A 57,092-nucleotide genomic window follows, 5' to 3' on the forward strand; every position below is an offset into this window, starting at 1 on the left:
CTCGGGCTGGGGCTGGACTGCCCCGGTGCTCCCGCTGTCGGCCCCGCGCTCGCGGGGGTTGCTCCTGCCTCGGGCACTCGTCGCTGTGGTCGTCGGCGTCGGCCCCGCGCTCGCGGGGGTTGTTGCTCCATCTACTCCCGGATCGTCTACCGACTCACCTCGTCGGCCCCGCGCTCGCGGGGGTTGCTCCGCCGCCCGTCGTTCATGGTGGTCACCGCCGCCGTCGGCCCCGCGCTCGCGGGGGTTGCTCCCCGCCGGGGTGGATATCCACCTCGCAGTTGAGGTCAGCCCCGCGCTCGCGGGGGTTGCTCCATCTACTCCCGGATCGTCTACCGACTCACCTCGTCGGCCCCGCGCTCGCGGGGGTTGCTCCGCCGAGACCGGTATCCACCTCGACTTCGTCACGTCGGCCCCGCGCTCGCGGGGGTTGCTCCAGGTCGAGAAGACCCCCGACACCGAGTGGGACGTCGGCCCCGCGCTCGCGGGGGTTGCTCCAGCACCACGGGCACGGGCACGGCGGCCGGCACGTTGGCCCCGCGCTCGCGGGGGTTGTTCCTCGGCCTGGCCCATGTGGGCGCTGCCGGTAGTGTCGGCCCCGCGCTCGCGGGGGTTACTCCGGGCTCCATTTCGCGCTGAACCAGTTCGAGGGGTCGGCCCCGCGCTCGCGGGGGTTGCTCCCCAATACGGACCGCTGCCGCCCGTCAGCCGCATCGGACCCAAGCTCGCGGGAGTTGCTCTGAAAGGACCCGAGATGACCGAGGACCAGCCCCATCGGCCCCGCGCTCACGGGGATCGATCATCCGACACTTGGGTCACGGCAAGGGCGCCATGGCATCACGCCGGACTCGGGCGGATGGAAGGGGTACGGGTAGGAACGGACAGGCTCGTGGCTCACTTCTGGCACACGAAGCAGATCCAGCGGTCACCGTCGCGGACGGACCAGCCGTTTCCCCTCTTGTATCAGGACTTCCGGCCAGCCGGTGTTCTTCAAGTTGCCATACGCTCATCCACCTTGGGGCTGCGCTCAAAAGACAACCGATTGCTCTGGCTGTCCATGAGGCGAGTACAGCAGTCACGACCGTTCGTGATCGCGATTTCGGTGATGCTTCGTCAGTCCGGCACGGAAGGTGATCCAGAACCCGATTTCAGCCGTTGCCGACACTCGTCTCCACCTGAAAGACAGCCAGTCTCAACAACGAGGCCAAAGGGCGGTGGAGTCTCCTCTTGATGCACGGGGCAACGTCCGCCTCGGTCTTGTGGATCTCACCCATCGATGTCGAACAGCCAGCCACGCGATAACCGACAGCGGCACCCGGGGTCCGGCACCCAGCCAGGCGACCAACAGTCGTCCATCGGGCCGAGACAGCACGGGCAGGTCATGCAGGCCTGCAATGTCTATTTGATGTTTACTGAGTCTTTTATGTTCTCCGCGTTGACCGCAGAGACGGTTCGACATGGAATTTCACGATCGCCTGACGTTATGAGCCTCCATCGGTCTGAACAGGCCCGCCGAAGAGCTGCCGCCGCTCCCAGTTCGTCTGAATCCCATTCCACACGCGTCGCCCTGACAGCGCGCCTGGGCAACTGAGGAGCTGCCCAACCGCAGACCTCAGTGCAAGTTGGCTTGGAGCCGTCGTCGAGCAAGAAGCGTCGGCAATGATCCATCCGCAGCTCCTAAGCGAGCCGGCGGCTCCGCCGACGCCGTGAGCAACACCCTGAACAACCTGGCCGGCGAGATCCTGGATCAACGGCGAGATGAGGGCCAGCATCCGGGGACCGCCCCATCAAGCTCCGGCGTCCTGAACTGATCAATCCGGACCATCCACGCTCCAGCCCCGGAGAACCCCTCGGGAAAGGCGAGTCCCACCCGGTAGCGATCGGCGAGTATGTCGAACCGGGTGGCGACGACACGGAACCGCTTCACGCGGGCGAAGCACCGTTCGGCCACGTTGCGGTCGCGGTCGGTGGATGTCCTCATCGGCGGCAGGTGGGCGGCCGCCGAGGGTACCGCGCCGTCAGTGGTTGGCCACCCGGTCACGGTTCTCGGGGGGCACGGCGGCGATGCCCCGGCACCGCAGCAACTGGCGAATCGTCCAGCTGGAGTAGGCCTTCTCCCCCAGCACGCGCTCCAGTGTCGTGCGCGGGCGGCGCCTCGCGATGGCACGTGGAACACGGGTCCCGTCGAGGACTTGGCCGAGCGTGCTGGCGTCGTTCGGTTTCGCCGGGGCGTGAGAACGGACCAACAGCGCCAATCTGCAACCATCAACGGCGAGGTGGACCTTGGTGGTCAGCCCGCCGCAGGACCGGCTGAGGGCCTGGCGCACCTACGAGCGGGCCGAGCTTCCGAGTTCGCCTCTATCTGGGGCCTCCCTTTGCGGGAGCCAGCCGCAGGTTGGTGGGCACGGCTGATCGTGGAGTCGACCACCACCGTCTAGTCGACCCAGCCCAGAAACGCCGCCCAGGTCCCGTCGGAATCCGGCGGGCGAACCGCCCACAGACGGTCTGCCACGGCCCGTACCGGGCAGGAAGATCCGCCATGGGTTCCCGGCCCGCAGCCGCCGCAGAACACCGGCAACCACCTGGCGGTGGTCACACCACGGACGGCCACACCCGTCCACTCTCGGCAGTACGGGCGCTATCCGCTCCCCCGCCGCGCCCGTCAGCGCACCCCGATCTGCCACAAGGTCAGCTGTCAGCGGCAGGACTCAGCACTCAGAATCGATCCCGTAGCCCTCTTCACCATGACCGAACAGCGGATCCACCTTCGCCGCTCGCAGAGCCCACTGGATGAGCGAGTCCCGGTCGTACTCGTGGAGCCGCTCGGCTGCGCGCCGGTAGCGCTCCGAGGTGGTCGGCGGCCCCCGCCTCCATCGCCGCGCGCTCGGCCTTGGTGCGGCTCAGCAGGGCCGCGCGCTTCAGGACTGTGATCAGGACGAACGCCGCATAGCGCACCCTCGCGTCGGGTGCCTCCAGGTTCGCGTAGTACGTCGGCAGGCTGGCCCGGACCGCAGCCGAAGTCCGCTGTTCGGGGTCCCCGCTTCCCGGAGAGTCGTCTGCCCAGGAGACTCCGCCAGCCGCGAGGTGCACCAGGAATCCCAGCGCCACCGCCTGCACCCCTGCCCGCTCGGAGGGGCTGAGGCGCACCAGGGGCGGCACTACCGGTGCCGCCGGCAGCAGGTAGCCGCCGGAGTGGCGGTAGAAGACCAGGTCGAACAGGCGGTCACCCCACCTACGGGCCTCCGCCTAGTCCTCCGCGCGCGCCAGTCCGCGCAGCGCCTGCAAAAAAGTCCACCCCACCGCCCGGGTAGTGGTCGGGACCGCTGCCAAGGTGCGCCCAGCGGACGGGGTCGAGGTCATCGTCAAGGAGTTCCATCGGGTGAGGCCACGGCTGCACTGATCGGAGCCTGCACACCCGTGCCTACCTGCCCCTCGCCCGTTCCCACCGGCTATCGCACATCTGCATCCAGTTCACCGCCCAGGCACTCAACCCTGCGAGGCGGATCTGCGGGCCTTCGCCAGGTTGACGGGGCCGGACAGGCTGAGCGGGTGCGTCAGGCGGGGTCTTCGACGGTGGCCGGCCAGACGCCCCGTTCGTGCAGGTGGAGCACGAGGGCGGCGATGTTCCAGGCGTCGTCCTCGCCCCGGTGGTGACGGCCTTCGAGCCGCCGCCCGGCGATCTCCAGGGCCTGTGCCATGCCGGGGCGTTTGCGCAGACCGTACGCCTCGGTGAAGACCGCCTTGGCGTTGGTGTGGTGGCGGCCGAAGGGGTAGGGCGTCCGGGTGGCCTGGCACTGCCGGGTGAACTGGTGGCGGTCGTAGTCGCCCCAACTGACCCACGGCCGGGCGCCCGCACGATGCTCGGCCGCCAGCAGGCGGCACGCCTCGGCGAAGCCCACCCCCTGGTCGACCTCGTCCTGGGTGAAGCCGGTCAGCTCCGTACAGAACTCGCTGACCGTGGACCGGACGGGCCTCACCAGGATCCGGTGCCGGGCGAGGCGCTCGCCGGCGTCCAGGTCGATGACGGTCAGTCCGATCTCGATGATCTCGCTGACCGCTCCAGGCGGCTGGGAACCGGCCCAGCAGGTCGCTTCGACATCCACGACGTTGACGAGGCGCTCGGTCCGGGTGCTGTCCATGACGGGAAGCGTAGGGAGAGCCGACGGCTGGGGCACCTGGTTTTCGGAACCGCCCCGACCCCGGCCCGTGTCAACGGCCCCTCAGTGTCTACCGACCATCGTCAGACCCCGTTCTCCTCCGCTCCCGGCCACGTCGGACTCCACCGGCTCACCAAGGTGAGGGACGGGTTGGAGTCTCGCGCTCGACGCGCTCCAGGAGTTCGGGGACACGATCGAAGTCCCCGTAGCAGTCGCGCATCCGTGCCCAGTCCGCCACACCTGTATCCAGATCTCCGGGGATGCCGGGGTGAATCCGCTCCGTCTCGCCAGGCTGTTCGTACACCAGTCAGCCCTCCTGGTGGTCAGTCGGCGGGGTCGGCCGGTGCCATTCGCTCTCCGGCGGCACGCCCTCTGGCCAGGCGAAGCTCAACTCGCCGTTCATGGCGGCGACCAGCCACTGGGCCAGGGTGACGCCTTGCGACCAACAATCTCCCTCTGCGTTGAACCACATCGCACCGTCCGGGTCGCGAAAATCGATCATCGACCACATCGTGCAGCCCCAGTCGTAGAGCGGCACCACTCCGGCGGGCACCCCACCAGTGGGGTCCGGCCCGTGCTCATAGGCTTCCGCGATGTGTTCGTGCCACTGCCCCACGTCGACCGGTAGAACCCCGTCGACGGGCCCGAAGCCGCCGTTGGACACCTCGGTGTAGAGGCGCCGCAGAAGTGTGGGGAAGGCGAACCCGATGACACGTTCCGCTTCCGAGATGGCCTCTGGCGGGGCAGGTGGGGGTGCCTGCTGCTCCCGACTGATCTTCCGGCAGGCTTCGATGATCTCGTCGTCCGTCACCGGGCGATCGTAGGGGCTGACTCGGACAGCTGAGGCCGCCGGGATTCCACAGGCAGATCAGGCCGCCCAGCCTCGGCCGCTACTTCGGAAGGCCAGGGACAGTGGCATCACGGCGGACAACGTCACCTGGACAGTCACCCGAGCGAGGACAAGGCCAGCCTCAGCCGGGCAAGGCCAAGCCCACGCGGACGGGACTTCGACGCCCAGGCCGAGGGCCGGCAGCGCGCTCTCTCAGGGGGTACGTCGTGAAATTTTCTGCGGAAAATCAAAGGCGGCCGGAGGCAAGCGGCGGCGGTGCGAGACCCCGGTCCCGGTGCAGGCGCGCCACTCCCCCGCTGCCCTTCGAGACCTCACCCGGCTCGGCGTGGAAGGTGCGGTCCGACCCGGGGTGGGCTGTCGCCCCTGTCTCAGCAGCCCCGGGCTCCTTCAGAATTTTCCGCGGAAAATCGGAGGGGCTTGGCTAGGGCTGACGCAACGGGATGACCCTGCCGTCGATCAAGCTGCTCGGCACGGCCGGGATGCGGCTGTGGTCAGTCGCGGCCCACCCACCACGACCTGTCTTCCCCTGCGCGGACTACTCACGGCATCGGATCGCCGATGCCATCGGAAGCGGCACCTTCCTCCTCACTGGGCCAGCGTCCTTCGATGTGCAGCTGGATGAGCGCGGCATGGGAGAGCGGGCTGGCGGGGTCGGTGACGTCGCCGTTGGTGGTGTAGTCCAGGAGGACGACGTCCCCCTTGCTCCGCAGTAGCTCAACCAGGTCGGCGACGCGGTGTTCGAGGACCCAGCGGTAGGCCGGCAGGTAGATCCGGCGGCGGGCTGTCTCGTAGGACAGCAGCTGCTCTCCGTGCAGGCCGGTTCGGTGGCCCCTGACGGGGCCGTACCGACGCACTGTCCGCTTCAGCCCTTTCATGGCGGCGACCCCAAGCTTCGAAGCATCGACATCCGCACCCTGGAAGACCTTGAGGGCTTGCCAGATCCCTTCCACCGACTGGCTGCTCACGCCGTCGCTGTACGGGACCGGGATGCCGCCGTGCGGATAGAAGGGGCTCAGCCGAACCCATGGTTCGGGCGCCTTGGAGGTCACGTCGATGATCTCCGCACCGGGGAAGGCGGCGGTCAGCGTTGTCATCGCGCGACGACGGCTGGCAATACGGATCGGCATCTGGAGGCCCCCTGACTCGATGACATCAGCCACCGAGCATCCCCGATGCCACTGACATCCCGCTGTTCCCCTGCCACCGGTCGGCATCGCCGGGGAATTTTCCGCAGAAAATTCGTGCCCACCAAGAGCCACCTGTGCGGGCAACCGGTCGCGGCATCGCCGGTGCCACTGCTCAAGCAACCCCGCATGACCGGATGGTTGCTGCCACCAAGGTTCGAGAATTTTCCGCGGAAAATCGATGGGCTGGCACTCCGTCTCTCGGACAGCAGATGACAGCTGGAGCAGGCAGGACGTCTGGCACCCTCCCGCCACTCCCCCACTGCCCTGAACCAAGCGCAGTCACGTGGATCATCATCAACAGCGTGTCCGTCGTGCTCGCGCCCTGGCCCCTGCTGACGATCCGTTCTGCCCTACGGACGTCCAGGCCTCCCGGCACTCCAGCGAGCTGGGTCTCCCGCTGCTACGGAAACATCTCGTCAGGATGCCCCTCCAACAATCGGACCGAACGATCGGCTACACGAGAGGGCACGTCGAATGCTCGGCCGGCATCGCCACCGGAAGCACCAGAAGCACCGGCGACGACGGGGAAGCAGAAGCGAGCGGCTGAGCCACACGGGCATACGTGCCGCAGACTGGCTCACCTACTCAGGATGCGGAGGCCGTCGAGCGCGCCCGCCGAACCATGACCGGGCGGGCGACAGGCGGTTGGCTCCCGTGCTCCGTCCCTCGCATCCGGTTGGAGTCCACGCCCCTGAATGCCGGCCAGCGATGCCCAAAGGTGTCCTTGGTCAGCCCGGAGAATTTTCCGCAGAAAATTCGGGGCCGTCAGAAGCCGCTTCCAAGGACAGGCATCCGTCCGTAGGACGCCCCGGCCTCTGACGACTCGCGCCGCCAGCCCGACAGCTGGCCCTCCGTGCCGCAGAATTTTCCGCGGAAAATCAGAAGCCCCTCGCCAAAGCCGTCCAGCGCATCCGACCCATCAGCATCAGCAGTGCGGCACGCCTCGTCTCGCGGCCACGCCACGGGCACGAGTCGGGTAGACCACGCATCTTCACGACAAGGCTGCACTCTCCCCCATCCAGATGCGGCTGCCGGCGGCAGAAGATCCACTTCCTCCGTGCCAGCGAGGCGGTGCGTGGGCCACCGGATATAGGGGCTTCCTCAGCGTCCGCCTGCCGCCAAGTGCCCGAGTCCGCGGACTCGGGAGCGGGAGTGGGAACGGGAACGACGATGGTCGGCCCGGTACGTGGGAGTGGCCCAGATTGGGTCCGGTCCCCGCTACCTTCTTGGTCGCCCCGCAATGGGGCTCCCGGCCTCCGGTCCGGCATGACTGTTCCCCCTGCAGTTCGCATGACCTGGGGGTGGTGTCACCGGGCCCGAGGCATCGGCAGACCGCTGATAGAGGCAGAACCACCAGCGTGCTGGGAGGCTCTTCGTAACGTGGATGCCGGCGGCTGGTGCCACGCCAACGAAGCCAAGACCGATGCCCGCGACGCGGCCGTCATTGCGGACGCCGCCCGCACCAGTCAGCTGAGACGCGGTTCCGCCAACAGCACCACGCGGTCCGCGACGGGATCGAACCCGAGCACCGGATTCCCGTAGTCGCCTTCGGCGGTCATGGCCACCGCCTTGCCCAGTCGGAGGCCGATCGCGCGCAGGAAGCCGCACAGGGTGTCCACTCCCGTCTGCCCCTGCAGCTCGCGAAGGTCGACATCGAAGTCGATCTCGTCCGCAGACATCGGACGGAAGATCGCCAGCACATCCTGGACCGGCCAGACCCGCAGATCGCTGTGTCGGCAACGGCTGGCCTCGGTCCGCCCGAAGAATTTTCCGTGGAAAATCCGAGGCTCACCGGAGGCGACGCCTGCCGCTGGGCCGCTGCTCTGGGGCGTCATCATCCGACGACTGTGGCCGTCTCCGTGAAACGGGATGCCGGCCATCCAAGTCCTCATCCAGCGGTGATCGCAACCGTGTCCACCAGGTGCCCATCCGCCAGGGGAGTGTTGAACCGTTTCCATCGGATCGTCTTCACGAGCAATGTGCGGGCTGGATACGGTGGCGGCATGGCGACGATCCTGCGGCACCCCCGACCTGGAGTCACGTGGGATTGGTGGGCCGTGGACGCCCAGGGTTTCCTCGTGCAGTTCAGCGATGGCCCTGCTCCTGAACACCTGCTGGCGTATGTGGATCACGTCGACACCGCAGCTGCGTGGGCAGAGAAGAACCGCCCCGCATGGTTCACCGACACTCCCTCGCCGCTCCACGCCTTCAGTTGTGACGGCGAGCTGCCGACCTACACGCGCAACGGTGTCCCGGGCTCCCCGCTGCGTCTCGCCGACGCACCCGCAGTCATCGCAGACATCGCGGCTCTGGTTCGGCTGCACCGGGCAGTGGGAGACGCCTGGACGATCTACCTGGACGAGGGATGGGTCTAGAGGTCTCCGCTGAGTTGCTCCGCCCAGAAGACATCGGCCGCTGATCCTGACCGATCCTCATGGCGGGTCTGCCACGCGGACACGAGTACAGGACGGTCGGTCAGCATGCTGGCCCAGGGTGGAACTCTGAGCGGTTGCGCTTGGTACGGCTTCCAGCGAGCGACGACGCTGAGCCGCCCGGCGAGCTCTTCGACGCCGTGGACAATCTGATCGATGCCTACGGCACGGATGACATCGCTGAGACCAGCGCGAGGGCCGCTCACCCCGGACCCGTGCCTCTACGACAGGCGAACCGCGCTCCCGAACATGACGGTCTGGTCCGATATCCCGACGGTGCAGAGCCACCGGCAGCCGTCCCTGCGTCAAGAAGGCCCCGGATTTTCCGCGGAAAATCCGGGGCCTGCGGAAGCCGCCTCCGACGGCGTACCTCGGACGGCCCGGGCCAACGGGCGATGGACGCTCCACCGCGCAGAATTTTCCGCGGAAAATCGGAAGCCCTCCGACGAGGCTCAGCGCATCCGGCCGATCAGCGTCGACGGCATGACACCGGGCGGTGTCGCAGCCCAGTCAGTGAGCGGCATTCTCGGGGACCGGCATCTCCTCGGCCACAGGACGTCGCGCTGCGGCGGGGGAGCGCAGCAGGGTTGCGGCCAGGAGAAGAGACACGATGACGAGGCATGCCCCGATGCGGAAGGCCAACTGGTAGCCGCCGGTGAGCGCCGAGGGGATGTTCGCCCCGTCGGCCAGCAGGGCGTCCGTGTGTGCGGTGGCGAGCGTGCTGAGGACCGCGAGGCCGAAGGCGGCGCCGACCTGCTGCATGGTGTTGAACATGCCGGAGGCGATGCCCGAGTCCTCGGGTGTGGCCGCCGACATGGCGAGCGTGGCCAGGGCCGGCATCGCGAGGCCGAAGCCGATGCCGAGCGGCAGCAGCGCAGGCAGGATGTCCACGGCATAGTGCCCGTCGGCCGACACCCGGCCGAGCACGGCAAGGCCGGCCGCGATCAACGCGAGTCCGGGGAGGAGGACGGCGCGGGGGCCGAAGCGCGCGATGGCCTTGGGGGAGAGGCCGAGGGACAGCACGCCGATCGCGACCGAGACCGGGAAGATGCCGAGGCCGGTGTGGATCTCGTCGAAGCCGAGGACCTTCTGCAGGTAGAGGACGCCCAGGAACTGGAAGCTGAAGATCCCGGCCACCATGAGGGCCTGGATGCCCATCGCGCCCGAGACGTTGCGGGCGCGGAACACTCGCAGCGGCAGCAGCGGGTGGGTCGCCTTCGCCTGGCGGGCGACGAACGCGAGGAGCAGGACCAGGGCCGCCGCTCCGAAGCCCAGCGTGTGTGCCGAGGCCCAGCCGTGGTCGGTGGTCTTGACGATGGTGTAGACGCCGAGCATCAGCGCGGAGGTGACCAGGAGGGCGCCCGCCGCATCGGTCCCCTTGCCGAGGCCGACGCCCTGCTCGGAGGCGAGCACGCGACGGGCCGCCAGCACGGCCACCACGCCGATCGGGATGTTGACGAAGAAGATCCAGTGCCAGCCGACGGTCTGGGTCAGAACGCCGCCGAGGAGGAGGCCCATCGAGCCTCCGGCGGACTGGACGAAGCTGTAGACGCCGATGGCCCTGGCCCGTTCCCTCGGCTGCGGGAACAGGGTGACGACCATGCCGAGGGTGACGGCGGAGGTCACCGCGCCGCCGATGCCCTGGACGAACCGGGAGGCGAGCAGCATCGCCGGGTCCTGGGCGACACCGCACAGCAGCGAGGCAACGGTGAAGATCGCCAGGCCGGTGATGAAGACGCGCCTGCGTCCGACGAGGTCGCCGAGCCGTCCGGCGAGCAGCAGCAGGCCGCCGAAGGGGACGAGGTAGGCGTTGACCACCCAGGCCAGGCCCGCGGGCGAGAACCCGAGGCTGTGCTGGATGGACGGCAGCGCCACGCTCACGATGGTCCCGTCGAGGATGACCATCAACTGCCCGGCGCAGAGCACGGCCAGTGCCGCCCAGGGTGATGCCGTCACTGATGAGTTGGTTCTCCGCACGGGAGTCCCCTTCCTATGGTGCACGACTTGTTACAGGAGACATGGTCTGTAACCATTGCGCGCAGCGGAAGGAGGCACTTTCATGTCCCAGAGTCACACCGATGTGTCCGACCAGGTCAGCAACGAGGCGTGCCCAATCACCGAGGTCCTTGACCACGTGGCGGGCAAGTGGAGCATCGGGATCCTCGTCGCCGCGACGCACGGACCGGTCCGGTTCACCGAGTTGGAACGGACCGTCGCAGGCATCAGCCGGCGCATGCTCACCCTGAACCTGCGCAAGCTGGAGCGCGACGGCCTGCTCGTCCGGACCGTCTACCCGACGGTGCCGCCCAAGGTGGAGTACAGCCTCACGCCCATGGCCCGCGAACTCCACGCCTCCCTCGCCGGGCTCGTCGGCTGGGCCGAGCGCCACCAGGGCGACATCGCCACCGCCCGCGCTGCCTATGACGCCCAGGTGGAGCCCGGCAGGGGTTGAGGGATCGCCTCCTGGCGAGGCTGAGGATCCGTCTCTGGGCGACGGGCCCGGGCACCAACGATGCCGTCCCGCCCGGGCCATGGAATTTTCCGCGGAAAATCGTCCGGCCGATCCCTCGGAAGCGACTCCGGGAGCCAGCGGGGGAGAGGTTCCGGAGAGCCAGCCGGGGGAGTGCACTTGAGGGAGCGTTCCTGGGGCCTGGGGCAGTGTGCCTGGGGCCTGGGGCCTGGGGGAGCGCCCTGGCAAACACGACCCAGCAGCCACCGCCCTGATGGAAATTCGCTGGGCCTGCCCACCGTCGGCGAGTACCGTACGGGGACGATCTCGGGGGGTGGCCTGATGCAACCGGTGCTGTTGGTGGACGTCGACGGGCCGCTGAACCCTTTCGCGGCGAAGCCGTCCCGGCGTCCCGGGGGCTACGGTACGCACCGGCTGATGACGCCGCGCTGGGAGGCGGACGAGCGTCGGCGGCTCAGCGAGTGGGGGCTTCCGAACAAGCCACCGAAGCCCCTGCGGGTCTGGCTCAACCCGGCTCACGGGCCGGCGCTCGCCGCCCTGCCGTTCGACCTGGTGTGGGCGACGACCTGGGAGGAGGAGGCCAACATGTTCCTCGCGCCCCTCCTGGGGCTGCCCACGCTGCCGTTCATCACCTGGTCCGATCCGCGCCCCCGGCCCGACGGCGGCGTGTTCTGGAAGACGCCGGACATCGTGGCCTGGGCGCAGGGCCGCCCGTTCGCCTGGGTCGACGACCAGATCACGGACGCGGACCGCGCCTGGGTCCGGGCCCACCACTCCGGCCCGGCGCTCCTCCACCACGTCGATCCGAAGACCGGGCTGACGGCGGGCGACTTCGCGCTCCTTGCGGCTTGGGCGCAGCACCTGGTGGCCTGACGTCCGTCCCGGTCAGTCAGCGGAGCGACTGAGCTGCCCGGTGGGCCCGTCGGGACCGAAGCTGCGGGTCGACGGGCGTCCGGTTCGCGGGAGTCCGGTCGGCGGGAGTCCGGTCGGCGGGGAGGGTGGGGAGGGTGGGGAGCGCCAGGGAGTGGGGAGCGCCAGGGAAACGAGCGGACGAGCGGATGCCGCACGGGGGCGCACACAGCAACGTGGGGGCGGCCCGAGAATCGGACCGCCCCCACGCCGTAAGCCGTGCCCCCGCACCCGGGGCCGTCAGGCCTTCGGGAGCGTTATCCCCAGTTCCAGCATCGCTGGCGAGGCCGGGCCGCCCTCGGAGCGCTCGGTCTTGTAGCCCTTGACCCCCGGGGCGACGGTTCGCGGGTCGACCGCCTCGGAGGGGGCGCCGGTGGAGTACAGGCCCTGCGGGTCCTGGTCGCGGTCGTGCGGCAGCAGCCAGAAGACGCGGCGCCGGAAGGTGCCTGAGGCCCGCGAGGACTTGGCGTCGGGGCCGAGGATCGCGTAGCCGACCATCCGACCGTCGCGGTGGTAGGCCGGGCGGCCGCGGCGGGTGGTGAGGCGGTCCAGCGACTGACGGACGTAGTCGAGGTCGGAGGTGTCCTCCAGCCAGACGAGGTCGGTTTCGTGGGCGAGCTCGGCCGGGTCGATCAGCGCGCTCACGCGGTGTGCTCCTCTGTGTCGTCGGTGATCAGGCCGATGCCCGGGTAGAACTTACGGCTGTTGGACAGGACCATCTCCTTGGGAGAGGTCATACCCAGTGTCTCGCGGACTCGTGCCGCGAATGCACGCCCGGATACGGGATTGGCCCCCTCGAAGCCGCACCAACGGGTGTAGGCGCCGAAGAGCTGGGACTGTTCGGCCCGCATTCCCTCGCCTGTGACGCATGCCTCCTTGAGGAAGCGGCCGACGTGGTCCTCGGTCTCGGCGTAGGCGGTGGTGGCGGTCTGGACGGCCTGGGGGCCGGCCAGGTCCTTCTCGCCGGCGAAGTAGCGGCGGGCGCCGTCGATGAGCCAGGCGAGGATGCCGGGGCCCTCCTCGGCGACCAGGACGTGGGCCAGGTTGTCGATCTTCCGCTCCTCGGGGACGACCCGCTCGAACGGGATCAGTCGCATGCGCCGCCAGAAGGCGAAGCCGCCGGTGCCGACCTCGGGGCGGTGGTTGCCGAGCAGCCAGAGCTTGTGGGTGGGCTCGAAGGAGAAGAAGTCCTGGCGCATCCGGCGGGCCTTGATCTTGTCGCCGCCGGTGAGCAGCTTGACCCGGGCCTCGTCGAAGCGGTCGCCTGGCTTGAGCTCGGAGCAGACGATGATGCGCCGGCCGTGGAGTTCGGCGAGGTCGGTGGGGTGGCCGTCGAAGGTCTTGGCCATCAGGAAGCCCGGTGGGGCGGCGTCGGCGTAGTCGCCGAGGAGCTGGATCATCACGTCGAGCAGGACGGACTTGCCGTTCTTGCCCTGGCCGTAGAGGAAGGGCATGACCTGGGCGCCGACGTCGCCGCTGATCGAGTAGCCGAGCAGCAGGTGGAGGAAGTCGCGGGTCTGGCGGCCTTCCTTGTCGTCGCCGAAGGTGTCGGTGAGGAAGCGGTCCCAGCGCGGGGTGCGCATCCGGGCGGGGGCCAAAGTGGTGGAGCGCGAGTGGTGGTGGACCTTCGGGTCGGGCGGGACGATCGCCCCGGTGCGCAGGTCGACCACGCCGCCGGGGGTGCACAGGGCGTAGGCGTCGGCGTCGAGGAGGGCGGCGTTGAGGACCATGCCGGGGGCGGACTTGGCCTGGGCGAGCATGGCGTTCATGCCGGAGGTGGACAGGGCTCGGCGGCGGTGCCGGCGCAGGTCGGTGTTGGTGTAGACGCCGCGCGGGTCGTGGGTGGCGATGCTCTCGGCCATCTCGCCGGCCGCCCACAGGACGGTGTCGTCCTCGTCGAGCTGCCAGCGGTGCGCGGACCAGCGGTACCAGCCGAGGCCGGGGACGTGGCGGTAGTCGCCGCCGTAGAGGTGGACGAAGAGTTTGGCGTTGCCGCGGTCGGAGAGCGAGTCGGGCAGCAGGCCGTGCGGGGTCGCCTGCGGGCCGGTGGGGGTCTGGACGACGGGCCCCGCGGGTGCCTGCGGAATCACGGGGGGTGCTGCCGCCTGGGGAGCGGCGGGTGGATTGTCGAGGAGGCTCTCCTGGACGGCTGTGCCGTGCCACGGGGCCTGGGCTGGACCGGGGACGGGCGGGTAGTCCAGGATCTGCTGGGCTGCGGCCACGGGGTCGAAGACCGTCCTCTTGCGGCGGGTACGATCGGTCATCCGCGGGCCTTCCCGATGTGCAGGGGCTGCCGGCTGCCGGCCGCCAGGCCGGAACGGATGACGGCGGAGTTGTGCCTGTCCTGGGACGGACGGGCGGTACGGGCGGCGTCGAGGAGCAGCTGCTCGGCCACGGCGTGGGTGAGGTGGCCCGCGGAGACCAGGCCTCCCACGGTGTACGCGGCGCGGTTGAGCTTGCCGGTGAAGCCGGCTCCCTCGGGTGTGGTGGCGCAGGCGGTGACGTCCTGGAGCACGGTGTCGAGCACCCGCTCCGCACCCTTCCGCCCACCGCCCGCGGCGACGACGGCCCGGCGGGCGCGGTCGGGGATGGCAGGCTGCGGGACGCTGTGCTGTCCGGGGCGGTCCTTGAGGTGGCCGGTCCGGACGAGTTCCTCGCTGAGCCACTCGGGCAACGGGGCCGGCATCCTGGCGCCGGGGAGCGCGGTGTAGGTGCCGGCGGCGGTGACGGTGCCGGGCGCGACGATGTAGCCGCCGTGGGCCCGGACGTCGACCTGCCAGGCCAGCGCGCGGCCGGCGGAGGACCCGGTGGAGCAGGTGAACCGGCGGTCGGTGTGGTCGTGGTACCAGATGTGCAGGCCCCCGGAGGGTGTGCGGACGCGCAGGGTGCTCTCGTCCGTCGTGGGGTCAGCGGCCCGGCGCAGGGCGGCCAGCAGGGCGATGGTGTGGTAGCCGTTCTCCAGCCCGTCCAAGTTGACGTCCTCGTGGATCGGGATGCCGGGCAGGATGCGGTCCCGGGCTGGGACGACGCTGGTGTGGCTGTCGACGTCGATGACGACCAGTCCCGCCGGGCCGCAGGCGACGCCGACCCCGAAGTCCGGGTTGACGCGCCACCAGGTGGCGAGGACGCCTTGGTCCAGAGTCGCTGCGTGGAAGCCGTGGCACCAGCGACCCGCGGCCGGGCAGGAACAGTCGCTGGGGGAGTGCGGTGCCTCCTGGCAGGCCTGGCAGTTCGCGGGCGGGGTCTTGCGTCCGGGGGCCAGCGGATGAACGGGCCAGCCCTGGGCAGCACACCAACCCGCAACGGCCAGCGCATCAGGCTGGCGGTCCGTTCGGTCGCTCCCCACGGCCTTCGGCGCCGTCACGCTGGTCCCTTCCCCTTTTCCTCGGTAGCTGCCCTGAGTTGAGTCGCTCATTCAGTCGCTGAGGGCGAAAAGCCAGGTCAGAGCACTGGTGGGCACCAGATCAGCGACTGAAGCGACCGAAGTTCAGAAGATAGCTCACACAGACTAGCCGAGCGAGGACGTGCGAACCGCTACCGCCGGACCTTCCGGGCAAAGTGAGCGACCGAGTCCTGGGCGAGCGACTGAGCCTGTTCAGTCGCTGCTTCGGTCACTCCGGCATTTTCGCAGGTCAAAGCCGCTTTTAACAGCAAACAGCGACTGAAGCGACTGAAGCCCGGGTCTATGACGCACACACGCACACGGGAATGTCTTCATATACCCGACCTTGAGTCGCTTCGGTCGCTGATCGGGTGGGTAAACGCGCTCTGACCTGGGGTTTTGTCGAGCGACTGAAGCTCAGCGACTGAAAGCGACTGAGTCTCTGGGGGCGTTTTCCCCGGCGTGTCGGGCGTGTCAGGAGTGCCTGGACGGTCCGGTCGCTCGGTCGCTGAGTCGCTCGGTAGCTCCAGCGACCGAAGTGACGGCGGGCAATGCCCGCTCCAGGAAACTGCTGTAACCCGGACCGTCGGTCGCTTGGGTCGCTGAGTCGCTGCCACCACCGCCTTGCCACAGGCGCTGTTGCTGGACCGGGCCCCGTCCGATGCCCTGCCGGCCAGGTCGCTCGTTTTTCGACAAAGGGGCAGGAGCACGGCAGCGACTCAGCGACCCAAGCGACCCAGGAACCGACATGAGGACACGACAATCGGCCCCAGGGGGAGAGGGTCCCAGCGTCGATTCCTGAGAGACCGTGGACCGTGTGGCGCCGGCCGATGTGGTTCAGTAGCTGTCTCACGGCTGCGGCCAGGAACTGTCAGGAGGTCTGACCGACTGCGTCCCCCAGAAGGACGCTGGCAGGGGAACGCGCACGCCAGTTCCCCAGGCAGGCTTCGTTCTGACCAGGTCCGCCCCTTGGGGAGGCACGGAGAGACCGCCAGAAGGCCCTCAGGCCGCCGCTCGGAGGGCCACTGGCATCCCGAGACCTCGATCGAGCGGTCTGAGGCCCTGAAAGCACACGTCGGGGCTTCTCCCAATCCGTCCAGTTTCCCCGGTGCCGGTAGGATCAGCGCTCTCTTGGGAGTGCGATGCGAACATCAGGGCGACGTGGCGAGGGGCAGAAGTACGCGTTGACCTCGGATGAGGACGACAGGGACTCCTGGGGCTTCGCCCACGGGGTGTGAACGTCGTCCTTCGGTGACGGCTCGTTGCTCCGGAGCCTCGGGCCGGGGAACGACGGTCCGCGGAGGATCGGGGCGGGGCGAGCACATCACCGACCACCCCGGTCACGATGCGGGACGGTCGACGCGGTCCGGGAAGGGGGCGTCCTCCTCCGGGCCCGGCCGGAAACGGGGCGTCGAACCGTGCAGGCTGAGGTACCCCTGGACACTCTGCCGGAGCGCGAAGGCGAACCCGTCGGGGGTCTCGGCGGCGCCGGAGGGCAGGCTCCGCAGCGCGTCGGTGAGGTGGTGCAGCAGCCGCGCGCGGGCTGCCGGCCCGGTGGTGCTCGCCTCCATGGCGTCTCGTCTCCTCGCTTCGGTGCGCATCGTCGCGGCGGGCCACCGGGCCCGCCGTCGGCGGTGATCATGCCCGGGTACTGGGGCGGACTCACCTCGACCGGAGCCGCCGGGGAACCCGTGGCACCGACGGGGCTGACGAACGCCTCGGTGTCACTGCCCGCCCCCGATTGTCAGTGGGCCGCGCTAGGTTCCCGATCGTCAGCCGAACCGGACGGAGGGGTGCCGTGACCGACCGCACGAACGAGACGATCAGCTGGGACGAGGTCAGGGCGCTCATTGCCGCCCGGATCCCCCAGGGCGTGATCGACCGGCTCTCGCCGGTTCCCGCCGTCGAACTGCGCCATCTGCGGGCCCCGTTGCGCAAGCTCCGCACCGAGCTGGTGCGCGAGCTGTCCTCCGGCGACATCAACCGCTACTCCGTCGCGTACGACCAGCTCGCCGCCCTGCAGTTCGCCGGCGTGTTCAGCGCCGCCACCGCGGCCGAGGCCCAGGACTGGCTGACCGCCCGCCGCCTGCTCTTCCTCACCTGGCCGCTGCCCGGCGGCGGCTCCACCAACGCCGACTCCCACACCTTGCTGCTGGCCCTGATCGGGCCGCACCGGGACACCGCGTTCCAGCGCGAACTCGCGGTCCGGCTCGCCGAGTGGCTGCCCGCCCGCGGCGACCACGCCCGCTGGTTCCTCGCCCACGGCCTCGCCGTCTGGTCCGGCGCCGAACCGCCCGCCACCGACGGCTACGTGACCGGCTGGGTGCGCCAGGGCGGCATGGCGCGCTACCCCTACCACCGCGAGATCGGCGAGTGGTTCGCCGACCGGGGCCTGCGCGAGCCGGTGCCGCACCACGACACCCTGCTCTCCTGGCTGCGGGCCCAGCCCCGGCTCGCCGAGTTCGTCCGTCGGCTCTTCGAAGCCCCGGACATCGGAACCGAACTCGCCGACCCGCACGCCGCCCACCACGAACCGCAGGACCTGTGGCCCACCGCGCTCGCCGCCCTGGCGACCGAGGACGGGCTCGACCGCGCCGAACTGATCGACCTGTGTCTGGGCCGTCTGCTGCGCGGCGACCGGCCCGGCAACCTGCGCGGATTCCTCCAGCTGTACGCGGCGCTGGCACCCGACGCCGAGGAAGTCCTCGCCCGGGCCGGCGACCACGTCCGGCTGGCCGCCGACGGCGCGCCGGGCGCAGCCAAGGCCGCCCAGGCAGCGCTGCGCGCCGTGGACGAACGGCTGCCCGCCGACCTGTTCGCCGAACTCACGGCGGCGGTCCTGGCCCGCCCGGAGAAGACGCTCGCCACCACCCAGCTGTCCTGGACCGGCTCCTGGCTGCGCCGGGACCCTGCCGCGGCCGAGGCCCTGCTACCCGCCGTCGCCGAGGCCTTCGCCCACCCGGCCGCCGCCGTCCAGGAACGCGCCCTGGGCCTGGCCGCCCGCCATCTGCCGGACACCACCCCGGACACCACCGAGGCCGTACGCGCCGCCGCCACCGCCCTCGGCCCGGCCCTCCAGGCCGACGCCCAGCGGCTGCTGGCCCTCCCGGACGCCGCCGCCGTGCCCGTCGTCGCTCCTGCCGTGCTCGTCGCCGTACCCGCCACCGTCGAGGCCGCACCGGCGGGGCCCACCGCGCTGCCGGCGCTGCCGGCCGCACCCGCCGGTCCGCTCGACCTCGCGGAGCGGTTCGGGGCCCTGATCGCCGACCGGCTGCCCGACCCCGGCGAGTTCGAGACGGTGCTCGCCGCCCTCGTCGCCGAACACCACCGCGACGCGGCCGCCCTGCGGGCCGCCCTCGCTCCGATCGCCGCACGCCGCACCGAGCACCAGGTCTACTTCGGGGAAGCCCGCAGCATCGACGGAGCACTCGGCTGCCTGCTCGACGCCCTGACCGGCCGGACGCAGGAGTCCGCCGCGCACGTGGCCGACCTGCTCGGCCTCCGCGTCGAGATCCGCACCCCCGCCATGATCCCGGCCGTACGCGTCCACGAAGCCGCGTACGGCATCGCCGACGCCCCGGTGCCGCTCCTGCTCGCCACCCCCACCGCCGGCGACGGCACCATCGACCCCACCGTGCTCACCGAACGGCTCGCGGCGTACCGCACCGCGGGCGCCCGCCCCTGGCCCGGGGACCTGGCCCAGGCCCTGCTGCGGACACCCCCACACGCACTGGAGGCGGTGCGCGCCGACGCCGCCGCGATCGGCTGCGACCTGCCCGCCGACACACCGCCACCCGCACCCGACCGGTTCCACACCCAGACCCCGGGCCAGCCCGAGCAGGTCGCCGGCTACGGCTGGGCCCCGCCCACACTCCCGCGCATCGCCCCGCTGGCCGACACCGCCGCCCCCGTGCCCGACGGCATCACCGGACTGCTCCACACCCTGCCCGACCCCGCCGAGAGCAGCCGCTTCGCAGGCATGGATCTGGCGTCGTCCGCCGAACTCGCCCACCTGCCCTGGCTGGCGCCCTGGCACCCGGAGACCGTCGCCGCCCACGGCCTGCCCAGCGCCGTCTACCAGGCGGACACGACGTCCGGCCCCCGAGGCACCAACCCCCTGTTGCCCCGGCTCGCCGAGGCCCCCGGCGAGTTCGGCCCGGTGAGCCACCTGCTGCTCGCCTACGGGCTGACCGCCGGCCGGGCGGACCAGCGCACCGCCGCGCTGGACGCCCTGCTGGCCCTGACGGTACGCGGCCGACTGCGCCCGGACGCGCTCGGCGAGTGGCTCGCGGCGCTCTGGCGGCTGACCGCGGCCAAGCCGAACCGGTTCCTGCCCGCCCTCGCCGACGCCGCGCGCGGCGGCGCGGGCCCGGCGGTGTGGGAGGTGCTCGCGGCTCTGGTCACCGCGCTCGCCGACGAGCCCGGCCGGCGCGGCCTGGCCGCCGCCCTCACCCTGACCGCCGAGTGCGCGGCGGCCGACGGCATCCGCACCCCGCTGCCCGCCCTCGACACCCTGGCCGCACCCGGTGCCCCCGCCCGCGTCCGGACGGAGGCGGCCCGCCTGGCCCGGATCCTGACGGCCTGACCGTCCCGGATGGTGACGGCCTGACCGTTCCGGCCCGCCCTGGACGAGAGAGGAAACCTTCTGCATGATCAACCGATGACCACCCCAGAGACTGTCGTCGAAAGCCAGCTCGCCGCCTACAACAGCCACGACCTCGAAGCCTTCGCGGCCACGTACGCCCCGGACGTCCTCATCAACCGCCGAGGCGGCGACCGCCTGCTCGGGCGCGACGCCGTGCGGGAGGCGTACGCCGAGATGTTCGCCAAGGGCCGCTGCCGGGCCGAGATCGTCGGCCGGCTCACCGAGGGGGACTGGGTGGTGGACCACGAGATCGCCCACGGCATCAGGGACGAACCCCTGCGCGTGCTGGTCGCCTACCGCGTCCGCGACGGCCTGATCGACCGCGTCGACTTCCTCGGCTGACGGGCCTGCGCGGATCGGCCCGGCGGCGACCGGTCTGACGCCGATCAGCCCGGCGCCGATCAGCCCGGCGCCGATCAGCCCGGCGCGGACCGACCGGGCGTCGCCCGTAGGGCCGGACCGCTCGCGGTGGCGGTCCGGTGTCCCGCCGTCACAGGTGCAGCAGCAGGCCGCGCAGGGGCGCGGGGACCTGCTCCGGGCCGAGGGCCTCGGTCAGGAGACGGCTGTAGCGGATCTTGCGCCCCGACTTCGTGCCGAGGAAACGCCGCATCCGCTGCTGCTGTGGCCGGTCCTGCTGGGCGGGCTGACGCACGAAGGTCTGCCAGGCCGCGAGGTCGCCCTCGGCCCGGATGATCTCCTCGATCCGTGGCACTCCCAGCGCGCGGATGAGCTCGTCCTCCAGGTCCGCCGTGCACACGAGGATCCCGTCGCTCGCCACTCCGGCCCGCGCGAAACCGCGCTCGTAGAAGCCCTGTTCGTTCTCGTCGCACAGCCCGGTCAGACGCAGGCCCAGCCCCGTCGGCCCGAGCAGGGCGGCGAAACGGCCGACGTTCATCGCCCCGCCCATCGGGACGACGCACACCCCCTCGGCGGCAAGGTCCCGGCCGTGGCGCGCGGCCAGCGCCTCCACGGCCGCGAGGTCGCTCGGGCCCTCCAGCAGCACCGCCGTCCGCACCCGCAGCAGCTCGGCCAGCTCACCCGCGGGCTCGCCCGGTCCTCCCGCCGCCCAGCCGAGGACTGCCTCCCGGAACGCCTCCATGTCCGTCATGGGCGCGATTCTGCCCCGGCCGGGGGCGGGCCGGCCACGGACTTTCCACCGGGACGCCGAGCCCGGCCCGGACAGCGCGAAGGGTAAGCCGCGCGCGGGCGGGGCGCCTCCCGCGCCATGGAGGCGCGGCCGGTTCCACGCCATTCACCGGCCGACCCGGCGTCCCGGCGGATACCGCTGCCCCGGGCATTCGTACGCACCCCACCGGCACCACCGGTCCCACCGCACACGGAAGGTTTGGACGGAGATGGCCGATACGCGGTCAGTCCACGGCGACGGCGGTTGACCGTGTACGCGACGCCGGGGAAGCTGATCGAGCACGACCCAACAACCCGTTCACAGCGGGCCGGGTCCGTGATTCGGAATCAATTCGTGTGTGATTCGACCGAGGAGAATCCGTGTTCCCGAAAACGAAGAAGATCGTGACTTCCCTGACCGTCGCGTTCGCCGCGGCGGTCACGTTCACCGTGGCCGGCCCGTCCGGCAACGCCTTCGCCATCGACCACGTCCCGTGTGACGGGAACCGCAACGACTTCCTGAAGATCTGGTCGCACCTCGACGGCCGTGACAGCGTCGACTGCTACGCGAACGCCGGCCGGACCTCCTTCGGCAACTGGTGGGTCGACCGGATCTCCACCGGCAACAACGACCTGATCTACTACGACGCCAACGGCGACTCGGTCAAGGTCCCGCGCTGGACCGACATCACCTACCCGAACCGTCCGCCGCTGGTCAAGGACATCGAAATCCTCTGACGGCCCCGCCGGCGCCGACGGGTCGCACGGACGGGTCGCGCTGACGATCCGCCGGGCCGGCCGCTTCGGACTCGCGTTCGACGGTCCTCTGTCCTCCTGTCCTCCGCCTTCCGATGGGAGGACGGAGGACCGTCCGGCGGAAACCGACCGGTTCGCGGATTCTCGGCTGTCCCACCCGCGGATCCGTGAACCTTTCCATCCACACCGGATAAACGCTTTTCCGGACCTTCCGGAAAGATTTTCGAACGATCTTCAGCGGTGCGGTCCGTAGTCCCAGTGGTGGTCCGGATAGTCCCCGCACGGATACTGCATCAGCGGGGCCGCCGGGGCGTTGCTGCCGTGGGAGACGGCGAGGCACTGGCGGCTGTTGCCGTTGACGAAGCGGATGCCGTGCGGCCACTTCTCGATTCTCCAGGACTGTGCCGGGCTGTTTCCGCACACGGACTGGACCACCTGGGCGGCGGCCTCGGTGCTGGAGTCCCGGACGGCGAGGCACCGGGCGCTGTTGTAGCTGATGATCCGGTAGTAGGTGTCGCCGCCGGGGTCCGTGTAGGCCTGCTGGGCCTCCCAGAAGTGGTCGGGGAAGTCCCCACAGGGATACTGCTGGACCAGTGCCCCTTCCTCCCGGCTGCCGCCGGGCGTGGCGACGCACTGCAGACTGTTGGCGTTCCTGATCGCCACCGGTCCCGTCGGCGGGACGAGCGGAGTGCCGCCGAGGCGCCCCGGCGCCGGGACCGCGGACGCGGAGGCGGCGGGTGCCGATGGCGGCGCGGGCCGCTCGCTCCCGGCGGCAGCCGAGGGGCCGGAGGGCTCCGGCAGTACGGCGGGAGGTGTGCCGGGAGCCGCGGTACCGGGCAGCACCGGTGCGCTCGGCGTCCCCGCTGCCTGGGCCGGCCCGCCCTCGGGTGGGGGCGCCGTGGCCGGAGCTTCGCCGGAGGGCCGTGCCGAGGGGCTGCCCGTCGGTGGAGCGGACGGGCCGTCACCCGCAGCGCGGGTCGGGGAGACCTCGGAGCCGGCCGCCGCGGGGGGCGCGCCGACGAAGACGGACGCCGGGCGCAGCCGTACGCCCACCAGCACACCCGTCAGGACCAGGACGCCGGCCATGACCGCCGCCGCGCCGACGGCGGCGCCCGTCCTGACGGCCCGACGCCGTCGCGCGTTCACAGGATCAGCGGGCGGCGGGGCGGCGAACGTCGGGCCCGGGACGGCGAATGTCGGGCCCTGGACGGCGAACGTCGGGCCCGGGGCGAAGGAGCCGGTCGGGCGATCGTCCGTGACCGGGACCAGCTCACCGCGGACGATCGTGGGGCCGGCCGTCGCCGGGGTCATCCGGACCACGTCCAGGCAGCGGTCGGCCAGGGCCGCCCGTACCGCTACGAGATCCGTGTTCAGGCGTCGCAGTACGGGCAGGTGCTTCCGCACCCCGTCGGCCGCTGCGGGCTCCGCTCCCGGCCGCCGGTCGCCGTCGGTCCCGGCCCGCGACCGCTCCCGGTCGACCAGCAGCCCCACCGCGCGTTGCTCCTGTTCCGCCGTCCGCCGCGCGTCGCGCGCGCTCTCCCTGATGCGGCGTACCTCGTCCAGGCAGCGCGTCGCCTCCACCAACCGGACCCGTCGCAGCTCCGCGCCGCCCGCGCCGCCCGCGCCGCCTGGGTCGGCCGGCAGCGGCGCGCGGACGGTGGTCCCGTCCTCGACGCCGGTGCCCAGTTCACCCCGCAGCTCGGCCACGATCGCCACCAGCACGCGGATCAGCTCCTCCGCCTCCGCGACGCCGGCCTCGGCCTGCCGTTGCGCCTGCCTGGCCAGCTCCAGTGCCTGCCGCGCGGCCGACCGTCCCTCCGTGGGCGACGGGAGCCCCCTGGCCGCCAGCCCGGCGTGTTCGTGCAGGTGACCGGCCCGTGCCAGCAGCACCGCCCGGGCTCGGGGGTCCGTCACCCGGTCGTGGATCAGCCGCTGGAGCAGGTGCCACGGGATGTCCTTCTCCGCGGAGCGGTACTCGCTCCAGCTGGTCTTGCCGCCCGGGTACCGTCGCGCGAGCTCTCGGACGGTGAGCCCGGAGGTCACCTCCCGCACGAACCGGGCCAGGTCGTTCGCCTGCTCGGTCTCCCCCTTGAGCCGCCCCTGCGGGCGTCCGGCGCTAGCCACTTCCTGCCCCCTGCCGTGTCCGCGGCCAATCCGGGTTGTCCGCTGCTCACCTGGACCGTGGCGGATTTTTGTAGATGGACAATCAAATATGCCCGCAGTGTGGGGGCTCCACCGGGTCTTCGGACAAGTCGCACCAGGAGCTCCGGTGCCGGAACCGCAGGGAGCTCGTGAGCCGGGCCCGCCGCCACCTGCTGCGGCGCGGGGGAGTCGGCACCACGAACCCCGAGCGCCGCGACCGGGTGGCCGACCGTCGACAACGGGGGACGGTCGGCCACCCGCGTGCCGGACGGCGGGTCGGCCGCCGGCCGGACCAGTCGAGCGGTGAGGAGCGTCGCAAGTGGTGAGGAACGTTGGGGGACCCGGGAGCGTAGCCTGCTCCCGGGCCCTTTGGTGCCGCCATTCGTGCACACCGGCACGTTTAAGGGTCGCGGATCAGATTGAAATCGACGCGTTCTGCCGTTGAACTACCGTGCCACGGAGCGGCACAGACGGGACTCGAACCCGCATTCGTCGATGTTCGTCCGCACCCGGTCGATCCGGTGTCCGGCGGCGAATGCTGAGACTGGAGCAGGAGTCTGAGATTCAGGGGGCCCGCCTCTGCCTGGCTTGGGCTACCCCGGCCGGTGGTGCCGGGGGGAGGATTCGAACCTCCACTGTGACCCCTGGGTCAGCTTCAACGTCAGTTTCAGCTTTTCGCACCGTGCGGCGCGTGGCCGTCCGGTCTGCCGGACAGGTCCTCGACGCGCTCGGTGCACCCGCCCGGCTCCCCGGGCGGGCGATCAGGAGGCTACCCGAACAGGTAGCCGAAGACGGCGTCGCCCACCCGCTGGTCGGTGACCTCGACGGCGTTGGCCTCCTCGCGGGCGAACTTGACCGCCTGCTGGAGCTTCTCCACCCGCTCGACGAGCTCGTTCACCCGGCGGGCAGGCAGGGCGCCGGAGAACTTCACCGTCGTCCAGTAGCCGACCGCGACGTCCTCGTAGTAGACCTCGACCTGCGCCGGGTGCTTCTCGGTGGCCTCGGCCTTGACATGGTTGCGCGGCACCTTCTTGGTCCGGATGGTGCGCACCGGCTCGGTCTTCCAGGAGTCGGTGGACGGGTCGAGGTTCCAGGACTCGGAGGCGTCCAGCACCGGGAGCTTCTTCACGAAGGTGAACAGGTCGGTGAGCTGCTTCTCCAGGAAGAGCAGGTAGGGCACCGGCACCTGGGCCAGCAGCACCCGGCCGTCCACCACCACGTCGGCGCGGGCGTCGATGTTGGCCCAGTCCTTGGTGGCCGTCACGTCGAACAGCCGGGTGAGGGTGTTCGCGGTGGACCGCAGGATGTCCTCGGCCTTCAGCTGCACCCGGGTCGACTCCGGCGGCAGCTGCTCGCCCTCCTCGTCCTTGGGCTGGTAGGCGCGGGAGATCCCGGCCAGCAGCGCGGGCTTCTGCAGGTCCTGGTGGGCCTGGGTCAGCTCCTGGAAGGACTTGGACTTGACGCCCTTTTCGACGGCGATGATCTGGTTCAGCTTTGCCACGCTGGGGACGCTAGCAGTCTCGAACTGATCAGCGACAGCGAATTACTGACGGACCGAAATCGGGATCACGGGGTACTTCCGCCTCCCGTACGGCGCGCTGGTCCGCCCCGGACGGGGCCCGGCGGGCTAGGTTCGTGCCCGTGAGCGGCAACGACGTGATCCTGGCGCTGGTCGTGGTCACCGCGCTGGGATTCGACTTCACCAACGGCTTCCACGACACCGGCAACGCCATGGCGACCTCCATCGTCACCGGAGCCCTCCCGCCGCGCATCGCGGTGGGCGTCTCGGCGGTGCTGAACCTGGTGGGCGCGTTCCTGTCGACGGCGGTCGCCGCGACGATCGCCGGCGGCCTGGTGCACAGCCAGGAGGTGACGCTGACCGTGGTCGTGGCGGGCCTGACCGGCGGCATCCTGTGGAACCTGACGACCTGGTACGTCGGGATCCCCTCCAGCTCCTCGCACGCGCTGATCGGCGGCGTGGTCGGGGCGACCATGGCGGCGGCCGGCGCCTCCGCCGTCAAGTGGCAGGGCCTGGTGGCCAAGGTGATCGTGCCGGCCGCCCTGTCACCGCTCATCGCCGGCGTGGTCGCCGCGCTCGGCACCCGTCTCGTCTACCACCTCACCCGCGACGTCACCGAGAACGCCCGCACCCGCGGCTTCCGCGGCGGCCAGGTCGGCTCGGCCTGCATGGTCTCGCTCGCCCACGGCACCAACGACGCCCAGAAGACCATGGGCGTCATCACCCTGGCCCTGATCGCCGACGGAGCGCTGAGCAGTGGGGCGAAGGCCCCGACGTGGGTGATCGCCTCCTGTGCCGCGGCCATCGCCCTGGGCACCTACATCGGCGGCTGGCGGGTGATCAGGGCACTGGGCAAGGGGCTGGTGGAGATCGAACCGCCGCAGGGGATGGCCGCCGAGTCGGCCTCGGCCGCGGTCATCCTCTCCTCCGCCGACTTCGGCTACTCGCTCTCCACCACCCACGTCGCCACCGGGTCGATCCTCGGATCGGGGGTCGGCAAGAAGGGCGCGACCGTACGGTGGAACCTCGCCCGCCGGATGGTGGCGGCCTGGCTGCTGACCCTCCCGGCCGCGGCCCTGGTCGGGGCGCTCGCCTACTGGGCCGCCCACGGGATCGGCGGCACCGGCGGCGTGGCGGCCGTCGTCGCCGTCCTGGTGCTGGCCTCGGTCGCCTTCTTCGCGGCCTCACGCCATCCGGCCGTCACCCCGGAGAACGTCAACGCCGCGTGGACCGGCACGGTCGTCCCGGAGACCGTCCCCGACGAGGTGATCCGGTGAACACCTGGATCGATCCGAACGCGCTCTGGAAGATCGTCGTGGTCGGAATCCTGGCCGGCGCCGGTCTGCCCGCACTGTTCGCCGTCGGCCTGCGCGCCCTCAACCCGCCGGCGGTCCCCGACCCGGCCGGGGCCCTTGTCCGCCGGGCTCCCGGCGCACTCGGCCACGCCGTCGCCGCGGGGTGCTTCGCGGTGGTCCTTGCCGCGATCGGCTGGGGCATCTACATCATCGTCGCCCACAGCTGAGCGCGCGCCGAGGGCCCCGGCGCCGTACGGCCGGCAGCCCTGATGCGTCGCCCGGCGCGCCGTACGGCAGGCCGACCGCCGACACCCGGGCCCGCGAGGCGGGCCGCAGCCTGCGGACTGCGGCTTGCGGACTGCGGCCCGCGGCCCGCCCGGCGAACCCGGGGCAGGAGGATCAGCGGGCCAGCAGGTCCCGGATCGCCGCCGCGATCTCCTCCGGCGCCTCCTCGGCCATGAAGTGCCCCGCCCGGGTCAGCCGGTGGTCCAGGTCCGGCGCCCACGCCCTCCACACCCCGGCCGCGTCGTAGCCCAGCCGCACCCCCCAGTCCTGCTGTACGACCGTCACCGGCATGGCCAGCTGCGACCCGGCGTCCAGGTCCGCCTGGTCGTGCACCACGTCGATGCCCGCCGAGGCCCGGTAGTCCGCGACGATCGACGGCACCGCCGCGGCGCTCGCCCGCAGGTACTCGGCCCGTACGTCCGCCGGCACGGCCGCCGGATCACCGGCCCAGGCGTCGAGGAACGAACCGAAGAACGCGTCCGCGCTGTTGGCGATCATCGTCTCCGGCAGGCCCGGCGGCTGCGCCATCAGGAACAGGTGGTAGCCGACGGCCGCCGGCACGCCGTGCAGGACGTTCCACATGTCGAGCGTCGGCACGACGTCGAGGACGCCCAGATGGGTGACGGCCTCGGGGTGGTCCAGACCCGCCCGGAAGGCGACCAGCGCGCCCCGGTCGTGGCCGACGAGGGCGAAGCGCTCGTGGCCGAGCGCCGCCGCCAGGGCCACGACGTCGGCGGCCATGGTGCGCTTGGCGTACACCTCGGGGCCGGTGGCCGCGGGCTTGTCGCTGGCGCCGTAGCCCCGCAGGTCGGGGCAGATCACCGTGTGCTCGCCGGCGAGCAGCCCGGCGACGTGCCGCCACATCAGGTGGGTCTGGGGGAAGCCGTGCAGCAGTACGACCGGGCTGCCGCTGCCGCCGACGGCGGCGGCCAGCTCCACACCGTCCGCACCGGGCAGGCGGATGCGGTCGAAACCAGGAACGACACGGCCGAAATCTGGAACGGCGCGGCCGAAACCGGGAGCAACACGGTCGAAATCGGGAACAGCGGGCGTCATGGGAGAGCGTCCTTTCGGATCGGAGACCGACCGGGCCAGCCTGCGCGACGGCGATCAGCAGCCGATCAGTACGGTTGGGCGCGCCCGGCCCCGGCCCGCAGGATGGAGGCATGCGAATCGACGTGCTGGGAGCCGTACGGGCCCTGCGTGACGACGGAAGCCCCGTCGACCTGGGCGGCCCCCGCCACCGGGAGGTGCTCGCCCGGCTCGTCGCCGCCGAGGGGCGGATGGTCACCACCGACACCCTGGTCGACGACCTGTGGACCGACCCGCCGGCCCGCGCCGTGGGCGCCCTGCGCACCTTCGTCGGCGCGCTGCGCCGCGCCCTCGAACCCGACCGGCCACCGCGCACGCCACCGCGCGTCCTCGTCACCGAAGGCCCCGGCTACGCGCTGCGCCTGCCGCGCGAGGACGTGGACGTCCACCGCTTCCAGGACGCCCTGGCCCGCGCCCGGCGTGACCCGGGGGCGGTGAGCGAACTCGCCGCGGCGCTCGCGGCCTGGCGCGGACCCGCCTACGCCGACGTGGCCGGCTCCGCGTGGGCGCAGCGCGAGCGGGCCCGGCTGGAGGAATGGCGGCTGGAGGCGGTGGAACTGCGCGCCCGCGTCCTCCTCGACTCCGGGGAGGGGGCCGACCTGGTCGCCGAACTGGGCGCCCACGTCGCCGAACACCCGTGGCGCGAGCCGGCCTGGGGGCTGCTCGCCCGGGCGCTGCACCGCGCGGGCCGCCAGGCCGACGCCCTGGCCGCCCTGCGCCGCGCCCGCGCGATGCTCGCCGACCGGCTCGGGCTGGACCCGGGCGCGGAACTCCGGCGTCTGGAGACGGAGATCCTCAGCGGGGCCGTGCCTCCCGGCGGCGTCGTGTGGAGCGGGCCCGGCGTCGCGCTGGGTCCGCGCACCACCGTGGACCTGGCCCGCACCCTCGCACTGGCGGGCGGCGACGCCCTCGTCCGCTCCCGGCGCGAGCGCCTCGCGGCCGTCCGGGCGGCACAGCGCACGGGGGACCTCCGGCTGACCGCCCGGGTCATCGGGGCCTACGACGTGCCCGCCCTGTGGAGCCGGGCCGACGACCCCGAGCAGTCCCGCGCCGTCGTCGAGGCCGCCGAGCGCACCCTCACCGGGCTCGGCCCCGACGGCCCCGCCGACCTGCGCGCCCGACTCCTGGCCACGATCGCCGTCGAGAGCCGCGGCGCCGACCTGTCCGGGGCGGAGCCGGAGCGCGCGCGACGGGCGGCCCGGCAGGCGCTGGCGCTGGCACGGGACCTCGCCGATCCCGCCCTGCTGGTGTTCGCCCTCAACGGGGTGTTCCTCCAGACCTTCGCCCGCTGCGGGCTCGCGGCCGAACGGGACGCGGTCGGCGCCGAGATCCTCGACCTGGCCACCCGTCACGACCTGCCGAACTTCGCCGTCCTCGGACGACTCGTCCGCCTCCAGGGCGCCTCGGCCCTCGGCGACCTCGATGCCGCGGCCGAGCACGCCGAGGCCGCCGAAGGGCTCGCCGCCACCACCGAGGCGCCGCTCGTCCCCGTCCTCACCGGGTGGCTGCGGGCCCGGATCACGGCGGCCCGCAGCACCGAACCCGGCGGACCGAGCGCGGCCACCGCCGCGCAGCAGTACCGCACCGCCGAAGACGCCCTGCGGACGGCCGGCATGCCGGGGCTGCACCGAGGCCTGTTCCCGCTCGCCCTCTTGGGGCTGCGCCTGCTGCACGACCGGCCCGCGCCCACCGACCCGCGCCTGGACTGGGGACCGTACCGGCCGTGGGCGCAGCCCCTGGTGCTGCTCGCCCAGGACCGGCCCGCGCAGGCCCGTACCGCCCTCGCCGCGGCACCCGAGCCGCCGCACGACCACCTCCAGGAGGCGATGTGGTGCCTGAGCGCCCGCGCCGCCGTACGCCTGGGCGAGCGCGCGATCGCGGCGCGCGCCGTGGCCGCCCTGCGCGACGCCCGTACGGAACACGCCGGTGCGGGCAGCGGACTGCTGACCCTGGGGCCGGTGGCGCGCTACCTGGCGGAGGCGGAGGCGCTCGCCACGGCCGGGTGAGCGCCGGCGGTGCGCGTCCGCCCGGTGTCCGCGACGGTGCCGTCGCCGGGGCGGGGCGGTGCCGCGTGGTCCGGGTCCACCGATTCCCCCTCGCGCCCGGCCGCCGGTGCGCCGTCGTCACGGTGGCCGGGCTCTGAGCCATCGGCGGCGGGTCCGGGCGGCGGACTCCTGGGGTCCGCCGCCCGGACCGTGCACTGCCCGTGCGGTCCTCTTCCGACCCAGAGGGTGAGGCGGCCCGGGGCGGGCGGGAAAACCGTGCGACAACGGACGGGTCCGCTCCTACACTCCCGGCATGATCCGTGCAGCGGTGGTGGAGGACGCGTCGGCGATCGGCGGCCTGAAGGTGAGGGCGTGGCGGGCGGCGTACGCGGGATTCATGAGCGCCGGGTACCTCGACGGGCTGGACCCGGCCGAGGAACTGGCGGACTGGGACGAGTACCTGGCCGACCTCCCGGACGGGCACCGGCTGTGGGTCGCCGAGGAGGACGGCGCCGTGACCGGCTTCTGCCGGACCGGGCCCGCCGACGGCGATCCGGACCTCGGCGGCGACGCGGCGGAGGTCTACGGCCTCTACATCGAGCCGGACCGCATCGGCACGGGCCTGGGCGGGCGCCTGTTCGGCCACGCCGTGGCCGACCTGGAGGCGCGGGCCCGTCGGCCGCTGTGCGTGTACGCCTACGTGCCCAACGCCTCCGCCATCCGCTTCTACGAGCGGGCCGGGTTCGCGCAGGACGGCACCACCCGCCTCGACGAGGAGGACGACGGGACGGCGATCGCCGAGGCACGGCTGGTCAAGCACCCGTAGGCCGGGAGCGGGCGAGCGCCCTTCCGGTCACCCGGCCGCAGCGGCTCGGGAACGACGGCTGTCGGACCCTCGTGCGAACGTGTCCGGAGGGGCTGGCACCGCGCGCTGGTGCACGGGCGAAGGAGGGGGCACGATGACGGGCTGGGCCGGTGTGACCTGGGAGAGCTGGCGGGACCACGGCGAGATCCGCGCGCGGCTCGACTCGGGAGCCGACCCGGACGCATGGGGCCCGGGGCGCCCCCTGCACCGTGCGGCAACGGTCGGCTCTCCCGAGGTGGTGGCCGAACTGGCGGGCCGCGTCTCGGACGTGGACGCGTCGGACGGTGGGACGACCGCGCTGTGGGAGGCCGTCATGGCGAACCGGCCGGACAACGCCCGGACCCTCGTGGCCGCCGGTGCCGATCCCTGGCGGCCCCAGCTCGGCGGCTGGTCCCCGGGCCGCCTCGCCCTGGCCGGCCCGGACCCCGACCTGTTCCCCGTTCCCGACGGCGAGCCCGGTCTGACGGCAGCTGAGCAGACGACCGTCCAGCGCGGCCGGCGACTCGTCGAGGTCCTGGGACGCTTCCACTACGAGGGCACCGGTCTGGCCTGCATCGCCGGCATCGACGCCGCCGAAGCGATCCGCCGCCTGGAGGCGACGCCCGTGGAGGAGGAGTTCATGGCGGACTTCCTCGACGACCCGTACGGGTACGGCATGGACGAGGGCCTGCTCATCGCCGGCGTCACGACCGTTCCCGGCGGATGCGTCGTCACCCAGCCTTGGGGCTACACCCCGTCCACTCCCGAGGCGATGGCCCGCCTGACCACCGGCACCGTCGGCTACGGCCTCTACGCCAACCCCAAGAGCGGCAACCAGGGCCGCATCGTCCGCGACGGCACCGTCGAGGCCTGGGACCTCCACCCCGGCGGCGGCCCCCATCCCGGGGACACCTCCGAGGAGGTCCTGGACGCCTACCTCTACCACCGTCACGCCGTCGCCTTCGCCTGCTCCTTCGCGGGTCTGCGACCCACCAGCGCCCGCGCCGTCACCGGCCCCGCCGACACGTGGGTCCGGCTGCCCGGCCTCGACCACCGGGGCCACTGACGTGTGTGCGGCGCCGGGCGTGCCGTAGTACCCCTGGAAAGACCTGAACCGTTCCCGTTTGGAGTCGTTGATGGCCGTTCGCCGTGTCGTGCCCAACATCCGGTCGCAGGCCGCCGAGGAGAGCCGGGAGTTCTACGGCCTGCTGGGCTTCGAGGAGGTCATGAACCACGGCTGGATCATGACGCTCGCCTCCCCGTCCAGTCCGGCGGCGCAGATCAGCGTGATGACCGGCGACAGGACCGCGCCCGTCGACCCCGACCTGAGCATCGAGGTGGACGACGTGGACGCGGCCTACGCGGTGATGCGGGCGAGCGGTGCGGAGATCGTCCACCCCTTGCAGGACGAGGAGTGGGGCGTGCGGCGGTTCTTCGTCCGCGACCCCAGCGGACGGGTGGTCAACGTGCTGGGCCACCTCTGACCTCCCGGCTCGCCGACGGGCGGCGGCGGCACCCCAACGCACGGCGGGCCTCCGTCGGCCGGGGGGTCTGCCACCGGATTCGGGCGGAGGGCCGCCCCCGGCGAGAACGGTGGCCGGCCCCAGGGCGCCGCGGGCCCCGCCGACGCGAAGATCGACTCATCGAACGCCGAGGTCATCGGCGTTCCGTCGAGGCGAGGTGGTCACAACGATGGCAGGCAACGAGCGGATCGCGCGGCGCGGACTGTTGGCGGCGGTGGCGGCGGTGTCCGCCGCGGCCGTGCTGGCCCCGGTGGCGGCGGTCGCCGCGCCGGCGGGCACGGGCGCCACGGACGCGGACGCGGCGCGGCGCTCCGCCGTGGTGCGCGCGCTGGAGGGCGTCGCCCAGCCGCTGCGGACGACGGAACCCGGCGGCGGCACCGCCGACCTGCGCGCCCTGGGCTCGATGATCGGCGACGCCGAGGTGGTCGGCGTCGGCGAGGCCACCCACGGCTCGCACGAGTTCTTCGCGATGAAGCAGCGGCTGTTCCGCTACCTCGTCGAGGAGAAGGGCTTCACCACCTTCGCGCTGGAGACCAGCTGGAGCAGCGGCCTGCGGATCGACGAGTACGTCCAGGGCGGCCTGGGCGACGCGCGGCAGGTCGTCAAGGACGCCCTGGGCGGCAGCCCGTGGGACCGCGAGGAGTTCGCCGACCTGATCGCCTGGATGCGGGCCCACAACCGGAGCCACCCGCGCAACCCGGTCCACTTCGTGGGGGACGACCTCGGCCTCCCGAGGCTCGGCGACGGGATGTTCGAGCGGGTCACCTCCTACGTGCGCGGGGCCCGCCCCGACCTCCTCCCGCAGCTCGACGGGCTCTACGCGGGCCTGCGGCCGTTCGACGACGCCTTCGCCTACCTGAAGAAGCCGCTCGCCGAGCGCCGGGAGGACGCCGCCAAGGCGCGGCAGGCCCTCGACCTGGTCACCGCGAGCGGTGCCGGTCCGGGCGGTGCCGGTCCGGGCGGCGCCGGTGCCGACGGCGGCGACGCCCACGCGTGGGCCGTCCAGCACGCCCGGAACATCGCCGAGACCTTCGCCTTCGCGGCCCTGGACCTCGACGACCCGGCCTCCGTCTCCGCTGCGGAGCAGCTGCGCGACCGGGCGATGGCGGACAACACCGCGTGGTGGCAGCGCCGCACCGGCGGCAAGGTGCTGCTGTCGGCGCACAACGGGCACGCCGGCTACCTGGCCACCGACACCTTCCTGTACCCCAAGCCGCAGGGCTCCTGGCTGCGCGAGGCCTACGGCCGTGGCTACGTGGCCGTCGGCTTCACCTTCGACCGCGGGTCCTTCCTCACCAACGACGCGATCCTGACCGACGACTGGAAGACCGTCACCGTGCCGGCCGCCACACCGGACATGAACGAGTACACCCTCGCCCAGGTCCGCCGGCGGGACTACTACGTCGACCTGCGCACCGCCCCCGGGGCCGCCCGCGACTGGCTGGACGTCAGCCGCCCCACCTACGACGCGGGCTCGGTCTACGTCAGCGACCCGATGCCGCGACTCGCGATCGGCCGGGCCTACGACGTCCTCGTCCACCTGGACCAGGTCACCCAGGCGCGCACGTTCTGACCGCCGCGCCCGCCGGGCGCGGCCGCTCAGCCCGCCGTGGCGGTGGCGGCGAAGTCGCGGACGAGCGCCCAGACCTCGGCGGGCCGCTCCTCCTGGGCGAAGTGCCCGGCGTCGGCCACCACCGCCGTGGTCAGGTTCTCGACCCCGGCCTCGCGCAGGCCCCGGGCGTAGGCGCGGATGTCGCCGCCCTCGGCGTCGCCCCGTACGTACAGCAGCGGTGTTCCGACCGGGCCGGCGGCGGCGAACGCGGCGTTGTCCCGGGCGTCCTGGCCGAAGGCCCGGTACAGGTCGAACCCGGCGGTGAGCGCCTCCGGGCTGTCGTAGGCGGCGGCGTGGGCGGCCCGGGACTCGGCGGTGATCCGCCGGGGGTCGGGCGACAGGACGTCGTAGAAGTAGTCGAAGTACGCGGCCTGGCGCCCCTGGACGAGGGTTTCGGGCAGGGCCGGGACGGTGTGCAGCCCGAAGTGCCAGATGTGGGGGTTGCGCAGGACGTCGTCCCACGGGGCGACGCCGGGGACGACGGTGTTCATGATGACGACGCGGTCGACGCCTTGGACGCCTTCGGCGCCTTGGACGCCTTCGGTGTCGGCGAACTGCCGCAGGTAGGCGTAGGCCGCCATTCCTCCGGCGTCGTGGCCGACCAGGGTGGCGCCCGTGAGGCCGAGCTCCCGCACCAGGGCGTGGACCGTCCGTGCCAGCCGGAGCTTCGATCCGTCGCCGGCCTGCCGGGTGGACCTGTCGCCGACCGCCCGGGTGGATCCGCCGATGCCCGGCAGGTCGATCGCGATGATCCGGGCCTCGTCCCGGGCGGCTTCCATCACCCCCAGCCAGGTCCGCCAGGACTCCGGCCAGCCGTGCAGGAACAGGAACGGTCGGCCTTCGGGAGCGCCGGACTCCACGACGTGGAGCGGGACGCCGTCGGCCACCACGGTGGAGTGACGCGCATCAGTAGACATGATTCATGTCTACCAAACGACATGTGGCATGTCTATTGGCCTAGGATGCCTCCATGAGCGGCGACCACGACCGACCGGCCTTCGAACGCGGCACCGGCTTCCTGCTGGCGCGGCTGGGCTCCCTCACGGCCCGCTCCTGGACGGCCTTCCTCGGCGAGCACCGGCTGACCCAGGCCCAGTACGCCGTCCTGGTCGCCCTCGGCCGGCACGGCGCGGTGGGGCAGCGGCGCCTGGCGGAGCTCGTCGCCATGGACGCCCGCAACATCGTCCCCGTCCTCGACCAGCTGGCGGACCGGCGGCTGGTCGAACGCCGCCCCCACGCCACCGACCGCCGCCGCCGACTCGTCGTCCTCACCGAGGAGGGAACCGCCCTCGTCGGGTCGATCGCCTCGGCGGCGGCGGCCGAGCAGGACCGGTTCCTCGACGCCCTGACCGAGGCCGAGCGCGAGCAGCTCAACCTCCTGCTCCAGCGGCTCTACGCCGCGCACATCCCCGCCACGGATCCGTCCTGACCATCCGTGCTCAGGACGGCCGCCGGCACCTTCCTCGCCGACGGCCTCGGGACCGAGGCGGTGCGCCGGCTGCCCGGGCTGTTCCGGCGCCCGGACCACCTGAAGCCGGATGGTGTCCCCCGCCCGGCAGCGCATGCACAGCACCCCCGTCCGAGGTACGGGGTTGCCGCAATGCTCCGCGCCCGTTCCGGCGCACTCCGCGGCCGTCCGGCGGTCCTGCTCCTGCCGGACAGCCCGTGGGCCCTCGAACGGGCCGGTGCGGGACTGGACGGGCAGCACCGCGTGGACCGGGGCTGCCGGAACGAAGCCGATCCGCTGTGCCACGAATCCGTCCGGATTCCCGACAACTGCCGGGAGGCTCGCGGTGATGGCGCTCCGCAGAGCGGCCGGAGCCCATCCGGCGGCCAGCAGGCCGTCCAGACGCGCGCCCTGCTCGGCGAGCGCCGGGCCGGCCACCGCCACCCGCTCATCCCGGCTCCCGATCTCCAGCAGCAGCGTCACCCCCGGCGACGGCGACGGAGGCGGAGCCGCTGAGCGCGGGCGACGGATGCTGCAGTGGCGTCCCGCTCCGGCCCCTCCGTCCGCTCGCTGCCCACGTTTCGCCGCGGTGCGGGCGGGGACGGACGGGACGGACGTCGGCTTCTTCGTAGATCTTGTCGGTACAGCTTCTTTGGGGGCCGGGTTGTCGCTGGTCAGCGCGCTGCGGCTGCTCGTTGTCGAGCGGGGGCTGCTCGACAACGAGCAGGCCGTGCTGGAAATCGAGCGGTCGAAACGACCAGGAGCTTCGTTCGGTCGGGGCTGGTCGGTTCGTGCGTTCGACATCGAGCTGACGCATCCGCGAGCGGTCCGGGTGTGGGTCGGAGGGGCGACCGGGCAGGTGCGCCAGTCCGCGCTGTAGGCGTCGAGCTTGTCCCAGGTGTTGCGCCAGCCGACCATCGGGCCGTCGGGCAGATCGCGGACCCGGTAGCGGCGGTACGTGTTCTGGATGCCGCCCTTGCCGGTGGACTTCACCACCCGCTCGCCGTCCGGGTTGGTGACCAGGTCGAGCTTGGCCAGCAGCGCGAGGGAGTTGCGCACCGTCGACTCCCCGACGGGCTTGGCGCCGTTCGCGGTGAGCAGGTAGGCGAGCTGGTCGATCGACATCCGCCGCAGACCGCCCGGCCGCTTCTCGCTGATCATCGACCGCAGCATCAGGTAGAGCAGCAGTGCGGTCGGGGTGATCCCGGGCAGGTGCAGCACCCAGTCCCGGACCTGGGTGTAGGACCAGTAGTCGGTGATGTCGCCGACGAACTCGAAGGCCTCGGCGTCGATGTCGGAGGGGGCGCCCGGCGGCTGCCCGGGGTCCACCGGGGAGAATCCGGCGGTGATGGACGCAACGCCGCAGTGGGTACCGCCGGTCGGCCGCCGGGTTGTCATCTCGGTCGTGCTGGACACGCTGGCTCCTCGAAGCTGACGCGGCCTGCTCGACGCCGCTGCCAGGAAGCACCTGTCGCGTGGTACCTTCCAAGCGTCAACGGGCGGCGCTCTGCGTCAGCTGTTGTTTCGGACCAGCGGGTTACAACTGCCAGGGAGAACCTGCTGGTTTGTTGTATGGGAACGGGCCCCACACCCTTCGGTGTGGGGCCCGTGGCAGTTTACGTGCCTGCTCGATCATCTGCGGTGTCGTCAGATCATCATCTCAGCAGGGTATTTCTCCTACCACCAGTGGTGTTCCCTCGGCCGGTCGAAGCGTCCTCGAGGCCCGCCGTCTCCTCACGATCTCGGCCTGGGCCGACAGGTCGTCCGGTGAGCCACGGACGAAGCCGCCGTCCGTGGGAGCGGGCGACCGGCCCGCTCCCACGCGGCATCCCCGCCCCGGCTCAGTCGGTCGCCGCCAGCGGCCGGGCCCGCAGCAGGGCCCGGGCCGGCAGGGCCGTCGCCGCGAGGCAGAGCACCACGGCCGCGGCGGCCAGCGGCAGGGCGGTGCCCGGCGGGACGTACGGTGCGGTGCCCGCGAGGCCCCGGGCGATGGGCACCAGGGTGATCCAGGCGATCACGCCGCCCAGCAGCAGCCCGGCCGCGGCCACCAGGAGCGCCTCCCAGCGCATCATGCCGCGGACCTGACGGCGGGTGGCGCCCGCGAGGCGCAGCAGGGACACCTCGCCGCGCCGGTCCAGGACCGTCATCACCAGCGTGTTGGCGGCGGTGATCGCCGCGAAGCCGCCGAGCACACCCGCCATCACGGAGTTCGCCCAGTCTCCGGCCTCGCGCCGGCGGTCGGTCTGGGCGACGTACCCGGCGCGGTCGGCCACCGTGATCCCGTAGGCCGCGGCGGTGGCGGCCGTTTTGTCGGCGGAGGCCCCGGCGGGCAGCTTCGCCAGCCGGGCGGCGACGTCGGCGCGGTCGGCGCCGGGCGCGTCCGCGACCAGGACCTGGCTGTCGTAGGCCACCCCGGCGTGCGCGGCGACGGCCGCCCGGGGCAGGACGAGCTGGCCGAAGCCGAGGCCGCGCTCGTAGGTGGCGACCACCGTCAGGTGCGCCTGGGTGCCGTCGCCGAGCCAGAAGGCGGCGCGGTCGCCGGTCTTGAGGCCGAGTTTGTCGGCGAGGGTCACGTCGAGGGCGACGGTGTCGGAGCTCCGGGCGAGGTCGGCGAGGGAACCGGTCCGCACCCCCAGGTCGAGGACCCGGGGCAGCTTGGCCGGGTCGCCGGAGACGCCGAGGGCGCCCGCGGAGCGGAGCTTGCCGGCCGAGCGGTAGACGGCGCCGGTGCGCAGCACGCCCACGGCGGCGTCGACGCCCGGCACCCGGGAGGCCTGGTCGACGGTGGTGGCGGGCAGGCCGGGGCCGGGGGAGCCGAGCACGTGGTCGGCGACGACCCCGTCGCGCACCTGCTCGCCGGTGGCGTGCTGGACGCTGCTCTGGATGAACAGCATGGTGCCGCAGAAGGCGGTGACCATCGCGATCGGGGTGAGCACGGAGGTCAGCCGGCGAGCGTTGGCGCTGGCGTTGTCGGCGGCCAGCGAACCGGCGGCGCCGCCCGCTCCCGCCCGCAGCGGCAGCCCGAGCACCCCGGCGGCGGCCCGGGCCACCCAGGGGCCGAGCAGGGCGATGGCCAGCACGAAGCACATGACCACGCCGAGCGCGGTGCTGGCGGCGTTCTCCCCGTCCAGGCTCGCCGCGACCACGGTCAGCACCACGCCGCCGACGACGGCCACCACACCGAGGAGGGCGCGCACCACGCCCATCCGCGCCGGTGGCACCGACGCCTCGCCGAGGGCCTGGCTGGGCCGCAGGTTGGAGGGCCGGCGGGCGGCCAGGTGGCCGGCGGCCAGCGCGGCGAGCAGGCAGGTGGCGACGGCGACGAGCGCGGGCAGCGGGCCGACGTCCAGTTCGACGCCCCGGGGGACGGCGCCGCGCGAGGCGAGGCCGTCGAACCACCACCGGGCCAGCGCCACGCCCGGGATCAGGCCGAGCAGGCCGGCGAGGGGCGCCACCAGCACCGCCTCCGTGGCGATGGTGCGGCGGATCTGGCGGGGCGTCGCGCCGACGGCGCGCAGCAGGGCGAACTCGCGGGCCCGCTGGCCGGTGGCCAGGGCGATGGTGGACACGACGACGAAGACGGCGACCATCGTCGCGCTGCCGCCGAAGGAACCGCCGATCGCGGTCAGCAGTGTCCGGCCGTCCCCGAGCGCGGGCTGCTCGACGGAGCCGCGGGTGTCGCCGGTGACCACCCTGAGCCCGGTGGGGGAGGCCCCGGCGGCGTCCCGGCCGGCGGTGTCGCGCAGCGCGTCGCGCAGTTGCCGGGCCAGGGCCCCGGCGCTGACGCCCTCGCGCGGCTGGACGGCGATGGCGTCGACGCGGCCGGGGTGGCCGGAGAGCCGGCCGGCGGTGTCGTCGGCGAACCAGGCGGTGGGGCCGGCGCTCTGCGGCGCGGCGAGGCCGGAGATCCGGTAGGTGCCGCTGCCGCCGGGCGCGACCAGGCTCAGGCTCGCGCCCGGGGCGAGGTGGGCGTCGCGGGCGGTGGCGGCGTCGAGGACGAGCTCGCCGTCGGCCGGGGCGCGGCCCTCGACCAGGGTGTCCGCGCCGCCGGCGATACCGAGCGCCGCGTACCCGCGCCCGGTCAGGCCCGGCGTCACGGTGCCCGGCTGGACGGGGAAGGCGGAGTCCGCGCGGGCCGCCGCCACCCCGGGCTGCGCGGCGACGCGCCGGGCCAGGGCGGCGTCCACCCGGGCCCGGCCGGGGACGGGCCGGTCGTAGGTCTTCTCCTTCTTGTCCGTCCTGCGGACGATCTCGACGTCCGGTTCGGCCGCGACGACGACGGGCGCGTTCGCGTAGCGGACGGGGGGCACGGTGGCGGTGATGCCGGTCTGCAGCATGGTGCCGCAGGCCATGATGACCGCCGCGGCGAAGAGCAGGGCGATGAAGGTGCCCGCGAAGGAGGCGGGCCGGAAGCGCACCGAGGCGCGGGCGAGTCCGTTGCTCACGCCGCCGCCCCCAGCCGGGCGGTGGCGAGGGTGACCATCCGGTCGGCGACGGCCTTCGGATCCGGGTGGGCCAGCTCGCCCGCCAGGGCGCCGGCGGCCAGGAAGACCGCGCGGTCGGCGAACGAGGCCGCCACCGGGTCGTGCGTCACCATGACGACCGTCGCGCCCATCGTGTCCACCGCGTCCCGCAGCAGGGTCAGCACCTCGTGCGCGGTGCCGGTGTCCAGCGCGCCCGTCGGCTCGTCCGCGAACACCACGTCCGGGCGGGTGATCAGCGCCCGCGCGATCGCCACCCGCTGCTGCTGCCCGCCGGACAGCTGGCCCGGCCGGCGCGCGGCGTGCTCGCCCAGACCGACCTGCGCCAGCAACTCCCGTGCCCTGCCGTGGTCCTGGCGCTCACCGGCCAGACGCAGCGGGAGCAGCACGTTCTGCAGCACGCTCAGCGAGGGCAGCAGGTTGAACGACTGGAACACGAACCCGATCCGGCTGCGGCGCAGCTCGGTCAGCCGGTTCTCGCTCAGGCCGGTGATCTCCTCGCCACCGAGGAAGACCTCGCCCGAGGTCGGCTTGTCCAGGCCCGCGGCGCACTGCAGGAAGGTGCTCTTGCCGGAGCCGGAGGGGCCCATGACGGCGGTGAAGGTGCCGTGCTCCAGCGCCAGGTCGATGCCGCGCAGCGCGTGCACCGTCTCGGGGCCGCGCCCGTAGCCGCGCCACACCGCCCGTAACTCGATCGCGGGCCGGGTGTGGGTGGCGGGCCCGGTCGGCCCGTACTCGGAACGGTCGTGGCGGCGTGCCATGGAGTTGCCTTCCCTCGCGGATCGTCGCTGGTCGATCGACCGGATCCAGGCTAGGAAGGGCGGCCACGGCTAGCCATGGAGGCTGCTGGCGGGCGGGGGTGGGGTTAACCCCCGGGCGTCGGGGGCGGGGCCGAGGGGGCGTGCCCGGGCGCCGGTGCGCGTGGGGCGGCAGGTGCTCCCGTGTCAGAAGTCCCCTCCTCAGAAGCCCCCCTCAGAAGCCTCCTCCGCAGCCCATGCCGCAGAAGCCCACGCCGTAGTGGGAGCTGGGGGCGCGCTTGCGCGCCCGGGCGAGGGAGGCTTCGTAGCAGATCCGCAGGTCGTGCTTGGCGGGCAGGGCGGACAGCCCGTCCAGGGCCACGGCCGCCGGCCCGTACCTGCGGCCGGTCGGCCGGGCTTCGGCGAGCACGCGGACGCCGAGCCCGGTGCGCGGGCCCCACACGCTCAGGGGCATCCAGATCCGGTGGTTGACCAGCCAGGCGGCCGCGAACAGCGCGGCGAAGGGCACCAGCGGGACGAGCCCGTTCTCGTGCCGCGCGAGCGTGATCACGAGGGAGGCCACGCCCGCCACGGTCACCGAGGCGAGGACCACGGCCGTCCAGTCGTGGATCCGCCGCACCCGGTCGCGCAGCTTGTCGTCGTAGTGCAGGCCCTGGGCCGGCAGTCGGTCGCGCAGGGCGACGGCCGGTGGGCTTCGGTCCAGCGACGCGAGCACCTCCCTGAGGTCGCGGGTGCGGGTGGGCCCGAACTGGCGCGCGGCCTCCTCCTCGAAGACGCCCTGAGGGCCGGCCGGGGGCGTGGTCAGGGTGAGGTCTCCCGAGCGGGAGGCGACGAGCAGGCCCGCGCCGTGCATCTCCAGGATCTTCAGATCCGCCAGGTGGCCTGCCAGGCAGGCGAGTTCGTCCCGTCCGAGGTCGAACTCCCGTCCCGCCGCGAGCTGTTCGGCCCGGTACAGCTCGTGCAGCGCGGCCCGAGCGCGCGGCCGGACCACGGCCAGCGCCGTCCCCGTGACCAGAAACAGGATCAGTACCACCCACATGGCGCCCCCCTATGAGTCAGTCCAGTGTGGGGACGCCGGGGCCGCCCGACAAGCCCCGGGAGGGCGTGGACCGGGGCCGGGGGAGGTACCGGGGAGCGCCGGGACCACACCCGGCGCACCCGGCGCACGCGGCGCTCACGCTGTCGCACCCCACAAAAAGCAACAGTGCTTGTACAAGTGCTGTTACGATGCGCCGCATGGCCGACGACCCCCACGCACCAGACCCCCGCACACCCGACCCCCACGCACCCGACCCGACGAGGCAGAGCCTCTGGCGCCCCCTGCGCCTGCTCCAGGCCTCGATCGACGCCGACATCGCCCGGGTCTACTCCGAGCGGCGGATCGACGGGCTCAAGCCCAGCTACGTCATGGAACTGCTGCGCCTCCACGCCGACGGCCCGATGACCATCGCGGAACTGGCCGAGTCGGTCCAGCGCACCCACTCGGCGCTCAGCCAGAAGGTCGCCGCGATGCGCGAGGCCGGCTGGGTCCACACCGTCGTCGGCGAGGACGCGCGCACCAGGAAGGTCGCGCTCACCGACCAGGCGCGCGGCGTCGTGGACCGCCTGGCGGCGGAATGGCGGGCCACCGAGGCCGCGATCGCCGACCTGGAGGCGGAGATCCCCTACCCGCTCTCCCGGGTCGTCACCGACCTCGAACGGGCCCTGGAGCGCAGGAGCTTCCGCGACCGGATCGCCGAGAAGCTGGCGCAGGACCCGGCATGGGACTGAGGCGCACCCTGATCGACGTGACCCCGTTACGGACGTCACCGGCGTTCCGGCGGCTGTGGATCGGGCAGACCCTGTCCGGCTTCGGCAGCCAGATGACGCTCGTCGCCGTCATCTTCCAGGTCTGGCAGGAGACGGAGAGCCCCACCTGGACGGGCGCCGTCGGACTGGCCCAGGCGGTCCCGCTCATCGCGCTCGGACTGTTCGCCGGATCGCTCGTCGACCGGGTGGACCGCCGCAGGTTCTACCTCCTCGCGCTCGGCGGACAGGCCGTGTGCTCGCTCCTCCTCGCGGTGCAGGGCTTCCTCGGGGACGTTCCCGCCGCCGGCGTCCTGGCGCTGGTCGCCCTCCAGTCCTGCTTCGTCGCGGGCAGCGGCCCCGCCTCGCGCACCTTCATCCCGCAGCTGCTGCCCAAGCACCAGCTGGCCGCGGGTCTGGCGCTGCGGGGAATCGCCTTCCAGGGCGCCATGCTGCTCGGCCCCGCGCTGAGCGGACTGATCGTGGGCTGGCTGGGAGTCGGCGCCTGCTACCTGGTCGACGCCCTGACCTTCACCGCCGCGCTTTACGGCGCGTTCGGCCTGCCGAGGACGGCCCCCGGGGACGAGCCCGCGCGGCCGGGCCTGCGCGGAGTGCTCGACGGCCTGGCCTTCCTGGTGCGCACCCCCGTCATCCGCGGGGCCCTGCTCACCGACCTGGCCGCCACCGTGCTGTCGATGCCCACCAGCCTGTTCCCCCTGGTCAACGCCGAACGGTTCGGCGGCAACCCCCGCACCCTCGGGCTGTTCCTCACGGCCATCGCCGTCGGCGGCGTCGCGGCGTCGCTGTTCTCCGGAACCTTCACCCGCCTGCCCCGCCCCGGCCTGGTCATGCTCGGCGGATCCGCCGTCTGGGGCGTCTCGTTGGCGCTGTTCGGACTGACGCCCGGCCCCTGGGCCGGCCTCGCCCTCCTCGCCGTGGCCGGCGCCGCCGACACCGTCTCCGTGGTCTCCCGCAGCACCGTCGTCCAGACGCACACCCCGCCCGAACTGCTCGGCCGGGTGAGCGCCGCCGAACAGATCGTCGGACAGGCGGGGCCGGACGTCGGCAGCATGCGCGGCGGCCTCGTCGCGGACGCCACGTCAGGAGCGGCGGCCCTGGTCAGCGGCGGCCTGCTGTGCCTGGGCGCCGTCGTCGTGGTCGGCGCCACCACGACGGACCTGCGCGGCTCCACCGCACCACCCCCGACCGGCCCGTGAGCGCTGCCCGGCCGAGGCGTCCCCGGCCGGGCAGGCCGACGGTGCCGGCCTCAGCGGCCGGCGTCGCCCGTCCGGCCGCCGTCGCCGATCCGGGCGACGTGGTCGAGGACCGCGCCGGCGCCGTCCTCGTCCGCCATCAGCGCGGCGATCTCGGCCGCGCGGCGGCGGACCGGCTCGGCCAGGGCGGCCGTGATCGCGGCGGCGAGGCGCTCGGCGGTGAGCTCCTCGAACGGCACCGGCCGCGGGGCGACGCCCAGCCGGTGCAGCCGGGCCGCCCAGAACGGCTGGTCGGCCATGACGGGCACCGGCACGGCCGGGACCCCGGCGCGCAGCGCCGCGCCGGTGGTGCCCGCCCCGGCGTGGTGGACGACGGCGGCCATCCGGGGGAACAGCCAGTCGTGGGGCAGGTCGCCGACGGAGAGCACGCCGTCGCCCGCCGCCGCCAGCCCGGCCCAGCCCGCCTGGACCACCGCGCGCACCCCCGCCTGCCGCACCGCCGCCGTCACCAGCTCGCCGAGCCGCTCGCCCTCGCCCGGTGCCATGCTGCCGAAACCGATGAACACCGGCGCCGGACCGGCCTGGAGGAAGTCGACCACCTCGGCCGGAGGCTGCCAGCCCAGCGGCCGGGCGGGCCACCAGAAACCCGCCACCTCGACCGGCGCCGGCCAGTCCGCCGGGCGCCCCAGCAGTCGGGGGCTGTACCCGTGGACGACCGGACGGGTGTACCCGAGCGGCTCCGGCGGCGTCGCCCCGGAAAGGCCGAGGCGCTCGCGCATCGGCGCCACCGCGCCCGAGAACAGCCGCTCGGCGCTGTGCAGCCGCTCCCGGCCGGCGGCGAGGTTGCCCTCCGGCCCCAGGTCCTCGGCGCCGGCCGGGCCGGGCAGCGGGAACTCCCGGGTGGCGAAGGCGGGCGTGAGGTAGGTGCCGAGGACGGGCACGCCGTGGGCCTGCGCCGCCGACTGGGCCAGCGGCGAGGGGGCGAAGGCGGTGAGCAGCAGGTCGGCGCCGCCCGCCACCGCGTCCGCCACGCCGTCGGCGAGCCCGTCCACGAACGCCCTCATCAGCGCGCGGGTCTCCTCCCTGGAGGTCGCCCGGGCCCGGGCGCGGATGAGCTCCTCCGGGTCCCCCGGCAGCGGCCGGTGCTCCAGGCCGCAGGACTCCAGCAGCGCCGCGAAGGAGGGGTGGGCGACCACGGCGACCTCGTGCCCGGTGTCCACCAGGCGCCGGCCCAGGCCCGTGAACGGTGCGACGTCGCCGCGGGAGCCGGTGGTGACGATCAGAATGCGCATGGGGGCGATTCTGCACCGGCCGGCCGGCGCCGGTCTCCCGAATATCCGCGACCGCCGGTCAGCCCGGTTCGGGGCAGCGGCCCGGTCCGGTTCAGGGCGACAGCGTCTTGCTCGCCAGCACCCTCCCCTGGGCGTCGTACGCGGCGAGCCTGATGCCGTCGAGCGGGTACGCCGCCGGACCGTCGGAGCTCTTCTGGCTCGGCCCCCAGACGTAGCCGGCGGCGAAGCCCGGGTCGCCGGGGAGCGAGGCGACGGTGGCCCAGTACGACTTGCCGTCCCGCTCCATGGCCATCCGGGCGACCTTCCCGGGCCCGTGGTAGACGAGGTTGTACAGGCCTTCCCGGTACTGCGGCGGGTTCCCGTAGTACTGCATGGTGATCTCGGTCGCGTCTCCCGCCCAGGTGTACCCGCCGCACCCCGGGTCGCTCTTGTAGGCGGGCTCGTCGTGGATGCAGACTTCCCGGTCCGCCAGCCGCATCCACCAGCCGGGGCGGTCGAGCGGCAGCTGCCGGCCGGGCTCCACCACCACGGCCTCGGGGGCCGGCCCGTCCGGCAGCAGCGGAGGCCGTGCGGCCGCCGAGGTCCGGACCTCCTGCTGCCCGGACAGCACCGCCCCCGTCCCGGCCAGCACCGTGAGCGCGGCCACCACGGCCGACGCCCCCACCGCCACCCGGCGCCGCCGCCGCTGCCGGTGCACGTGGTCCCGGACGGGAGCGGCGGACCAGTCCGCCACCGCGACCAGGGCCGCCTCCTCGCGCAGCGCGCCACGCACCATGTCCTCGGTGTCCATCACTTGTCGCCTCCGTCCGTGCCGTCGATCGTCGAACCGCTGCCCGCCGCGTACGGGGCCAGTGCCGGGTGGCCGCGCAGCTTCGCCAGGCCCCGGCTGGCCTGGCTCTTCACGTTGCCCGGGGAGCAGCCGAGCACCTCGGCGACCTGGCGCTCGCTCATGTCCTCCCAGTAGCGCAGGACGACCGCGGCCCGCTGGCGCGGCGGCAGCTCCGCCAGCGCCTGGATCAGCACCGAGCGCTCCTCGACCCGGTGGCCGCCGCCCCCGGCGGACGCCCGGTCGGGCAGCACGGGCACCAGCAGCTGCCGGACCCGGCGCCGCCGGTGACGGCTCAGGTTGTTGTTCACCAGGGCCCGGTGGACGTAGGCGTCCGGCTCCTCCAGGCGGCTGATCCGGGACCAGTTCCTGAACACCTTGGCGAACGTCGCCTGCACCACGTCCTCGGCCTCGTGGTAGTCGCCCGTGAGCAGGTAGGCGGTGCGCACCAGCCGGGGCCAGCGGGAGGCGGCGAACGCCTCGAAGCCGAGCTCCCGCAGGCCGGGCCCGCTCGCGGAAGCCGGTGTGGCGACGGGCCGGGGCCGGTCCTCCACCGGGATGTGCCATGTACTCGCGGTCATCCGGTTCCTCTTCGTCCGTGCGACGATCCGGCCGGACCGTCGTTCTGCCCTACTCACCGCCGCGCGGTCGAAAGGGTTGCACGGCGCCGCGGAGCATCCCGGGCGACGAGGACGGGCGACGAGGACGGGCGACGAGGACGGGCGACGAGGACGGCCGACGGGAGCGGCCGACGAGGACGGGACACGGTACCCGGGTACGGCTACCGGACGAGCGGGGGCCGCCGACGGCGACGGCTGCCGACGGCCGCCGCTCAGATCGGCAGGTTCCAGCCCGGGCCGTCCTCCCCGCCGATCCACACCCGCTGCCCGGCCGCCGAGACCGTGATCCCGAAGCCCTCCTGGTGCGGCTCGCCGGCCCGCCGCCACAGCCGGACGGCCTCCTCGACCCGGTCCCACAGCCGCAGCGGGCCGCGCTGGGTGACGGTCCATCCGCCGTCGGCGCGGGGCGTGGTGCGGGCCTGGGAGCCGGTGGCGACGTCGGAGAGGATCTGCGTCCCGCCGCCGCCCATGCGCTCGGCGGAGGGGGCGGCGAGCTGGGCGACCCAGCCGCCGGTCCAGCCGTCGAGGACGGCCGGGTCGATCAGGCTCGGCCGTTCGTCGCCGGGCAGCATGGCGAGGGTCGAGTGCGGCGGGCGGTCGTGCGGGCGGGCGATCATGAAGCTGGTGTAGCCGGGCAGGAAGCGGCCGGTGGCCTCGCCGGGACCGGTCACGGTGAGCTCCGCCAGGCCCGAGGCGTAGCTCCAGCCCGACACGGTGACCAGGATGCGGCCGCCCGGCTTCACCTGGTGCAGCCAGGGCAGCGGCAGGTAGCGGACGGAGCAGGTGGCGATCAGCCGGTCGTAGGCGCCGCCGCCCGGGTCGCCGCGCAGCCCGTCGCCGACGACCAGGCGGGGCGCGTAGCCGGCGGTCCGCAGGGCGGCGGCGGCGCGCTCGGCCACCCGCGGGTCGTACTCGACGCTGGTGACGTTCGCGTCCCCGAGCCGGTGGGCGCCCAGCGCGGTCGAGTAGCCGGTGCCGGTGCCGATCTCCAGGACGCGGTGCCCGCTGTCCGTCCCGAGCCGCTGCCACATCCCGAGGACGAGGGACGGCAGCGTCGAGGAGGACGACGGGGCCCCGACCACCGGCTGCCCGCCCACGTCGTCGGCGCCGGTGCGGCCGTCGAGCTGGGTGACGAGGGTGCGGTCGCTGTAGACCCCCTCCAGCCAGCCGGGGTCCGTCGGCCGCACCGCCCGGTAGGCGGTCGGGCCGCCGCCCTCGACGGGAAGGAAGTAGGACCCGGCGAAGACCTCACGGGGAACCGCCTCGGCCGCCTTGATCCAGTCCGGATCGGACAGCTCGCCGTTCTCGGCGAGGCCGGCCGCCAGGGCGGCGCGCAGCTCTTGGGAGGTGCTCATGCGTCGGGGCCTCTCTGTAGCTCGTCGGCGAGGGCGTGGGCGATGCGCTCGGTGGTCCCGGGCGGCTGCCACGCCCACTGGCCGTTGGGGTTGCATTCGAGGAAGGACCAGTCGCCGTCACCCGTCACGGCGAAGTCGAACGCCCCGAACACCAGCCGGAAGTGGCCCAGGTAGTCGGCCACGGACCGCGCGACCGGCTCGGGCACGGCGATCGGCGTGCAGGCCATCAGGTCCTGCCGGTGGCGCCAGTCGAGGTCCGGGCTGTCGATCCGGATCCCGAACAGCCGGTCGCCGACGGCGGTCACCCGGACGTCGAACGCCTTGGGGACGCGGGCCTGGAACAGGTGCGGGCAGGCCCGGACCGCGTCCGTGATCTCCCGCGCCCGCACCTCCCGCACCCACACCGCCCGCGGCTCGCCGTCGACGGAGTACGGGGTGTTCCACACGGGCTTGTAGACCGCCCCGGCGGGCTGGCGGGCCACGAAGTCCCGTGCCTCCCGCGGGTCGTTGGTGATCAGGGTGTCCGGGACGGCGAACCCGAGGCGCTGCGCGGCGGCGAGCTGGGCGGGCTTGTGCTCCGCGGCGCGGTTGGCCCACGGGTGGTTGACGTAGTGCGCCCCGGGGAGGGAGGCGAGGACGCCGCCCGCGCCCCACAGGGACTGCGCGGCGGCGAAGCGGCGCTCCTGGCCGTCGAGGTCGGCCGGTCCCTCGTAGGGCGAGGCCCGGCGCACCCACACGGACCCCACCTCGGTGAGGTCGAGCTCACGGCTCGGGGTGCGCAGGGTGCCCCGCCGGCCGCCCGTACGGAACGAGGCGGTCAGCGAGGTGCCCGTGTGCAGGTCGGTGCCGGGGTCGAGACGGACCACGGGAACGCGGCGCTGCGCGAGGACGCGCAGGACGACGTCCGCGGTGACGTCGCAGGGGTTGGTCAGGACCAGCACCGGCCGTGTGCGGTGGAGCGTCAACTGGCGCTCTGGTCCTGGTCGTAGGACTCGGTGCTGTCGGCGTCCGTCGAGCCGCCCGGCCCGGCCCCGTCGCCGGGGCGGGTGGTGGTCGGGGTGAGCCCACTGGTGCTGGTGCCGTGGGAACCCAGTTCCACCGTGCGGCCGTCCTCGTCCACGACGACCGCGATCTGCGTCTCGGGGTCGATCACGGGAGTGAGCGCCGGGAGCGTGGCAGTGGTGGGCGCGTACGGCGTCATCCTGCCGATGCCCCACGGTACGGGCGTCTGCGTCATTGCATCCTCCTCGTAGCGATGGTGCCGGTTCACTGGCCAACACTCTGCCGATGCGCGGGGCCGCTTTCAAGTCCGCCAAGGAGGACGGAATATGCCAGGTTGACGGAATGTCCCCGTCCTCCCGCCCGGCCGCGCCGGAGGCCCTCCCGGGACCCGGGCGGGCCGCAACCGCGGGCCGCGCGGCGGCGTCCACCTGGATACGAACGGTCGCTCGACCGCCGCACTTCGGGGGGACTTGGCACATGCCGATCAACGACGCCGTACCCGCGCCACCGCCGCACGGCTCCCCGCCGCCGTGCCCGGGCTGCGCGATGACCGACCAGGTCCGCCGGGTACCGGCGGTCCACCTGGGCGAGCGGCGCAGCGTCACCGTGCGCTCCTCCGGCCGCGACGGCCGCTCCGGCGGCACCGAGACCCGCGAGGAGGTCTCCGCCCTCGGCCGGGCCCTGGCACCCGCGCCGCCCACGACCGGCCCGGCCGTCCAGGCCCTGGTGCCCCTCGCCTTCGCGGCGATGCTCGGCGCGGTCTTCACCTTCGTCGAGGGCATGAGGCAGCGCGATGCGGCCACCACCCACACGCCCGACTTCTCACCACCGGACTGGGTGACGAAGAACCCGGGATTCTCCGGCGACCTCCCGGGATTCCCCGGTGACTTCCCCGGCGACCGCCCAAGCCTCCCCGGCGGCCTCCACACCCACCTCCCGGGCTTCCCGGGGGCCGATCAGGCCTCGCCGCTCCCGGAGGCGGCGGCCCCGCTCGCCGACGCGAGCGGCACCCCGACCGTGCTCCTGGTCTCGTACCTGCTCCTGGCCGTTGCCGTCGCGCTGGCGGCGGGCGCGATCGCGCTGTACCGCGCCAGGCGGCGGCGACTGGCGGGCCGGCCCCGGGCCGAACGGCTCTGGAACCAGGCCTGGTACTGCGCCCGTTGCGGCACCGCGCACTTCCCGCCCACCGCCGGACAGGGCACCGGGGCCCTCGGCCTCGCGGAGTTCCGCGAGGCGGTCTGGACGGCGGGCGGCTACGGCGACCTCGCCGGGCGCCACCGGGCGTAGACCCGGCGCCGGGACCGCCCCGCGACCCGTCGAGGGCGGAGCGCACCCGGGTACAGTCCGTCCGGCAACCCACACGGGGGAACGGGGGAACGGGGGAAGGCCGCTTGCGGCATGCCCGGCCTCCTCGCCTCCTCTGCCGACCGGCGCCGGGGGGAGGGGGAGGAGGGGTGGCCGGGTGCCGGCAGCGGAACGTCCCTGGCCACCCGCCCTCGTGAACGCCTGCGCCCGGACGCCCCGTTAGGCAGAGAGAACGAGAGAGAAGGACCAGATGAGCGCCTACAGCCCCTACCGGGACATTCCGCCCACCACGCTCGCCGACCTCCTCGGCCGCCCGCAGGTCATGGACGCCGGCATCCGGCCGCTGTGGACGCCCGTGCCACGCGTCGCCGGCCCGGCGTACACCGTCCGGTGCGTGCCCGGCGACAACCTCATGCTGCACGCGGCGATCCACCGCGCCGAGCCGGGATCGGTCGTCGTCGTCGAGTCCGGAGACCTGGACCACGCCCTCGCCGGCGGCAACGTGTGCGCCGTCGCACAGCGCCGGGGCATCGCCGCCTTCGTGGCCGACGGCCTCCTGCGGGACCTCGGCGAGATCCGTGAGGCCGGCTTCCCCGTCTTCGCCCGCGGCGTCATCCCGATCCCGGGAACGAAGAAGGCCCTCGGCGGCCTGGGCGAACCGGTGCGCTGCGGCGGCGTGCTGGTGCGTCCCGGGGACATCGTGGTCGCCGACGAGGAGGGCGTCGTGGTCACCCCCGCCGACCGGCAGGCGCAGGTGCTGAGTGCGGCCCGGACCAAACTCGCCCAGGAGGCGGCGCAGAGCCTCGACGCCTGGGAGCAACTGCACCGGGCCCGGATCGACGAGGCGCTGGGCGAACTCGGCTTCACCGGCTGACCGTGCCAACCCCGGAGTACCCCCGAGGGTTCTTTGTTTCGGCGGCGCCGGACGCCGCCGTCGAGACGTGGCCGACCGTGCCGCGCCACGTGGAGGAGATGTGACCACCCAGGCCGGCACCCGCGTGCCCACCACCGACACCACCCACCGCCCCGCGCGCTGGGTACGCACCAGACTGCGGGCGAGCCCGGGGGCCGCGCTGCTCATGGCGGCCCTCGTGTTCGTCACCGTCTTCCTGGCGGCGGCCTTCCCCCGCGTCGCGGACCGGGGCGCGGACACGGCGCTCCAGGACTTCGTCAGCCAGAAGAGCCTCAACCAGACCAGCCTGCGCACCGCCTCCAAGGTCCGCGAGCACGACGACGCGGCCACGCTCGACCAGGTGCGCGGGCACCTGGCCGACGCGCTCGGCCGACAGCTGACGCCGGCCCCGGGCGAGGCCTACGGCGCCCGCGCCGTCGCCACCCGCACCATGGGCAATCCGGGCTACGTCCACCTCTCGGACAAGCACCCCCTGCCGGACCTCGACCTGCTCTACCTGCACGACCTGGCAGGCAAGGTCACCCTCACCGACGGCACCTGGCCCGCCCCCGGCGCCGCCGACGGCGGCCCGCTGCCGATCGTGATCAGCAAGCAGGCCGCCGAGACCATCCACATCAAGCTCGGCGACGTCGTCGACAACGGCGCCGACGGCACGGGCGCCCCGCGGACCACCACCGTCGTCGGCCTCTACCAGGCCAAGGACCCCCAGGACCCGTTCTGGACCGACCTCGGCTGCCCGCTGCGCGCCTGCCTCAGGCTCGAGCCCGAGTTCGAACGCTGGACGACCACCGGGTTCGTCGACGGCGCCAGTCTGCCCGCGATGGCCCGGTGGGGTTCGAGCGCGGAGAACTTCTGGCGGCTGCCCGTCGACCCCGCCTCGCTGCACGCCGACCGGCTCGACCGCACCCGCGACGCCGTCAACTCCCTGCTGACCGGACCCGACGCCACCGCCCTGGCCGCCGCGACCGGACGCGCCGACCTGCACACCAGCTCGGACCTGCCCGACATCCTCGCCCGGGCCGACGAACGCTACCGGGCCTCACTGTCGCTCAGCAGCATCGGCCCGGCCGGCGCGGCGGGCGTCGCCACCGTCGTGCTGTTCCTGGCCGCCGCCCTCACCATCGACCGGCGAGCCGGCGAGATCAGGCTGCTGCGGGCCCGCGGCGGCTCCCTCGCCGGGGTGCTGCGACGACTGGTCGCCGAGGGCGCGGTCACCGTCCTGCCGGCCGCCGCCCTCGCGACGGCCCTCGCCCTGGTGCTGCTGCCCACCCCCCGCTGGGGCAGCCCGGTGCTGGCGGCCCTGACCGTCGCCCTCATCGCCCTGCTGGCCTTCCCGGCCCGCGCGGCCCTGCTGTGGGCACGCCCGAGGGCGGCCGGCGGCCGACGCCGGCTGGTCGGCGAACTCACCGTCCTGGCGATCACCGCGGCGGCCGTGGCGGAACTCCGCCGCCGGGGCGTCGGCACCGGCGCCGGACTGGACCCCCTGCTGGTCACGGCCCCGCTGCTGCTCGCCGTCACCGGCGGACTGCTGCTGGCCAGGATCGAACCGGTGGTGGTCGGCCGGCTGGCCGCTCTCGCCGCTCGGGGCCGCGGACCGATCGGCTTCCTCGGCCTGGCCCGCGCCGCCCGCGACGGCACGGGCCGCCGCAAGCCCTCCGCGCTGCCGCTGCTCGCCCTGCTCATCGCCGTCACCACGACCGGCTTCGGCGCCACCGTGCTCGACACCGTCGACCACGTACGCGTCCGCGCCGCGCGCATCGCCACCGGCGGCGACATCGGCGTCTCCCTCCCGGACTACGCCACCCTGACCGAGCCGTTCACCGAGACGGCCCGCGCCCTGCCGGGCGTCCGGGCCTCGACCGCCGTGTGGGTCGAGCCCAAGACCCGCGTCATCGGCGCCGACCAGCGCGGCACCGACGTCTACCTGCTGATGGTGGTCGACCCGGCCGCCTACGCCGAGATCGCCCGGACCCTCGGCGCCGGCGGGTTCGACCCGGCGAAACTGGCCGCGGCACCCGGCGGCCCGGACACCCCGGTGCCCGCGCTGGTCAGCCCCGGCCTCGCCGAACGCCTCGCCGCGGGGACGAGCTCGGTGCGCACCCCCAACGGCAACGACCTGCGCCTGTCCGTCACCGGGACCGTCACCGCCACCCCCGCCCTGCCGGACCCGGGCAAGCCCTTCGTCGTCGTCCCCGCCGGCGCCGCCTGGGAACGGCTGCCGGACGCCAGGCGGGTGAACAAGTGGTTCGCCGTCGGCGACGTCGACCCCGAAGCGGTCAGGACGGTCCTGCGGGACAACGCCGGAGCCCAGCCCGTCGGCCTCGCCAAGCTGGTCGCGGACGAGGCCGCGGCCAGCGGCAAGTCCACCCACGGACTGCCCACCGGATACACGGTGCACGGCAGCCGGGAGACCGCCGTCGCACTCGGCGACGACCCGCTGCAGCGCGCCGCCGGGCGCCTGTTCTGGTACGCGGGCCTCGCCGCCGCCGGATTCGCCCTGCTCGCCGTACTGCTGACGCTGGTACGGGCCGCGCCCGACCGCACGGCCGTGCTCGCCCGGCTGCGCACCATGGGCCTGCGGCCCCGCCAGGGGCTGGCCCTGATCATGACCGAGGCGCTGCCGCAGACCCTGGCGGCGGCCGTCGGCGGCGGCCTGGTCGCGCTGGCGGCGGTCGCCCTGCTGGGCGGCGCCTTCGACATCTCGACGCTGGTCGGCGTCAAGGTCGCGGAGGCCATCACCCCCGTGCTGGCGCCGGTGCTGCTGCCCACCGTGGGCCTGGCCCTGCTGGTCGCCCTCGGGGTGGTGGCGGAGACGCTGGTCGCCGGCCGGCGCCGGATCGCCACCGAACTGCGGGCGGGGGAGCCGGCCTGACACCGTGCCGGGGGACGGGGCGGCCCGCCGCTTCGTCCCCCGGCACGGAACGGCCCGCCGGCGGCTCCCGCTACCTCAGCAGGAAGTCGTAGACCGCCTGCCTCCCGGCCGGGTTCGCCGCCCGGTTCTGCACCGAGTGCGCCGCCCCGGGCACGATCACGATCTCCGGGTCGTGCGCCAACTCGGCCGTCTGGTCGATCAGTTCGTACGGCGTGGCCAGGTCGCGGTCGCCGCCGAGCAGCAGCACCGGCACGTTCGGCAGCCTGCGGTGCGCCGGTGGCGCCGGCGGCACCTGCTCGCGCGGCCAGTCCAGGCAGACCAGGAGGCTGCCGAGCCCGGTCGCGGTCGCCGGGTCGTACGGCCAGGTCTGCTCGGCGGTCAGCCGCTGCCGGGTGCGCTCCAGCGCGGCCGCCCGGCCCGCGACGGGGGTGTCGGTGGTGCCCCACGGGAAGCGCGAGTCGGCGCACAGAGTCGCGGAGTGCAGCCCTTGGCTGAGCTCCTCGGCCGGGGCCGCGTCGACCTCCCGGTGGACGAGGTCGAAGAAGTCCCGGAGCTTCGCGGGCTGCCCGGCGGCGGCCTCGTGCAGGATCTCCGGGACGCCGCCGAAGTCCGGGTCGATGAACTCGTAGCCGGTGAGCGCGCTGAGGATCTTCGCCCCGTTGCCGTACCGCCGGACGGTGGCGGCGAGGTCGGCGGCCGGGTCGGTGGTGCAGCCGGTGGCCCGGCAGGCGGCCCGCAGCACCCGGGCGGTGGCGGGCAGCGCGGCCAGGTCGAGCGGGTCGAGGCCCTGGGGCGGCGCCACCGAGTCGAGCACCAGCCGGGCCACGTGCGCCGGGTGGGCGAGCGCGTACCGCTCGGCGACGAAGGTGCCGTACGAGACGCCGTCCAGGGTCAGGCGCCGGTCGCCGAGGGCGCGGCGCAGCAGGTCGATGTCGGCGACGGTGTCCGCCGAGCTGTAGAAGCGGGCGTTCGGGCCGAGGGCGGCGGCGCAGTCGGCGACGGACTGCCTGCGGGGTACGGCGAGGTCGGAGGAGCCCATGTCCTCCTGGAGGCCGGGGCACTGGAGCGCTCCCCGGCCGGTGCCGCGCTGGTCGAACATCACCAGCCGGTAGTCCTTGAGGACGGGCGCCAGCTTGCCGGCGATCCGCCGCATCGTCGGCACGCCGGGCTGGCCGGGGCCGCCGGTGAGGAACAGCAGGTCGCCCCTCGGGGCGTTGGTGTTGCCGGTGACGGCCACCGCGAGGTCGAGGGTGCCGGGGGCGGCGCCGCTGTGGTCGAGCGGGACGGTGAGGGTCCCGCAGGTGAACTCGGGGGCGTCCGGGCAGGGCGCCCACCCGGTGATCCCGCCGCCGCCCCGGTCCGTTCCGGCGGTGGCGGCGAAGCCGGCCGAAGGGGCGGCCAGGGTGGTGCCGGCGATCACCGCGACGGCGCCCAGCAGGGCGGCGACGCGGCCACGCGTGCTCGTCATGTTCGTCCTTCCGCTCGCGCACCGCGCCCGTGCGGACGCGGTCACGGGGAACAGCCTGCCCCTCGCCGGGGCCGTGGCACCTGTGGACGGGCGGAACCGGGTGTCGTTCCCCGATTTCCCCGACCGGCGGTCACACCGTCTCGTCCGGACTCGCCCCAGTCGGGCTTCGTTCGGTGCTGCGAGGGATCCGGGCGGATCGACGGTCAGCGCGGATAGGTGCGGAACCGGGCCTTGCGCAGGCGGTACAGATGGGCGACCGGATCGCCCGGCCAGTCGTCCGCACCCTCCTCGTCGAAGTCCTCGGGCACCGCGCGGGCGATCGCGTCGCGCGCCTTGAGCAGGAGTTCCCGGCTTTCCCGCCAGGGCGCGGCGCCCCCGCCGTCCGGTTCTGCCCCTCGGGGCCGATCGTTCGCCAGTTCCTCGCCGGATTCCAGTGCGTCGGCCAGCCTGGCCAGGCCGTCGCGCAGCACGGCCGCGATCTCCCGCAGGTCGGGATCGTCCATGCCGCGATAGGACCAGTGGTGGTTCATGGCGTACGCGAACACCTGGGCGGCGTCGGCCAGTTCGTGGGCGGCGTGGCTGCCGATGGGGCGGCCCGACGCGGAGGTGTCGTCCATGGTGTCCTTCGGTCCGGGCCACTGGTCAGCCCGGAGACTACCAACGCGGCCACCTCGGGGGCACCGGAGTTCCGGGCGGCGGGGGGAGGGTGTGGATCCGGTGTCCGTCCGGAGCTCGCCGAATGACCGGCCGGGCCGCCGCTAGGCGAGGTTCTGGACGACGTTCTTGTCGATCAGCATCCGCAGCACGTTGACGTGGAGGTCCGGGAAGTCCATCGGCACGATGCCGAACCGGGCGCGCTGCTGGGTGCGGGCGCTCAGGTACGGGTAGACCGTGCGGTCCATCAGTGACTGCGAGCTGGTCCTGGGCCAGTAGCCACCCGCGTACGAGAGGAAGTTGACGAACATCTTCGGGTAGGACGGGTTGGCGAAGGCCTTGTCGAACTGGGCGACGATGCGCCCGCCCTTGGTGCCGAGGGGGTCGAGGCCGCCGGTCTGCCAGAGGTCCTGGGTGTCGAAGTAGCCGTTCTCGCCGCTGGACCAGTCGATCAGGTCCCACGGGTTGGCGAAGTCGGCGATCAGGACGACCTTTCCGCGGGCGGTGGCGAGGGTCGGCCAGCCGTGGAAGTGGAACAGGCCGCGGTAGCCCAGCGCGTCGAGGTAGTGGTCGACCCGCCGCATGAACTCGGTGTCGTCGAGCGCCTGGCCGCCGGCGCGCTCGTTGCGCAGCCGCATCAGGACGGTTTCGCCGGGGTGGGTCCGGAGGAAGTCGCGGCACTGGTCGAGCACGTCCTGGAGGCGCAGGTGCTGGTAGGCGTCGGCGTGGTAGATCCCGAGCTCGTCGGGGGCGCCCTGGAGGCCGTTGCAGCGGATGTCGAGGAAGCGGATGCCCTCGGTCAGCTGCTGGGGGAGGCCCCAGTTCTGGGTGTGCGACCACTCGGTGCCGTAGGCGGGGTTCTCGCAGCAGGAGTCGTGGGTGCCGGGGATGGT

At 73.2% G+C, this 57,092-nt stretch carries 46 protein-coding genes and 1 pseudogene (1 of these 47 running past the window's edge); 20 read left to right on the forward strand and 27 right to left on the reverse strand.

The features are described 5' to 3' along the window. Nucleotides 1–1,858: 1,858 nt before the first annotated feature. From ACFRAR_RS17610 to ACFRAR_RS17630, 5 genes and pseudogenes are all read right to left on the reverse strand, one after another. Nucleotides 1,859–2,681 (reverse strand): annotated as a pseudogene (locus ACFRAR_RS17610) (IS5 family transposase); the annotation flags it as partial. 870 nt (nucleotides 2,682–3,551) lie between these two features. Next, a complete protein-coding gene (locus ACFRAR_RS17615; RefSeq protein ID WP_380698972.1) occupies nucleotides 3,552–4,136 on the reverse strand; it encodes an exonuclease domain-containing protein in 585 nt (194 codons plus the stop codon). Nucleotides 4,137–4,461: 325 nt separating this feature from the next. Then, on the reverse strand, nucleotides 4,462–4,965 hold the full coding sequence (locus ACFRAR_RS17620; protein WP_380698973.1) for an SMI1/KNR4 family protein: 504 nt from the start codon (nucleotides 4,963–4,965) through the stop codon (nucleotides 4,462–4,464). A 578-nt stretch (nucleotides 4,966–5,543) separates the two neighbouring features. After that, complete coding sequence (locus ACFRAR_RS17625) at nucleotides 5,544–6,164, reverse strand: DUF6939 family protein (protein WP_380698974.1); 621 nt, start codon at nucleotides 6,162–6,164, stop codon at nucleotides 5,544–5,546. Nucleotides 6,165–7,657: 1,493 nt separating this feature from the next. Next, nucleotides 7,658–8,071 (reverse strand): hypothetical protein, encoded by a 414-nt coding sequence (locus ACFRAR_RS17630; RefSeq protein WP_380698975.1) that lies wholly within the window; start codon nucleotides 8,069–8,071, stop codon nucleotides 7,658–7,660. A gap of 123 nt (nucleotides 8,072–8,194) precedes the next feature. On the opposite strand from ACFRAR_RS17630, the gene ACFRAR_RS17635 reads away from it, so the two are divergent. Then, nucleotides 8,195–8,566, forward strand: a complete 372-nt coding sequence (locus ACFRAR_RS17635; RefSeq protein ID WP_380698976.1) for a hypothetical protein — start codon at nucleotides 8,195–8,197, stop codon at nucleotides 8,564–8,566. Nucleotides 8,567–9,133: 567 nt separating this feature from the next. Here the strand turns inward: ACFRAR_RS17635 and ACFRAR_RS17640 are convergent. Beyond that, on the reverse strand, nucleotides 9,134–10,528 hold the full coding sequence (locus tag ACFRAR_RS17640; RefSeq protein ID WP_380699024.1) for an MFS transporter: 1,395 nt from the start codon (nucleotides 10,526–10,528) through the stop codon (nucleotides 9,134–9,136). 154 nt (nucleotides 10,529–10,682) lie between these two features. Here ACFRAR_RS17640 and ACFRAR_RS17645 point away from each other — a divergent pair, with 154 nt between their 5' ends. Together ACFRAR_RS17645 and ACFRAR_RS17650 are read left to right on the forward strand one after the other, a co-directional pair. Next, on the forward strand, nucleotides 10,683–11,075 hold the full coding sequence (locus ACFRAR_RS17645; protein ID WP_380698977.1) for a winged helix-turn-helix transcriptional regulator: 393 nt from the start codon (nucleotides 10,683–10,685) through the stop codon (nucleotides 11,073–11,075). Nucleotides 11,076–11,414: 339 nt separating this feature from the next. Then, entirely contained in the window at nucleotides 11,415–11,966 is a 552-nt protein-coding gene (locus tag ACFRAR_RS17650; RefSeq protein ID WP_380698978.1) for a hypothetical protein, read from the forward strand. Nucleotides 11,967–12,242: 276 nt separating this feature from the next. On the opposite strand, the gene ACFRAR_RS17655 is transcribed toward ACFRAR_RS17650, so the two are convergent. From ACFRAR_RS17655 to ACFRAR_RS17670, 4 genes are all read right to left on the reverse strand, one after another. Then, nucleotides 12,243–12,647, reverse strand: a complete 405-nt coding sequence (locus ACFRAR_RS17655) for a DUF6009 family protein (RefSeq protein ID WP_380698979.1) — start codon at nucleotides 12,645–12,647, stop codon at nucleotides 12,243–12,245. After that, nucleotides 12,644–14,266 carry a phage/plasmid primase, P4 family gene (locus tag ACFRAR_RS17660; RefSeq protein WP_380698980.1) on the reverse strand — a complete coding sequence of 541 codons (1,623 nt, stop codon included), beginning with the start codon at nucleotides 14,264–14,266 and terminating at the stop codon, nucleotides 12,644–12,646. Before ACFRAR_RS17660 ends, ACFRAR_RS17655 begins: the two co-directional genes overlap by 4 nt. Then, the gene (locus ACFRAR_RS17665; protein WP_380698981.1) at nucleotides 14,263–15,366 is read right to left on the reverse strand and encodes a bifunctional DNA primase/polymerase; all 1,104 of its coding nucleotides are present in this window, start codon (nucleotides 15,364–15,366) and stop codon (nucleotides 14,263–14,265) included. The genes ACFRAR_RS17660 and ACFRAR_RS17665 overlap by 4 nt, the downstream gene beginning before the upstream one ends. A gap of 1,358 nt (nucleotides 15,367–16,724) precedes the next feature. Beyond that, nucleotides 16,725–16,955: a hypothetical protein gene (locus tag ACFRAR_RS17670; RefSeq protein ID WP_380698982.1), complete on the reverse strand. Its 231-nt coding sequence runs from the start codon at nucleotides 16,953–16,955 to the stop codon at nucleotides 16,725–16,727. 227 nt (nucleotides 16,956–17,182) lie between these two features. On the opposite strand from ACFRAR_RS17670, the gene ACFRAR_RS17675 reads away from it, so the two are divergent. Next, nucleotides 17,183–19,969, forward strand: coding sequence for a DUF6493 family protein (locus ACFRAR_RS17675; protein WP_380698983.1), 2,787 nt, complete (start codon nucleotides 17,183–17,185; stop codon nucleotides 19,967–19,969). 75 nt (nucleotides 19,970–20,044) lie between these two features. Further along, complete coding sequence (locus tag ACFRAR_RS17680; RefSeq protein WP_380698984.1) at nucleotides 20,045–20,371, forward strand: nuclear transport factor 2 family protein; 327 nt, start codon at nucleotides 20,045–20,047, stop codon at nucleotides 20,369–20,371. Nucleotides 20,372–20,519: 148 nt separating this feature from the next. On the opposite strand, the gene ACFRAR_RS17685 is transcribed toward ACFRAR_RS17680, so the two are convergent. Beyond that, on the reverse strand, nucleotides 20,520–21,137 hold the full coding sequence (locus tag ACFRAR_RS17685) for a TOPRIM nucleotidyl transferase/hydrolase domain-containing protein (protein ID WP_380698985.1): 618 nt from the start codon (nucleotides 21,135–21,137) through the stop codon (nucleotides 20,520–20,522). A gap of 398 nt (nucleotides 21,138–21,535) precedes the next feature. On the opposite strand from ACFRAR_RS17685, the gene ACFRAR_RS17690 reads away from it, so the two are divergent. Beyond that, nucleotides 21,536–21,892: a beta/gamma crystallin domain-containing protein gene (locus ACFRAR_RS17690; protein WP_380698986.1), complete on the forward strand. Its 357-nt coding sequence runs from the start codon at nucleotides 21,536–21,538 to the stop codon at nucleotides 21,890–21,892. Between the two features lie 252 nt (nucleotides 21,893–22,144). Here ACFRAR_RS17690 and ACFRAR_RS17695 read toward each other — a convergent pair whose 3' ends face one another. Together ACFRAR_RS17695 and ACFRAR_RS17700 are read right to left on the reverse strand one after the other, a co-directional pair. Then, entirely contained in the window at nucleotides 22,145–24,034 is a 1,890-nt protein-coding gene (locus ACFRAR_RS17695) for an RICIN domain-containing protein (RefSeq protein WP_380698987.1), read from the reverse strand. Between the two features lie 787 nt (nucleotides 24,035–24,821). Beyond that, complete coding sequence (locus ACFRAR_RS17700) at nucleotides 24,822–25,553, reverse strand: hypothetical protein (RefSeq protein ID WP_380698988.1); 732 nt, start codon at nucleotides 25,551–25,553, stop codon at nucleotides 24,822–24,824. A 140-nt stretch (nucleotides 25,554–25,693) separates the two neighbouring features. Here ACFRAR_RS17700 and ACFRAR_RS17705 point away from each other — a divergent pair, with 140 nt between their 5' ends. Continuing rightward, on the forward strand, nucleotides 25,694–26,848 hold the full coding sequence (locus tag ACFRAR_RS17705) for an anion permease (RefSeq protein ID WP_380698989.1): 1,155 nt from the start codon (nucleotides 25,694–25,696) through the stop codon (nucleotides 26,846–26,848). Next, nucleotides 26,845–27,093 carry a hypothetical protein gene (locus ACFRAR_RS17710; protein WP_380698990.1) on the forward strand — a complete coding sequence of 83 codons (249 nt, stop codon included), beginning with the start codon at nucleotides 26,845–26,847 and terminating at the stop codon, nucleotides 27,091–27,093. Before ACFRAR_RS17705 ends, ACFRAR_RS17710 begins: the two co-directional genes overlap by 4 nt. A gap of 172 nt (nucleotides 27,094–27,265) precedes the next feature. Here ACFRAR_RS17710 and ACFRAR_RS17715 read toward each other — a convergent pair whose 3' ends face one another. Further along, complete coding sequence (locus ACFRAR_RS17715) at nucleotides 27,266–28,090, reverse strand: alpha/beta hydrolase (RefSeq protein WP_380698991.1); 825 nt, start codon at nucleotides 28,088–28,090, stop codon at nucleotides 27,266–27,268. A gap of 227 nt (nucleotides 28,091–28,317) precedes the next feature. Here ACFRAR_RS17715 and ACFRAR_RS17720 point away from each other — a divergent pair, with 227 nt between their 5' ends. The 5 genes from ACFRAR_RS17720 to ACFRAR_RS17740 all read left to right on the forward strand — a co-directional run bounded on the left by ACFRAR_RS17720 (nucleotide 28,318) and on the right by ACFRAR_RS17740 (nucleotide 34,168). Next, on the forward strand, nucleotides 28,318–30,249 hold the full coding sequence (locus ACFRAR_RS17720; protein WP_380698992.1) for a BTAD domain-containing putative transcriptional regulator: 1,932 nt from the start codon (nucleotides 28,318–28,320) through the stop codon (nucleotides 30,247–30,249). 292 nt (nucleotides 30,250–30,541) lie between these two features. Next, complete coding sequence (locus ACFRAR_RS17725; RefSeq protein WP_380698993.1) at nucleotides 30,542–31,054, forward strand: GNAT family N-acetyltransferase; 513 nt, start codon at nucleotides 30,542–30,544, stop codon at nucleotides 31,052–31,054. A 133-nt stretch (nucleotides 31,055–31,187) separates the two neighbouring features. Continuing rightward, the gene (locus ACFRAR_RS17730; protein WP_380698994.1) at nucleotides 31,188–32,138 is read left to right on the forward strand and encodes an ankyrin repeat domain-containing protein; all 951 of its coding nucleotides are present in this window, start codon (nucleotides 31,188–31,190) and stop codon (nucleotides 32,136–32,138) included. A gap of 70 nt (nucleotides 32,139–32,208) precedes the next feature. Beyond that, on the forward strand, nucleotides 32,209–32,556 hold the full coding sequence (locus tag ACFRAR_RS17735) for a VOC family protein (RefSeq protein WP_380698995.1): 348 nt from the start codon (nucleotides 32,209–32,211) through the stop codon (nucleotides 32,554–32,556). A gap of 208 nt (nucleotides 32,557–32,764) precedes the next feature. Next, a complete protein-coding gene (locus ACFRAR_RS17740; protein ID WP_380698996.1) occupies nucleotides 32,765–34,168 on the forward strand; it encodes an erythromycin esterase family protein in 1,404 nt (467 codons plus the stop codon). A 26-nt stretch (nucleotides 34,169–34,194) separates the two neighbouring features. Here the strand turns inward: ACFRAR_RS17740 and ACFRAR_RS17745 are convergent, their stop codons facing one another. Beyond that, a complete protein-coding gene (locus ACFRAR_RS17745; protein ID WP_380698997.1) occupies nucleotides 34,195–35,124 on the reverse strand; it encodes an alpha/beta fold hydrolase in 930 nt (309 codons plus the stop codon). Between the two features lie 53 nt (nucleotides 35,125–35,177). On the opposite strand from ACFRAR_RS17745, the gene ACFRAR_RS17750 reads away from it, so the two are divergent. Continuing rightward, on the forward strand, nucleotides 35,178–35,636 hold the full coding sequence (locus ACFRAR_RS17750; protein ID WP_380698998.1) for a MarR family winged helix-turn-helix transcriptional regulator: 459 nt from the start codon (nucleotides 35,178–35,180) through the stop codon (nucleotides 35,634–35,636). Between the two features lie 682 nt (nucleotides 35,637–36,318). Further along, nucleotides 36,319–36,534, forward strand: a complete 216-nt coding sequence (locus ACFRAR_RS17755; RefSeq protein WP_380698999.1) for a hypothetical protein — start codon at nucleotides 36,319–36,321, stop codon at nucleotides 36,532–36,534. A 961-nt stretch (nucleotides 36,535–37,495) separates the two neighbouring features. On the opposite strand, the gene ACFRAR_RS17760 is transcribed toward ACFRAR_RS17755, so the two are convergent. The 3 genes from ACFRAR_RS17760 to ACFRAR_RS17770 form a co-directional block, all read right to left on the reverse strand. Further along, entirely contained in the window at nucleotides 37,496–40,099 is a 2,604-nt protein-coding gene (locus tag ACFRAR_RS17760) for an ABC transporter permease (RefSeq protein ID WP_380699000.1), read from the reverse strand. Continuing rightward, nucleotides 40,096–40,896 (reverse strand): ABC transporter ATP-binding protein, encoded by an 801-nt coding sequence (locus tag ACFRAR_RS17765; protein ID WP_380699001.1) that lies wholly within the window; start codon nucleotides 40,894–40,896, stop codon nucleotides 40,096–40,098. Before ACFRAR_RS17765 ends, ACFRAR_RS17760 begins: the two co-directional genes overlap by 4 nt. Before the next feature lie 211 nt (nucleotides 40,897–41,107). Next, entirely contained in the window at nucleotides 41,108–41,932 is an 825-nt protein-coding gene (locus ACFRAR_RS17770) for a TIGR04222 domain-containing membrane protein (protein ID WP_380699002.1), read from the reverse strand. Nucleotides 41,933–42,129: 197 nt separating this feature from the next. Here ACFRAR_RS17770 and ACFRAR_RS17775 point away from each other — a divergent pair, with 197 nt between their 5' ends. Together ACFRAR_RS17775 and ACFRAR_RS17780 are read left to right on the forward strand one after the other, a co-directional pair. After that, nucleotides 42,130–42,663, forward strand: a complete 534-nt coding sequence (locus tag ACFRAR_RS17775) for a MarR family winged helix-turn-helix transcriptional regulator (protein ID WP_380699003.1) — start codon at nucleotides 42,130–42,132, stop codon at nucleotides 42,661–42,663. Beyond that, entirely contained in the window at nucleotides 42,654–43,895 is a 1,242-nt protein-coding gene (locus ACFRAR_RS17780) for an MFS transporter (RefSeq protein ID WP_380699004.1), read from the forward strand. The genes ACFRAR_RS17775 and ACFRAR_RS17780 overlap by 10 nt, the downstream gene beginning before the upstream one ends. Nucleotides 43,896–43,945: 50 nt before the next feature. On the opposite strand, the gene ACFRAR_RS17785 is transcribed toward ACFRAR_RS17780, so the two are convergent. The 6 genes from ACFRAR_RS17785 to tgmA all read right to left on the reverse strand — a co-directional run bounded on the left by ACFRAR_RS17785 (nucleotide 43,946) and on the right by tgmA (nucleotide 49,222). Further along, nucleotides 43,946–45,184, reverse strand: a complete 1,239-nt coding sequence (locus ACFRAR_RS17785; RefSeq protein WP_380699005.1) for a glycosyltransferase — start codon at nucleotides 45,182–45,184, stop codon at nucleotides 43,946–43,948. A 91-nt stretch (nucleotides 45,185–45,275) separates the two neighbouring features. Continuing rightward, the gene (locus tag ACFRAR_RS17790; protein WP_380699006.1) at nucleotides 45,276–45,974 is read right to left on the reverse strand and encodes a hypothetical protein; all 699 of its coding nucleotides are present in this window, start codon (nucleotides 45,972–45,974) and stop codon (nucleotides 45,276–45,278) included. Continuing rightward, nucleotides 45,974–46,591, reverse strand: a complete 618-nt coding sequence (locus ACFRAR_RS17795; RefSeq protein ID WP_380699007.1) for a SigE family RNA polymerase sigma factor — start codon at nucleotides 46,589–46,591, stop codon at nucleotides 45,974–45,976. Before ACFRAR_RS17795 ends, ACFRAR_RS17790 begins: the two co-directional genes overlap by 1 nt. A 251-nt stretch (nucleotides 46,592–46,842) precedes the next feature. After that, complete coding sequence (tgmC, locus tag ACFRAR_RS17800; protein WP_380699008.1) at nucleotides 46,843–47,985, reverse strand: ATP-grasp peptide maturase system methyltransferase; 1,143 nt, start codon at nucleotides 47,983–47,985, stop codon at nucleotides 46,843–46,845. Then, nucleotides 47,982–48,950, reverse strand: a complete 969-nt coding sequence (gene tgmB, locus ACFRAR_RS17805) for an ATP-grasp ribosomal peptide maturase (protein WP_380699009.1) — start codon at nucleotides 48,948–48,950, stop codon at nucleotides 47,982–47,984. Before tgmB ends, tgmC begins: the two co-directional genes overlap by 4 nt. Beyond that, nucleotides 48,947–49,222, reverse strand: coding sequence for a putative ATP-grasp-modified RiPP (tgmA, locus tag ACFRAR_RS17810; protein WP_380699010.1), 276 nt, complete (start codon nucleotides 49,220–49,222; stop codon nucleotides 48,947–48,949). Before tgmA ends, tgmB begins: the two co-directional genes overlap by 4 nt. A 242-nt stretch (nucleotides 49,223–49,464) precedes the next feature. Here tgmA and ACFRAR_RS17815 point away from each other — a divergent pair, with 242 nt between their 5' ends. From ACFRAR_RS17815 to ACFRAR_RS17825, 3 genes are all read left to right on the forward strand, one after another. Continuing rightward, nucleotides 49,465–50,274, forward strand: a complete 810-nt coding sequence (locus ACFRAR_RS17815) for a hypothetical protein (protein WP_380699011.1) — start codon at nucleotides 49,465–49,467, stop codon at nucleotides 50,272–50,274. Nucleotides 50,275–50,542: 268 nt separating this feature from the next. Beyond that, on the forward strand, nucleotides 50,543–51,166 hold the full coding sequence (locus tag ACFRAR_RS17820) for an RraA family protein (protein WP_380699012.1): 624 nt from the start codon (nucleotides 50,543–50,545) through the stop codon (nucleotides 51,164–51,166). Between the two features lie 100 nt (nucleotides 51,167–51,266). Continuing rightward, a complete protein-coding gene (locus tag ACFRAR_RS17825; protein ID WP_380699013.1) occupies nucleotides 51,267–54,077 on the forward strand; it encodes a hypothetical protein in 2,811 nt (936 codons plus the stop codon). 70 nt (nucleotides 54,078–54,147) lie between these two features. On the opposite strand, the gene ACFRAR_RS17830 is transcribed toward ACFRAR_RS17825, so the two are convergent. The 3 genes from ACFRAR_RS17830 to ACFRAR_RS17840 form a co-directional block, all read right to left on the reverse strand. Then, nucleotides 54,148–55,545, reverse strand: coding sequence for an alpha/beta fold hydrolase (locus ACFRAR_RS17830; RefSeq protein WP_380699014.1), 1,398 nt, complete (start codon nucleotides 55,543–55,545; stop codon nucleotides 54,148–54,150). 203 nt (nucleotides 55,546–55,748) lie between these two features. Further along, a complete protein-coding gene (locus ACFRAR_RS17835) occupies nucleotides 55,749–56,162 on the reverse strand; it encodes a hypothetical protein (RefSeq protein WP_380699015.1) in 414 nt (137 codons plus the stop codon). Nucleotides 56,163–56,303: 141 nt separating this feature from the next. Next, on the reverse strand, nucleotides 56,304–57,092 hold the 3' portion of the coding sequence (locus tag ACFRAR_RS17840; protein WP_380699016.1) for a phosphatidylinositol-specific phospholipase C. The gene runs 177 nt beyond the window's last position; 789 of the gene's 966 nt are visible here — the last part of the coding sequence; its start codon lies off the right edge, out of view; its stop codon occupies nucleotides 56,304–56,306.

It is taken from the genome of Kitasatospora sp. NPDC056651 (assembly GCF_042792155.1).
Lineage (GTDB): Bacteria > Actinomycetota > Actinomycetes > Streptomycetales > Streptomycetaceae > Kitasatospora.

Bases quoted from the DNA above. Each gene is read 5' to 3' on its own strand.
- ACFRAR_RS17615 (WP_380698972.1), bottom strand. From the start codon at position 4,136: ATGGACAGCACCCGGACCGAGCGCCTCGTCAACGTCGTGGATGTCGAA.
- ACFRAR_RS17630 (WP_380698975.1), bottom strand. From the start codon at position 8,071: ATGGCCGGCATCCCGTTTCACGGAGACGGCCACAGTCGTCGGATGATG.
- ACFRAR_RS17635 (WP_380698976.1), top strand. From the start codon at position 8,195: ATGGCGACGATCCTGCGGCACCCCCGACCTGGAGTCACGTGGGATTGG.
- ACFRAR_RS17640 (WP_380699024.1), bottom strand. From the start codon at position 10,528: ATGGTCATCCTCGACGGGACCATCGTGAGCGTGGCGCTGCCGTCCATC.
- ACFRAR_RS17645 (WP_380698977.1), top strand. From the start codon at position 10,683: ATGTCCCAGAGTCACACCGATGTGTCCGACCAGGTCAGCAACGAGGCG.
- ACFRAR_RS17650 (WP_380698978.1), top strand. From the start codon at position 11,415: ATGCAACCGGTGCTGTTGGTGGACGTCGACGGGCCGCTGAACCCTTTC.
- ACFRAR_RS17660 (WP_380698980.1), bottom strand. From the start codon at position 14,266: ATGACCGATCGTACCCGCCGCAAGAGGACGGTCTTCGACCCCGTGGCC.
- ACFRAR_RS17670 (WP_380698982.1), bottom strand. From the start codon at position 16,955: ATGGAGGCGAGCACCACCGGGCCGGCAGCCCGCGCGCGGCTGCTGCAC.
- ACFRAR_RS17680 (WP_380698984.1), top strand. From the start codon at position 20,045: ATGACCACCCCAGAGACTGTCGTCGAAAGCCAGCTCGCCGCCTACAAC.
- ACFRAR_RS17685 (WP_380698985.1), bottom strand. From the start codon at position 21,137: ATGACGGACATGGAGGCGTTCCGGGAGGCAGTCCTCGGCTGGGCGGCG.
- ACFRAR_RS17720 (WP_380698992.1), top strand. From the start codon at position 28,318: ATGCGAATCGACGTGCTGGGAGCCGTACGGGCCCTGCGTGACGACGGA.
- ACFRAR_RS17725 (WP_380698993.1), top strand. From the start codon at position 30,542: ATGATCCGTGCAGCGGTGGTGGAGGACGCGTCGGCGATCGGCGGCCTG.
- ACFRAR_RS17730 (WP_380698994.1), top strand. From the start codon at position 31,188: ATGACGGGCTGGGCCGGTGTGACCTGGGAGAGCTGGCGGGACCACGGC.
- ACFRAR_RS17735 (WP_380698995.1), top strand. From the start codon at position 32,209: ATGGCCGTTCGCCGTGTCGTGCCCAACATCCGGTCGCAGGCCGCCGAG.
- ACFRAR_RS17740 (WP_380698996.1), top strand. From the start codon at position 32,765: ATGGCAGGCAACGAGCGGATCGCGCGGCGCGGACTGTTGGCGGCGGTG.
- ACFRAR_RS17745 (WP_380698997.1), bottom strand. From the start codon at position 35,124: ATGTCTACTGATGCGCGTCACTCCACCGTGGTGGCCGACGGCGTCCCG.
- ACFRAR_RS17750 (WP_380698998.1), top strand. From the start codon at position 35,178: ATGAGCGGCGACCACGACCGACCGGCCTTCGAACGCGGCACCGGCTTC.
- ACFRAR_RS17765 (WP_380699001.1), bottom strand. From the start codon at position 40,896: ATGGCACGCCGCCACGACCGTTCCGAGTACGGGCCGACCGGGCCCGCC.
- ACFRAR_RS17770 (WP_380699002.1), bottom strand. From the start codon at position 41,932: ATGTGGGTGGTACTGATCCTGTTTCTGGTCACGGGGACGGCGCTGGCC.
- ACFRAR_RS17775 (WP_380699003.1), top strand. From the start codon at position 42,130: ATGGCCGACGACCCCCACGCACCAGACCCCCGCACACCCGACCCCCAC.
- ACFRAR_RS17780 (WP_380699004.1), top strand. From the start codon at position 42,654: ATGGGACTGAGGCGCACCCTGATCGACGTGACCCCGTTACGGACGTCA.
- ACFRAR_RS17785 (WP_380699005.1), bottom strand. From the start codon at position 45,184: ATGCGCATTCTGATCGTCACCACCGGCTCCCGCGGCGACGTCGCACCG.
- ACFRAR_RS17790 (WP_380699006.1), bottom strand. From the start codon at position 45,974: ATGGACACCGAGGACATGGTGCGTGGCGCGCTGCGCGAGGAGGCGGCC.
- ACFRAR_RS17795 (WP_380699007.1), bottom strand. From the start codon at position 46,591: ATGACCGCGAGTACATGGCACATCCCGGTGGAGGACCGGCCCCGGCCC.
- tgmC (WP_380699008.1), bottom strand. From the start codon at position 47,985: ATGAGCACCTCCCAAGAGCTGCGCGCCGCCCTGGCGGCCGGCCTCGCC.
- tgmA (WP_380699010.1), bottom strand. From the start codon at position 49,222: ATGACGCAGACGCCCGTACCGTGGGGCATCGGCAGGATGACGCCGTAC.
- ACFRAR_RS17815 (WP_380699011.1), top strand. From the start codon at position 49,465: ATGCCGATCAACGACGCCGTACCCGCGCCACCGCCGCACGGCTCCCCG.
- ACFRAR_RS17820 (WP_380699012.1), top strand. From the start codon at position 50,543: ATGAGCGCCTACAGCCCCTACCGGGACATTCCGCCCACCACGCTCGCC.
- ACFRAR_RS17830 (WP_380699014.1), bottom strand. From the start codon at position 55,545: ATGACGAGCACGCGTGGCCGCGTCGCCGCCCTGCTGGGCGCCGTCGCG.
- ACFRAR_RS17835 (WP_380699015.1), bottom strand. From the start codon at position 56,162: ATGGACGACACCTCCGCGTCGGGCCGCCCCATCGGCAGCCACGCCGCC.